This window comes from Pseudomonas sp. NBRC 111119 (assembly GCF_001320125.1).
GTDB classification, from domain to species: Bacteria; Pseudomonadota; Gammaproteobacteria; order Pseudomonadales; family Pseudomonadaceae; genus Aquipseudomonas; species Aquipseudomonas parafulva.
In genome coordinates this window covers 1-49,627 of record NZ_BCAV01000006.1, presented here as the reverse complement: position 1 = coordinate 49,627, position 49,627 = coordinate 1, and the positions used below count along the sequence as shown (strand labels likewise).

At 60.7% G+C, this 49,627-nt stretch carries 46 protein-coding genes; 32 read left to right on the top strand and 14 right to left on the bottom strand.

From position 1 onward, the window contains the following. Positions 1-61: 61 nt before the first annotated feature. The 3 genes from APH25_RS02785 to dprA form a co-directional block, all read right to left on the bottom strand. Positions 62-367 carry a hypothetical protein gene (locus tag APH25_RS02785; protein ID WP_060480979.1) on the bottom strand — a complete coding sequence of 102 codons (306 nt, stop codon included), beginning with the start codon at positions 365-367 and terminating at the stop codon, positions 62-64. A 356-nt stretch (positions 368-723) separates the two neighbouring features. Beyond that, complete coding sequence (locus tag APH25_RS02780; protein WP_028633174.1) at positions 724-1,281, bottom strand: L-threonylcarbamoyladenylate synthase; 558 nt, start codon at positions 1,279-1,281, stop codon at positions 724-726. 42 nt (positions 1,282-1,323) lie between these two features. After that, entirely contained in the window at positions 1,324-2,421 is a 1,098-nt protein-coding gene (gene dprA / locus APH25_RS02775) for a DNA-processing protein DprA (RefSeq protein ID WP_060480978.1), read from the bottom strand. Positions 2,422-2,627: 206 nt separating this feature from the next. Between dprA and def the strand changes: the two genes are divergently transcribed. The 5 genes from def to APH25_RS02750 are packed head-to-tail and all read left to right on the top strand — an operon-like array spanning position 2,628 to position 7,156. Then, positions 2,628-3,134, top strand: coding sequence for a peptide deformylase (def, locus tag APH25_RS02770; RefSeq protein ID WP_028633176.1), 507 nt, complete (start codon positions 2,628-2,630; stop codon positions 3,132-3,134). Positions 3,135-3,193: 59 nt separating this feature from the next. Further along, positions 3,194-4,126 carry a methionyl-tRNA formyltransferase gene (gene fmt, locus APH25_RS02765; protein WP_060480977.1) on the top strand — a complete coding sequence of 311 codons (933 nt, stop codon included), beginning with the start codon at positions 3,194-3,196 and terminating at the stop codon, positions 4,124-4,126. Beyond that, positions 4,123-5,433, top strand: coding sequence for a 16S rRNA (cytosine(967)-C(5))-methyltransferase RsmB (rsmB, locus tag APH25_RS02760; RefSeq protein ID WP_060480976.1), 1,311 nt, complete (start codon positions 4,123-4,125; stop codon positions 5,431-5,433). Before fmt ends, rsmB begins: the two co-directional genes overlap by 4 nt. 23 nt (positions 5,434-5,456) lie before the next feature. Further along, entirely contained in the window at positions 5,457-6,830 is a 1,374-nt protein-coding gene (gene trkA, locus APH25_RS02755) for a Trk system potassium transporter TrkA (protein ID WP_060480975.1), read from the top strand. An 11-nt stretch (positions 6,831-6,841) separates the two neighbouring features. Next, positions 6,842-7,156: a tetratricopeptide repeat protein gene (locus APH25_RS02750; protein ID WP_060480974.1), complete on the top strand. Its 315-nt coding sequence runs from the start codon at positions 6,842-6,844 to the stop codon at positions 7,154-7,156. Positions 7,157-7,261: 105 nt separating this feature from the next. Here APH25_RS02750 and APH25_RS02745 read toward each other — a convergent pair whose 3' ends face one another. Both APH25_RS02745 and APH25_RS02740 read right to left on the bottom strand, forming a co-directional pair. Beyond that, entirely contained in the window at positions 7,262-8,149 is an 888-nt protein-coding gene (locus APH25_RS02745) for a lysophospholipid acyltransferase (protein WP_028633181.1), read from the bottom strand. Between the two features lie 41 nt (positions 8,150-8,190). Continuing rightward, the gene (locus APH25_RS02740) at positions 8,191-8,742 is read right to left on the bottom strand and encodes a DNA-3-methyladenine glycosylase I (RefSeq protein ID WP_060480973.1); all 552 of its coding nucleotides are present in this window, start codon (positions 8,740-8,742) and stop codon (positions 8,191-8,193) included. 83 nt (positions 8,743-8,825) lie between these two features. Between APH25_RS02740 and glyQ the strand changes: the two genes are divergently transcribed. The 4 genes from glyQ to APH25_RS02720 are packed head-to-tail and all read left to right on the top strand — an operon-like array spanning position 8,826 to position 13,190. After that, a complete protein-coding gene (gene glyQ / locus APH25_RS02735) occupies positions 8,826-9,773 on the top strand; it encodes a glycine--tRNA ligase subunit alpha (RefSeq protein ID WP_029615043.1) in 948 nt (315 codons plus the stop codon). Further along, positions 9,770-11,824, top strand: a complete 2,055-nt coding sequence (gene glyS, locus APH25_RS02730) for a glycine--tRNA ligase subunit beta (protein ID WP_060480972.1) — start codon at positions 9,770-9,772, stop codon at positions 11,822-11,824. The genes glyQ and glyS overlap by 4 nt, the downstream gene beginning before the upstream one ends. A gap of 3 nt (positions 11,825-11,827) precedes the next feature. Next, positions 11,828-12,355: a D-glycero-beta-D-manno-heptose 1,7-bisphosphate 7-phosphatase gene (gene gmhB / locus APH25_RS02725; protein ID WP_028633185.1), complete on the top strand. Its 528-nt coding sequence runs from the start codon at positions 11,828-11,830 to the stop codon at positions 12,353-12,355. A 46-nt stretch (positions 12,356-12,401) separates the two neighbouring features. After that, positions 12,402-13,190, top strand: coding sequence for a 1-acyl-sn-glycerol-3-phosphate acyltransferase (locus APH25_RS02720; protein WP_060480981.1), 789 nt, complete (start codon positions 12,402-12,404; stop codon positions 13,188-13,190). 205 nt (positions 13,191-13,395) lie between these two features. Here APH25_RS02720 and APH25_RS02715 read toward each other — a convergent pair whose 3' ends face one another. Both APH25_RS02715 and APH25_RS02710 read right to left on the bottom strand, forming a co-directional pair. Then, positions 13,396-15,015 carry an MFS transporter gene (locus tag APH25_RS02715; protein ID WP_028633187.1) on the bottom strand — a complete coding sequence of 540 codons (1,620 nt, stop codon included), beginning with the start codon at positions 15,013-15,015 and terminating at the stop codon, positions 13,396-13,398. Between the two features lie 98 nt (positions 15,016-15,113). Beyond that, positions 15,114-16,760 (bottom strand): GMC family oxidoreductase, encoded by a 1,647-nt coding sequence (locus tag APH25_RS02710; protein WP_028633188.1) that lies wholly within the window; start codon positions 16,758-16,760, stop codon positions 15,114-15,116. A 159-nt stretch (positions 16,761-16,919) separates the two neighbouring features. On the opposite strand from APH25_RS02710, the gene APH25_RS02705 reads away from it, so the two are divergent. Beyond that, positions 16,920-17,807 (top strand): LysR family transcriptional regulator, encoded by an 888-nt coding sequence (locus APH25_RS02705; RefSeq protein ID WP_060480971.1) that lies wholly within the window; start codon positions 16,920-16,922, stop codon positions 17,805-17,807. Here APH25_RS02705 and APH25_RS02700 read toward each other — a convergent pair. Genes APH25_RS02700 through APH25_RS02690 form a run of 3 tightly spaced genes read right to left on the bottom strand, consistent with a single transcriptional unit; the run spans position 17,796 to position 20,805 of the window. Next, positions 17,796-18,614, bottom strand: a complete 819-nt coding sequence (locus APH25_RS02700) for a sulfite exporter TauE/SafE family protein (RefSeq protein WP_060480970.1) — start codon at positions 18,612-18,614, stop codon at positions 17,796-17,798. The two genes, APH25_RS02705 and APH25_RS02700, sit on opposite strands and share 12 nt — an antisense overlap. Next, positions 18,611-19,882: an FAD/NAD(P)-binding oxidoreductase gene (locus APH25_RS02695; protein ID WP_060480969.1), complete on the bottom strand. Its 1,272-nt coding sequence runs from the start codon at positions 19,880-19,882 to the stop codon at positions 18,611-18,613. The genes APH25_RS02700 and APH25_RS02695 overlap by 4 nt, the downstream gene beginning before the upstream one ends. 38 nt (positions 19,883-19,920) lie before the next feature. After that, positions 19,921-20,805: an MBL fold metallo-hydrolase gene (locus APH25_RS02690; protein WP_060480968.1), complete on the bottom strand. Its 885-nt coding sequence runs from the start codon at positions 20,803-20,805 to the stop codon at positions 19,921-19,923. Positions 20,806-21,026: 221 nt separating this feature from the next. On the opposite strand from APH25_RS02690, the gene APH25_RS02685 reads away from it, so the two are divergent. Beyond that, the gene (locus tag APH25_RS02685; protein WP_028633193.1) at positions 21,027-22,334 is read left to right on the top strand and encodes a sigma-54-dependent Fis family transcriptional regulator; all 1,308 of its coding nucleotides are present in this window, start codon (positions 21,027-21,029) and stop codon (positions 22,332-22,334) included. 78 nt (positions 22,335-22,412) lie between these two features. On the opposite strand, the gene gyrB is transcribed toward APH25_RS02685, so the two are convergent. The 4 genes from gyrB to dnaA are packed head-to-tail and all read right to left on the bottom strand — an operon-like array spanning position 22,413 to position 28,637. Beyond that, positions 22,413-24,833: a DNA topoisomerase (ATP-hydrolyzing) subunit B gene (gyrB, locus tag APH25_RS02680; protein ID WP_060480967.1), complete on the bottom strand. Its 2,421-nt coding sequence runs from the start codon at positions 24,831-24,833 to the stop codon at positions 22,413-22,415. A 4-nt stretch (positions 24,834-24,837) separates the two neighbouring features. Beyond that, positions 24,838-25,941 (bottom strand): DNA replication/repair protein RecF, encoded by a 1,104-nt coding sequence (gene recF, locus APH25_RS02675; RefSeq protein ID WP_060480966.1) that lies wholly within the window; start codon positions 25,939-25,941, stop codon positions 24,838-24,840. 15 nt (positions 25,942-25,956) lie between these two features. Next, positions 25,957-27,060 carry a DNA polymerase III subunit beta gene (dnaN, locus tag APH25_RS02670; RefSeq protein ID WP_028632793.1) on the bottom strand — a complete coding sequence of 368 codons (1,104 nt, stop codon included), beginning with the start codon at positions 27,058-27,060 and terminating at the stop codon, positions 25,957-25,959. Positions 27,061-27,104: 44 nt separating this feature from the next. Then, positions 27,105-28,637: a chromosomal replication initiator protein DnaA gene (dnaA, locus tag APH25_RS02665; protein WP_060480965.1), complete on the bottom strand. Its 1,533-nt coding sequence runs from the start codon at positions 28,635-28,637 to the stop codon at positions 27,105-27,107. A 591-nt stretch (positions 28,638-29,228) separates the two neighbouring features. Here dnaA and rpmH point away from each other — a divergent pair. The 21 genes from rpmH (at position 29,229) to glmS (ending at position 49,400) form a co-directional block, all read left to right on the top strand. Continuing rightward, positions 29,229-29,363, top strand: a complete 135-nt coding sequence (gene rpmH / locus APH25_RS24790) for a 50S ribosomal protein L34 (RefSeq protein WP_003253163.1) — start codon at positions 29,229-29,231, stop codon at positions 29,361-29,363. A gap of 13 nt (positions 29,364-29,376) precedes the next feature. Continuing rightward, positions 29,377-29,781: a ribonuclease P protein component gene (gene rnpA, locus APH25_RS02660; RefSeq protein WP_028632795.1), complete on the top strand. Its 405-nt coding sequence runs from the start codon at positions 29,377-29,379 to the stop codon at positions 29,779-29,781. Beyond that, positions 29,774-30,019 carry a membrane protein insertion efficiency factor YidD gene (gene yidD, locus APH25_RS24785; RefSeq protein WP_075046823.1) on the top strand — a complete coding sequence of 82 codons (246 nt, stop codon included), beginning with the start codon at positions 29,774-29,776 and terminating at the stop codon, positions 30,017-30,019. The genes rnpA and yidD overlap by 8 nt, the downstream gene beginning before the upstream one ends. Before the next feature lie 2 nt (positions 30,020-30,021). Then, positions 30,022-31,704 carry a membrane protein insertase YidC gene (gene yidC, locus APH25_RS02655; protein WP_028632796.1) on the top strand — a complete coding sequence of 561 codons (1,683 nt, stop codon included), beginning with the start codon at positions 30,022-30,024 and terminating at the stop codon, positions 31,702-31,704. An 87-nt stretch (positions 31,705-31,791) separates the two neighbouring features. Beyond that, positions 31,792-33,162: a tRNA uridine-5-carboxymethylaminomethyl(34) synthesis GTPase MnmE gene (mnmE, locus tag APH25_RS02650; RefSeq protein WP_028632797.1), complete on the top strand. Its 1,371-nt coding sequence runs from the start codon at positions 31,792-31,794 to the stop codon at positions 33,160-33,162. 470 nt (positions 33,163-33,632) lie between these two features. Then, positions 33,633-35,525, top strand: a complete 1,893-nt coding sequence (gene mnmG, locus APH25_RS02645; protein ID WP_060480980.1) for a tRNA uridine-5-carboxymethylaminomethyl(34) synthesis enzyme MnmG — start codon at positions 33,633-33,635, stop codon at positions 35,523-35,525. Then, on the top strand, positions 35,522-36,172 hold the full coding sequence (gene rsmG, locus APH25_RS02640; RefSeq protein WP_028632799.1) for a 16S rRNA (guanine(527)-N(7))-methyltransferase RsmG: 651 nt from the start codon (positions 35,522-35,524) through the stop codon (positions 36,170-36,172). Before mnmG ends, rsmG begins: the two co-directional genes overlap by 4 nt. An 18-nt stretch (positions 36,173-36,190) precedes the next feature. Then, positions 36,191-36,982, top strand: a complete 792-nt coding sequence (locus tag APH25_RS02635) for a ParA family protein (RefSeq protein ID WP_028632800.1) — start codon at positions 36,191-36,193, stop codon at positions 36,980-36,982. A gap of 9 nt (positions 36,983-36,991) precedes the next feature. Then, complete coding sequence (locus APH25_RS02630) at positions 36,992-37,864, top strand: ParB/RepB/Spo0J family partition protein (protein WP_028632801.1); 873 nt, start codon at positions 36,992-36,994, stop codon at positions 37,862-37,864. A gap of 148 nt (positions 37,865-38,012) precedes the next feature. Beyond that, positions 38,013-38,420 (top strand): F0F1 ATP synthase subunit I, encoded by a 408-nt coding sequence (locus APH25_RS02625; RefSeq protein WP_028632802.1) that lies wholly within the window; start codon positions 38,013-38,015, stop codon positions 38,418-38,420. Positions 38,421-38,436: 16 nt separating this feature from the next. Further along, the gene (gene atpB, locus APH25_RS02620; RefSeq protein WP_028632803.1) at positions 38,437-39,306 is read left to right on the top strand and encodes a F0F1 ATP synthase subunit A; all 870 of its coding nucleotides are present in this window, start codon (positions 38,437-38,439) and stop codon (positions 39,304-39,306) included. 144 nt (positions 39,307-39,450) lie between these two features. After that, a complete protein-coding gene (atpE, locus tag APH25_RS02615) occupies positions 39,451-39,708 on the top strand; it encodes a F0F1 ATP synthase subunit C (RefSeq protein ID WP_003097235.1) in 258 nt (85 codons plus the stop codon). Positions 39,709-39,764: 56 nt separating this feature from the next. After that, positions 39,765-40,235, top strand: coding sequence for a F0F1 ATP synthase subunit B (locus tag APH25_RS02610; RefSeq protein WP_003260032.1), 471 nt, complete (start codon positions 39,765-39,767; stop codon positions 40,233-40,235). Positions 40,236-40,247: 12 nt separating this feature from the next. Then, positions 40,248-40,784: a F0F1 ATP synthase subunit delta gene (locus APH25_RS02605; protein WP_003253191.1), complete on the top strand. Its 537-nt coding sequence runs from the start codon at positions 40,248-40,250 to the stop codon at positions 40,782-40,784. 21 nt (positions 40,785-40,805) lie between these two features. Continuing rightward, the gene (gene atpA, locus APH25_RS02600; protein ID WP_028632805.1) at positions 40,806-42,350 is read left to right on the top strand and encodes a F0F1 ATP synthase subunit alpha; all 1,545 of its coding nucleotides are present in this window, start codon (positions 40,806-40,808) and stop codon (positions 42,348-42,350) included. 48 nt (positions 42,351-42,398) lie between these two features. Beyond that, a complete protein-coding gene (gene atpG, locus APH25_RS02595) occupies positions 42,399-43,259 on the top strand; it encodes a F0F1 ATP synthase subunit gamma (RefSeq protein WP_028632806.1) in 861 nt (286 codons plus the stop codon). 27 nt (positions 43,260-43,286) lie between these two features. Further along, positions 43,287-44,663, top strand: coding sequence for a F0F1 ATP synthase subunit beta (atpD, locus tag APH25_RS02590; protein ID WP_028632807.1), 1,377 nt, complete (start codon positions 43,287-43,289; stop codon positions 44,661-44,663). A 43-nt stretch (positions 44,664-44,706) separates the two neighbouring features. Further along, the gene (locus APH25_RS02585) at positions 44,707-45,126 is read left to right on the top strand and encodes a F0F1 ATP synthase subunit epsilon (RefSeq protein WP_028632808.1); all 420 of its coding nucleotides are present in this window, start codon (positions 44,707-44,709) and stop codon (positions 45,124-45,126) included. 120 nt (positions 45,127-45,246) lie between these two features. After that, on the top strand, positions 45,247-46,614 hold the full coding sequence (gene glmU, locus APH25_RS02580; RefSeq protein WP_060480964.1) for a bifunctional UDP-N-acetylglucosamine diphosphorylase/glucosamine-1-phosphate N-acetyltransferase GlmU: 1,368 nt from the start codon (positions 45,247-45,249) through the stop codon (positions 46,612-46,614). Between the two features lie 170 nt (positions 46,615-46,784). Then, positions 46,785-47,558, top strand: coding sequence for a DeoR/GlpR family DNA-binding transcription regulator (locus APH25_RS02575; RefSeq protein WP_060480963.1), 774 nt, complete (start codon positions 46,785-46,787; stop codon positions 47,556-47,558). A gap of 6 nt (positions 47,559-47,564) precedes the next feature. Beyond that, positions 47,565-49,400 (top strand): glutamine--fructose-6-phosphate transaminase (isomerizing), encoded by a 1,836-nt coding sequence (gene glmS, locus APH25_RS02570; RefSeq protein WP_060480962.1) that lies wholly within the window; start codon positions 47,565-47,567, stop codon positions 49,398-49,400. Positions 49,401-49,627 lie beyond the last annotated feature (227 nt).

Below are 49,627 nucleotides of genomic sequence, written 5' to 3'. Positions count from 1 at the left end.
CGCACGGGCGGCGCTCGGTCGCACAGGCGAAACCATCACCAAGGCGTGCACCTGTATGCCCTCACTCCCTCTCTCGTAAACCCGTCGGCGACTCGATGCCATCGAGGATCGCCTCGATCACACCTTCTGCCATTTCAATCGCATGCAGGTTCGCCCAGAACAGGCCTCGGCCCTCTTCGCGCAGGTAATCCAAGGCTTTGTAGCCGGTTTCATAGGCGCCGCGCAGGTACAGGGCTACATGAACCAGGGCGTCTTCGGCAGAGATATTGGGGTTTACGGTGAAGAGGTGGTCATGGCCGGCGTCGCAGCGGCCAAATGCGTGGGTGGAGGTGCAGGGGAGGGGTGGATCGGGGACAATCTTCTTCATGGTTTGCTCCAGACGATGAAGCTGGCGCCAAGCCATTACCACATGGTTAAGGCGGCAGCTGTACGCGAGGTGGTAAACCGGGCTAGAGCGATCCCGGCAGGCATGACGCCTCCCGCGCACAGCTGCCATAGCTGTGACGCCCCAGGTACATCCGGGTTACCACACCCGATCGCCAAGTTATTCGGCGACGGCTGAAGCCTATGGGTGAAGGTTCCCACTGAAAAGGTGATGGCAGGGGACGCGGGTCGTAGGGTATTTCCTAAATGGCTAGCCGGACAGCCATTTGGGTAAGAATCAGAAAACCCTGATGATCGATCTCACAGGCGAAAACACCATCAAACCGGGCACCTCCGGCATCACCCTGGCCGAACAACTTCCCCGGTCGCCAGATTACGAATCACACTCGGGTTCTTCCGCCCCCCCAACGCACCACCCAGCACCAGGTCCAGCTGGCCGTGGAAATACTGCTCCACCCGCAACCGGGTTTTCGCGGCGGGGCGCCCGCCAGGGTTGCAGGAAGTGGAGATAAAAGGCCCAACCAACGCGCACAATTCACGCACTACCGGGTGGTCGCTGACCCGCAGGGCAACGGTGTCGTGCTGGCCCGTCACCCACTCGGGTAGCAGGTCCTGATGGGGCACCAGCCAGGTGTTGGGCCCAGGCCAGGTACTGGCCATTCGGTCAATCCAGTCTTCAGGAAAGTCTTCGAACAGAAAATCGAACTGGCGGATGTTGTCGGCGATCAGGATCAGCCCTTTATCCACAGGCCGTGACTTGAGCGCCAGCAGGCGATACACCGCGTCCTCGTTCCACGGGTCGCAGCCCAGGCCCCAGACCGCCTCCGTCGGGTAGGCGATCACTGCGCCCGCCCGGATCTCACGTGCGGCTTGTTGCACACGAAAACTGCTCACCATTGATGTTTCTCCACCTAGGAACCTTGCTTGCGAGCAGTGTACTTAGCCCACGCGGGCAAACCAACGCCCGGCTTGATTGCTGACCCGCCCCTGCAGCTCCAGTTCGGTAAGCTGCGCCAGCACATCGGCCAGGGCCTGCTCGCTGCAATGGGCCAAGCTTTCGGTGGTTTGCGGGGCGGCGTGCAGCAACGCCAGCAGCGGGTGTTCAAACGCGTCCGTCACTGCCGGTGGCAGGTTCTGCCAGCCTTTGAGGCTGTCCATGATCTGCTCCACGCTCTCCACCAACAGCGCGCCATCGCGAATGAGCTGATGGCAGCCCTTGGCGCCGGGGTGGTGAATCGACCCCGGTATGGCGTACACCTCCCGCCCCTGTTCCGCGGCAAGGCGGGCGGTGATCAGCGAGCCACTGGCCAGGCTGGCCTCCACCACCAGTACCCCCAACGACAAACCGCTGATGATGCGGTTGCGGCGGGGAAAGTTGCCGGGCTGCGGCCCGGCGTCCAGGGGGTACTCAGAAACCAGTGCACTGCCGCCCTCAATCATCGCCTGTGCCAACTGTACGTGCCGCTGTGGATAAAGTTTTTGCAAGCCCGTGCCCAGTACCCCGATAGTGGCGCCCCCGGCCTGCAACGCAGCCCGATGAGCGGCACCGTCGATGCCAACGGCCAACCCGCTGGTAATCACAAAACCTGCCTGCGCCAGGTACTTGGAAAAGGCCCCCGCCGTATCCACAGCAGGTGGCGTGGCACGGCGGCTGCCCACAATCGCCAGCTGTGGGCGGCCGAGCAAAAACGGGTTTCCAGCGACAAAAAGCAGCGGCGGGGCATCGTCGATTTCGGCCAACAGCGGCGGATAACCGTCGCCATCCCACATCAGCAAATGCTGCCCAGGCCGCTCCAGCCAGGCCATTGCGGCATGTGCGCCCTCGCGCACTTCGGCACTGCGCCTGGCGTCGATGCTGGCTTGGGGGATGCCCAGTGAGCGCCAGGCAGACCCCGGCGCACTCAAGGCGCAGGAGGCACTGCCGAATGCGTCGAGCAGGGTTTTGAAGCGGCGCAGCCCTGTATCGGGCAAGCGATGCAGGCGCAACCGCGCCTCGAGCTCGGCGGGTGGGCAGAGCGGAGAATGGCAAACTGGCATAGGGATCGTCCTTGATCTGAATCAGGTTATCTACCCACCGAAACCTGTGGATAACTCTGTGGGTAATACTTTGAAAAGCTGTCCATTGGCTGGGGGCTATCGAGCCAATAGTCACCCTAGTCGAGCTTGCCAGGTGCCGAAATCCGCGTTTCCCTTTATTATGTGTGCTCAGTTTTCAACCAAACGCACAGTGACTGCCTGACCTTATGGCCATTCTGAACATTCTCGAATTCCCGGACCCGCGCCTGCGCACCATCGCCAAACCGGTGACGGCGTTCGACGACGCCCTGCGCCAGCTGATCGATGACATGTTTGAAACCATGTACGAAGCCCCTGGCATCGGCCTGGCTGCCACCCAGGTCAACGTACACCAGCAGGTGGTGGTGATGGACCTCAGCGAAGACCGCAGCGAACCGCGCGTCTTCATCAACCCTTCGGTCGAGGAACTGACCCACGACATGGGCCAGTACCAGGAAGGCTGCCTGTCGGTCCCGGGCTTCTACGAGAACGTCGACCGCCCGCTGCGGGTGCGCATCAAGGCGCAGGACCGGGACGGCAAACCGTTCGAGCTGGAGTGCGAAGGCCTGCTGGCGGTCTGCGTACAGCATGAATTCGATCACCTCAACGGCAAGCTGTTCGTCGACTACCTGTCGCAGCTCAAGCGCGACCGGATCAAGAAAAAGCTCGAAAAACAGCACCGCCAGCAGGCCTGACCCCCACCTTGCAGAAGGCTTGCTCCGGCAAGCCTTTTTCTTTTTGAAGCGAGAACTCCATGCGCATCGTCTTTGCAGGCACTCCCGAGTTTGCCGCCGAACACCTCAAGGCCCTGCTCGACAGCCCGTACGAGATCGTGGCCGTCTACACCCAACCTGACCGCCCTGCAGGCCGTGGGCAGAAACTGATGCCCAGCGCGGTGAAGGCGCTGGCCGTGGCCCATGACATCCCGGTGTTCCAGCCGCCGACGCTGCGCAATGCCGAGGCCCAGGCCGAGCTGGCGGCACTGAAGCCCGACCTGATGGTAGTGGTTGCCTATGGCCTGATCCTGCCGCAGGCCGTGCTCGATATTCCGCGCCTGGGCTGCATCAACAGCCACGCCTCGCTGCTGCCGCGCTGGCGCGGTGCAGCGCCCATCCAGCGCGCCGTGGAAGCCGGCGATGCCGAAAGCGGCGTGACCGTGATGCGCATGGAGGCCGGCCTGGACACCGGGCCAATGCTGCTGAAGGTCGCCACCCCGATCAGCCCTGAAGACACCGGCGGCAGCTTGCATGACCGCCTGGCCGAGATGGGCCCGCCTGCCGTGATTCAGGCCATTGCGGGGCTGGCCGATGGTTCGCTGCAGGGTGAAGTGCAGCACGATGCACAGGCCACCTACGCGCACAAGCTGAACAAGGACGAAGCGCGTATTGACTGGCACCGCCCAGCCGTCGAGCTGGAGCGCCTGGTGCGCGCGTTCAACCCTTGGCCGGTGTGCCACAGCACCCTGGATGGTGAAAGCCTCAAGGTGCTGGCCGCCAATTTATCCACAGGCCAGGGCAACCCGGGCGAGATCCTGTCCGCCAGCAAGGATGGCCTCGTCGTTGCGTGCGGTGTCCAGGCCCTGAGCCTGACCCGCGTACAGCTGCCGGGTGGCAAGGCCTTGAACTTCAGCGACCTGTTCAACAGCCGCCGCGAGAAGTTCGTCGCCGGCAAGGTGCTGGGCCAATGAACCCTCGCCTCGCCGCCGCCCGTGCGCTGGCCGCTGTACTCAGCGGCAAGGCTTCGCTCAACAGCTCACTGCCGGCCCAGCTGGACAAGGTGGATGAGCGCGACCGCGGGCTGACTCAGGACCTGGCATTCGGCACTGCGCGCTGGCAGCCCAGGCTGGAATTGCTGGCCGCACAGTTGCTGCAAAAGCCCTTCAAGGCCGCCGATGCCGATGTGCAGGCCCTGTTGCTGGTGGGCCTGTATCAGCTGTTCCATACCCGTATTCCCGCCCACGCAGCCATTGGCGAAACCGTTGGCTGCGCCGACAAGCTGAAAAAGCCTTGGGCCAAGGCACTGCTCAATGCCGTGCTGCGCCGGGCACAGCGCGAAGGTGACGCACTGCTGGCTGACATGCAGCGCGACCCGGTGGTACGTACCGCGCACCCGCGCTGGCTGCAAAAGGCCCTGAAGGCCTTCTGGCCTGAGCAATGGGAAGCCATCTGCGCCGCCAACAATGCCCACCCGCCGATGATCCTGCGGGCCAACCGCCGCCACCACAGCCGCGACGCGTACCTGGCATTGCTGGGGGAGGCTGGCATCAGCGCCAGCCCTTGCGTGTACAGCCGTGACGGTATCGTGCTGGCCGAAGCGTGCGACGTGCGCAGCCTGCCAGGCTTCGCCGAGGGCTGGGTGAGCGTACAGGACGAAGCCGCACAGCTGGCCGCCGACCTGCTGGAACTGGCCCCTGGCCAGCGCGTGCTCGATGCCTGCTGCGCCCCGGGCGGCAAGACGTGCCACCTGCTGGAAGCCGAGGCCGGGCTGGGCCACGTGGTAGCCGTCGATCTGGAAGCCAAGCGCCTGACCCGCGTGCGCGAAAACCTCGAGCGCCTGCAACTGCAGGCCGAGCTGATCGCCTGCGATGCCCGCGACACGGCCAGCTGGTGGGACGGCAAGCCGTTCCAGCGCATCTTGCTGGATGCACCGTGCTCGGCCACCGGCGTGATCCGCCGCCACCCGGACATCAAGCTAACCCGCCAGGCCGATGACATTCCGGCACTGGCCGCCTTGCAAGGCGAGCTGCTCGACGCCTTGTGGCCCACCCTGGAAGTGGGGGGCATGCTGTTGTACGCCACCTGCTCCAGCTTGCCGACCGAGAACACCGAGGTAATCGACGCCTTCCTGGCGCGTACCCCGGGTGCCCGCGAGCTGGACCTGGCCACCGAAGCCGGCCTGCGCCAGCCCCACGGCCGCCAGTTGCTGGCCCAGGAAGGCGGCCACGATGGCTTCTACTATGCCAAGCTGATCAAGATCGCCGCCGCGCGCGGTTAAGCCCAACGGGTAGGGAGTAGCGGATGAAGATCATCATCCTCGGCGCTGGCCAGGTAGGCGGTACCCTGGCCGAGCACCTGGCCAGCGAGGCCAACGACATCACCGTGGTGGACACCGACGGTGACCGCCTGCGCGACCTGGGCGACCGCCTGGATATCCGCACCGTACAGGGCCGCGGCTCGCTGCCCACGGTGCTGCGCCAGGCTGGCGCCGACGATGCCGACATGCTGGTGGCGGTCACCAACAGCGACGAAACCAACATGGTGGCGTGCCAGGTGGCCTACTCGCTGTTCCACACCCCCACCAAGATCGCCCGGGTGCGTGAAACGGCTTACCTCACCCGCGAAGAGTTGTTCGACAACGACCACATCCCCGTGGATGTGCTGATCAGCCCCGAACAGGTGGTTACCAACTACATCAAGCGCCTGATCGAGCACCCAGGCTCCCTGCAGGTGATCGACTTCGCCGAAGGCAAAGCGCAGTTAGTCGCAGTGAAGGCCTACTACGGTGGGCCGCTGGTAGGCCAGCAACTGCGCCAGATTCGCGCCCACATGCCCAGCGTCGACACCCGGGTGGCGGCCATCTTCCGCCGCGACCGGCCGATCACACCGCGAGGCGATACGGTGATCGAGGCCGACGACGAGGTGTTCTTCATTGCCGCGAAAAAAGACATTCGCGCCGTGATGGGCGAGCTGCGACGTATCGATGAAACCAACAAACGCGTGGTCATTGCGGGCGGCGGGCAGATTGGCGAGCGCCTGGCCGAGGCCATCGAAAGCCGTTACCAGGTAAAGATCATCGAGATGAACCCGGCCCGCTGCCGGTACCTGTCCGACAACCTGGAAAGTACCGTGGTGCTACAGGGCAGCGCCTCTGACAAAGACCTGATGCTGGAAGAAAACATCGCCGATGCGGATATTTTCCTGGCCCTGACCAACGACGACGAAGCCAACATCATGTCGTCGCTGCTGGCCAAGCGCCTGGGCGCGCGCAAGGTGATGACCATCATCAACAACCCGGCCTACGTCGACCTGGTGCAGGGCGGTGAAATCGACATCGCCATCAGCCCGCAGCTGGCCACCATCGGCACCTTGCTGGCCCATGTGCGCCGGGGCGATATCGTCAGCGTGCACTCCCTGCGCCGTGGCGCTGCCGAGGCCATCGAGGCGGTGGCCCATGGTGATTCCAAGTCGAGCAAGGTGGTTGGCAAGGCCATCGAAGCCATCGACCTGCCGCCCGGCACCACCATTGGTGCCATCATCCGTGACGAAGGCGTGCTCATTGCCCATGACGCGACGGTGATCGAGTCCGGGGACCATGTGATCCTGTTCGTTGTGGATAAAAAGCATATTCGCGATGTGGAGAAGCTGTTCCACGTCGGCCTGAGTTTCTTCTAGGAGCAGGGCGCATGCGTGAGTCACTGGAAAAGATGCTGGACAAGGGTGTGGATAACCCGCTGCTGAGGTTTGGCCTGGGCAAGGCCTGGCTGGATGAAGGCAACGGCGCTGAAGCGGCCGTGCACCTGGCGCGGTGTGTGCAGCAGGACCCGAAGTACTCCGCAGCCTGGAAGCTGCTGGGCAAGGCGTACCAGCTGCAAGGCGACCTGCCGGCGGCGCGCAAGGCCTGGGAGGACGGGATAGTGGCGGCACAGGCCCATGGGGACAAGCAGGCCGAGAAAGAGATGACGGTGTTCCTGAAGAAACTCGATAAAGCAGCGAGTTAACGCGGACCCAGTGGGAGCGGGTTCACCCGCGAATGCGTCGGTGAAGCCAACATTGCATTCGCGGGTAAACCCGCTCCCACTGGGTATCGGCTACAGCAGGCTGGCTCAATACCAGCGCGGTTCGCCTTCCGGGCGCTTCTTGAAGCGCTTCATGCTCCACATGTACTGGCTAGGGTACTCGCGCACATAACGCTCCACCACCTTGCTCATCGCCGCCGCCGACACGTTCACATCGGTGCTGTACATGTCCTGCGGGGCTGCCTCCAGGAACACCTTGAAGCCCGAGCCATCGGGCAGGCGCAGCGCATGCAGGAACACCCCCACCGCCTTGCCGCCGGCCAGCATGTTCGGCACAAACTTGCTGGTCAGCGCCTGGGTGCCGAGAAACGGCACGAACACACCTGCCGATTCCGCAGGCTCCGGGTCGGCCGGGATCCCCACCTGCCCACCACGGCGCACTTCCTTGATCACGCTCAGGATGCCTTCCTTGGTCGACGGCGCTACGCGGTTGCCCATCTGCACCCGTTGCTCGCGCAGCAGGTCGTCCACCGCCTTGAGCTTGGGCGGGCGGTAGAAAATGATCGGTTTGCACTGGTTGCAATAGAAGTGGTTGAGCACCTCCCAGTTACCCAAGTGGCTGGTGATGCCAACCACCCCTTTGCCCGAAGCCAGGGCCTGCTGCAGTACTTCCAGGCCATGCACTTCTTTCACCAGGTCCAGGGAGCGCTGCGGTGGCCAGATCCAGGCACAGGCGCTTTCGACGAAGGACTTGCCGATGTCACGCAGTGCCTGGCCAACCAGTTGCTCACGGGCAACCGGGTCCATTTCCGGGAAGCATTTGGCCAGGTTGATGCGCACCACGTTGCGCGACCCGTTGGGCACTTTCCACATCAGCCAGCCGATACCAGCGCCCACGCGCTGCACGGCGCCCCAGGGCAGCTTGGCGAACAGGCGCAGCACCCCGACCATCAGGGCGCCTTTGAACTTTTCCACAGGCTAATTCCTTATTTCAGCAAGGCGCGCATTGTAACCCTTCAGCGGCACAAGGCGGGGTAGCGATCACAGTCGGTGGTGTGGTCCATGACCATGCCGGTGGCCTGCATGAAGGCGTAACAGATGGTGGGCCCGACAAACGTGAAGCCGGCTTTCTGCAGCGCCTTACTCATCGCCTTGGCTTCTTCGGTCACGGCAGGTATGTCGCTGCGCCCGGTGAAATGGTTGATTTTCGGTTCACCGCCCACGAACGACCACAGCCATTGGGCGGGGTTATCCACAGCCAGCCAGGCCTGAGCGTTGCGCCGGGCAGCCTTGAGCTTGAGGCGGTTACGAATGATGCCGGCGTCCTGCATCAGTACTTCGATACGGTCGTCGTCCATGGCCGCCAGTTTCACCGGGTCGAAGCCATACAGCACCTCGCGGTAACGCTCGCGCTTGCGCAGCACGGTGATCCACGAAAGGCCAGCCTGGAACCCTTCGAGCAAAAGCATCTCGAAGAGCAACGCCGGGTCACGCTGGGGTGTCCCCCATTCCTGGTCGTGGTAGGCCTGGTACAACGGGTCGTCGGTACACCAAAAGCAGCGTGGCATAAGGCTCCAATGAGTAGAGGGCGAGGCGAATCAGGTTATACTCCCGCTCTTTACATCCGCATCCCCAGATACAGGTGAATTTCGTGAGCCAGCCTACGCCAGCCGTGCGTACCTTCCAAGACCTGATCCTCGCCCTGCAGAACTACTGGGCCGAGCAAGGTTGTGTGGTGCTTCAGCCCTACGATATGGAAGTAGGCGCCGGCACTTTCCACACCGCCACGTTCCTGCGCGCCGTCGGCCCAGAAACCTGGAACGCCGCCTACGTGCAGCCTAGCCGTCGCCCGGCCGACGGGCGGTATGGCGAGAACCCCAACCGCCTGCAGCACTACTACCAGTTCCAGGTAGTGCTCAAGCCCAACCCGGCCAACTTCCAGGAGCTGTACCTCGGCTCGCTGAAAGCCATCGGCCTGGACCCGCTGGTGCACGACATCCGCTTCGTCGAGGACAACTGGGAATCGCCAACCCTCGGCGCCTGGGGCCTGGGCTGGGAAATCTGGCTCAATGGCATGGAAGTCACCCAGTTCACCTACTTCCAGCAGGTAGGCGGCATCGAGTGCTACCCGGTTACCGGTGAAATCACCTACGGCCTCGAGCGCCTGGCCATGTACATCCAGGGTGTGGATTCGGTGTACGACCTGGTCTGGGCCGACGGCCCGTTCGGCAAGGTCAGCTACGGCGACGTGTTCCACCAGAACGAAGTGGAGCAGTCCACCTACAACTTCGAACACGCCAATGTGGAAAAACTGTTCGAGCTGTTCGATTTCTACGAAAGCGAAGCCAACCGCCTGATCAAGCTGGAGCTGCCGCTGCCGACCTACGAAATGGTGCTGAAGGCTTCTCATACCTTCAACCTGCTGGACGCCCGCCGCGCCATCTCGGTGACCGAGCGCCAGCGCTACATCCTGCGTGTGCGTACCCTGGCCCGGGACGTGGCGCAAAGCTATCTGCAAGCCCGCGCACGCCTGGGCTTCCCGATGGCCACCCCTGAACTGCGTGACGAAGTGTTGGCTAAGCTGGAGGCTGCACAATGAGTGCTCAAGATTTCCTGGTAGAACTGGGCACCGAAGAGCTGCCACCCAAGGCCCTCGCCAGCCTGGGCGAGGCGTTTCTGGCAGGCATCGAAAAGGGCCTGCAGGCCGCCGGCCTGAACTACACCGGCAAGTCCATGTACGCCGCGCCGCGCCGCCTGGCCGTGCTGATTCGCCAGCTGGACGTGCAGCAGCCTGACCGCAGCATCAACATCGACGGCCCACCCCTGCAGGCAGCCTTCAATGCCGAAGGCGAACCAACCCAGGCCGCCCTGGGCTTTGCCAAGAAGTGCGGCGTGGAGCTGGCCGATATCGACCAGAGCGGCCCGAAGCTGCGCTTCTCCCAGCACATCCCGGGCAAGGCGACCGCAGGCCTGCTGCCGACCATCGTCGAAGATTCGCTCAACGACCTGCCCATTCCCAAGCGCATGCGCTGGGCGGCAAGCCGTGAAGAGTTCGTGCGCCCAACCCAGTGGCTGGTGATGCTGCTGGGCGATCAGGTGGTCGACTGCACCATCCTGTCGCAAGAAGCTGGCCGTGATTCCCGTGGCCACCGCTTCCACCACCCGGAAAACGTCGCCATCACTGCCCCGGCCAACTACGTCGAAGACCTGCGCAAGGCCCATGTGCTGGCAGACTTCGCCGAGCGTCGCGACCTGATCGCCAAGCGCACCGCCGAATTGGCCATGCAGCAGGAAGGCACTGCCATCGTGCCGCCGGCGCTGCTGGACGAAGTGACCGCGCTGGTCGAGTGGCCTGTGCCACTGGTGTGCTCGTTCGAGGAACGCTTCCTCGAAGTGCCACAGGAAGCACTGATTACCACCATGCAGGACAACCAGAAGTATTTCTGCCTGCTGGACAGCGAAGGCAAGCTGCTGCCGCGCTTCATCACCGTGGCCAACGTCGAGAGCCGTGACCCCAAGCAGATCGTGCAGGGTAACGAAAAAGTGGTCCGCCCACGCCTGACCGACGCTGAGTTCTTCTTCAAGCAAGACAAGAAGCAGCCGCTGGAAACCTTCAACGAACGCCTCAAGAACGTGGTATTCCAGGCCCAGCTGGGTACGGTCTACGACAAGGCCGAGCGCGTTTCCAAACTGGCAGCCTTCATAGCCCCGCTGATCGGTGGCGATGCCCAGCGCGCTGGCCGTGCCGGGCTGCTGTCCAAGTGCGACCTGGCCACCGAAATGGTCGGCGAGTTCCCCGAGATGCAGGGCGTTGCCGGCTACTACTACGCACTCAACGATGGTGAGCCACAAGACGTCGCCTTGGCACTGAACGAGCAGTACATGCCCCGCGGCGCGGGTGCCGAGCTGCCGCAGACCCTCACCGGTGCTGCCGTGGCCATCGCCGACAAGCTCGACACGCTGGTGGGTATCTTCGGTATCGGCATGCTGCCCACCGGCAGCAAAGACCCGTACGCCCTGCGCCGTGCAGCGCTGGGTGTGCTGCGTATTCTGATCGAGAAACAGCTGGACCTGGACCTGACCGGTGCAGTGCAGTTCGCGGTCAAGCAGTACGGCGCCAAGGTCAAAACTGCCGGGCTGGCCGAACAGGTACTGGAATTCATCTTTGACCGCCTGCGTGCGCGCTACGAAGATGAAGGCATCGATGTTGCCACTTACCTCTCGGTACGCGCCCTGCAGCCAGGTTCGGCCCTGGACTTCGACCAGCGCGTCCAAGCCGTGCAGGCGTTCCGCAAGTTGCCCGAAGCCGAAGCACTGGCTGCCGTCAACAAGCGTGTGTCGAACCTGCTGAGCAAGGCCGAAGGCGCCATCGCCGAACAGGTCGAGCCCAAGTACTTCGACAACGCCAACGAGTTCTCCCTGTACTCGGCCATCCAGCAGGCCGACCAGGCCGTGCAACCGATGGCTGCAGCGCGCCAGTACAGCGAGTCGCTGGCCCGCCTGGCAGCCCTGCGTGATCCGGTCGACGCCTTCTTCGAGGCGGTCATGGTGAATGCCGAGGATGCCAAGGTGCGTGCCAACCGATATGCCCTGCTCAGCCGCCTGCGCGGTCTGTTCCTGGGCGTGGCTGATATTTCGCTGCTGGGGTAAGCCGTGAAGCTGCTGATACTCGATCGTGACGGGGTGATCAACCATGACTCCGACGCCTACATCAAGACGCTGGACGAGTGGGTACCCATCCCAGGCTCGATCGAGGCGATCGCGCAGCTGAGCAAGGCGGGCTGGACGGTGGCCGTGGCCACCAACCAGTCCGGTATCGCCCGTGGCTATTACACCGTCGCCACCCTTGAGGCCATGCACGCGCGCCTGCGCGCGCTGGTGGCCGAGCAGGGTGGCGGGGTGGGCCACATTGTTTATTGCCCGCACGGGCCCGACGAGGGTTGCGACTGCCGCAAACCCAGGCCGGGCATGCTGCGGGCCATCGCCAGCCACTACAAGGCCGACCTTCAGGGCGTGTGGTTCGTTGGCGACAGCACCGGTGACCTTCAGGCCGCGCTGGCCGTGGGTGCCCAACCTGTGCTGGTGAAAACCGGCAAAGGTGAACGAACCCTGGCGAAGGGCGTTCCAGAATCCACCTTGATTTTCGACGACCTGGCGGCTATCGCCAGAGAACTAATCTAAACAGTGCGCCGCCAGGCGCATTTTCATGCAGCGGGCAGGCCCCGCAATGGTACAAACCACTATGTCGATCCTGCAGGCGATCAGAGTCTTTCTTTTTTACCTGCTGCTGGGCACCAGTTCGTTGCTGTGGTGCTCGCTGAGCTTCTTCATCGCGCCGTTTCTGTCGTTCCCCAAGCGCTACCGGTTCATCAACGTGTATTGGTGCCGCTGCGCGGTGTTCCTCGCCCGCGTGATGGTCGGCATCGATTACAAGATCACAGGCGCCGAGAACGTGCCGGCTGTGCCCTGCGTGATCCTGTCGAACCACCAGAGCACCTGGGAGACGTTTTTCCTGTCCCAGTACTTTTCGCCCCTGAGCCAGGTGCTCAAGCGCGAGCTGTTGTACGTGCCGTTCTTTGGCTGGGCCATGGCCATGCTGAGGCCCATCGCAATCAACCGCGACAACCCCAAGGAAGCGCTGCGGCAGGTCGCCAGCAAAGGCGATGAATTGCTCAAGCAGAAAACCTGGGTGCTGATTTTCCCGGAGGGTACGCGTGTGCCGTTTGGCACCGTCGGCAAATTCTCCCGGGGTGGTACGGCCTTGGCGGTCAATGCTGGGTTGCCGGTGCTGCCTATTGCCCACAACGCAGGTAAATACTGGCCCAAGACAGGCTGGGGCAAACGTGCTGGCACCATCGAGGTGGTGATTGGCGAGCCCATGTATGCCCACGGCACGGGCCCGCGAGCCATTGCGGAGCTGAATGACCGCGCCGCTGCCTGGAACGAAGCGACGCAACGGGCGCTGGGATCGCTGCCGCCTGTTGAGGAAGACGCTCAGGTAAACAGTGCCTCCTGATCTGTGGATAACGTGTGTGCAATTTATGGATCAATTGCAGGAAATCAAACCTAACTAACTGAATTAATTACATATTTCCTTGTATGGTTTTTTCGGGAAAATCGTGCATAAGTTTTTTTAGGGCATAAAAAAACTGGCCGTTAGGTCCTGGGCCAGTTTGAGGTGACAGGGGCTGCGCTGCAGCCCCCACTTAGTGTGGTCGGCTTCACACCTTGTCGATATCTACATCCTTGGTTTCTTTGAGGCAGAAAATACCCACCACCAGGCTGATGCCAGTAATCAGCACCGGGTACCACAGCCCATAGAAGATATCGCCGGTATACACCACCAACGCAAAGGAAACCGTCGGCAGAAACCCGCCGAACCAGCCGTTGCCAATGTGGTAAGGCAGCGACATCGAGGTGTAGCGGATGCGGGTGGGGAACAGTTCCACCATCACGGCGGCCAGCGGGCCATAGGTCATGGTAGCGATCAGGATCATGGCTACGATCAACACCACCACCATCACCTGGTTCACCTGAGCAGGGTCAGCCTTGGCAGGGTAACCCGCTTGTTCAACGGCGGCGCGCATGGCCGTTTCATCATAGCCATTGATGGTCTTGTCACCGATGTTCACCACCACGTCGCTACCGGCCACTGCCACAGAGCTGTAGGGCAGGCCCTGTTTCACCAGGAATGTCTTGACCTTGTCGCAGGGGCTGTCGAAGCGTGCCTTGCCCACCGGGTCGAACTGGAAGGTACAGCCTTTAGGGTCTGCGGTCACAACGATCGGCGCCTGTCGGCTGGCGTTGTCGATCTGGGGGTTGGCGTAAAAGCTCAAGGCCTTGAACAGCGGGAAGTACAGCACCGTGGCCAGCAGCAACCCGAGCATCAGGATGGGTTTACGGCCGATTCTGTCCGACAGCCAGCCGAAGAACACGAAGAAGGGCGCGCCAATCACCACGCTGATGATCAGCAGAGTATTGGCCTGGGCCGCGTCCATTTTCAGCATCTGGGTCATGAAGAACAGCACGTAGAACTGCGCTGTATAGAATGTGACCGCCTGCCCGGCGTTGATGCTGAACAGCGCCGTGAGTACCACTTTAAGGTTGGGCCAGGACGTGAACGATTCACGAATAGGCGACTTGCTGACCTTGCCCTGGGCCTTCATTTTCACGAACGCGGGCGACTCGTGCATGCTCATGCGGATCCAAGTAGAGATGCCCAGCAGCACGATCGACAGCAGGAACGGCAAGCGCCAGCCCCAAGTTTCGAACTGGTCGCCACTGATGTACCGGCTACCCAGCACCACCAGCAATGACAGCAACAGGCCGAGGGTGGCCGTGGACTGAATGAACCCGGTATGGAAGCCGCGCTTGCCGGGCGGCGCATGCTCGGCTACATAAGTGGCCGCGCCCCCGTACTCACCACCCAAGGCCAGCCCCTGCAGCATGCGCAACACCACCAAAATGATGGGCGCGGCGATACCGATACTGGCGTAGGTGGGCAACAGCCCCACGGCGAAGGTGGACAGCCCCATCAGCACGATGGTGATCAGGAAGGTGTACTTGCGGCCGATCATGTCACCTAGCCGGCCAAACACCAGTGCCCCGAAGGGCCGCACAAGGAAGCCTGCAGCAAATGCCATGAGGGCAAAGATGAAGGCGGTGGTGTCGTTGACGCCGGCGAAAAACTGCTTGCTGATAACGGCTGCCAGCGCGCCATAGAGAAAAAAGTCATACCACTCGAAAACCGTCCCGAGGGATGACGCGAAAATGATCTTGCGTTCTTCACGACGGCTGGGGCTGCTGGCCGGCGCGTCCTGCTCTTGAATGTAGTCCGACATCGTTGCTGTCCTCGGCCCGCAGGGCCACAGTGATTATTCTTGTTGTTCCACTGTCGGCAGCTTTCGACCGCAAGCTACCGGTGTTGCACGCACCCTGGTCAGGGCGTCGGTAGTGCGTTTTCGCTCACGTAGGTTGGGGTATTGGCTCCTTTGAGAATCATCTGCGCCGCTTTCTCGGCGATCATCAAGGTGGGTGAGCAGGTATTGCCGGAGGTGATCTGCGGCATGATCGAGGCATCCGCCACACGCAGCCCGGGGATGCCATGCACACGCAGCTGGTTATCCACAACGTCCAGCGTGCCACTGCCCATGCGGCAGGTGCCGCTGGGGTGGAAGATGGTGGTGCCGATCTTGCCAGCCGCCTCGATCAAGTCTGCCTCGCTGTGCAGGGCCGCACCTGGCAGGTATTCCTTCGGCGCGAAGGCGGCGAGGGCAGGGGCCTGGACGATACGGCGGGTAAGGCGAATGGCTTCGGCAGCCACGCGCAGGTCCTGCGGGTCGCTGAGGTAATTGGGGTCGATCAGCGGTGCACTGTTCATGTCCGTGTCACGGATATCGATACGCCCGCGGCTGGCCGGGCGCAGGTTGCACACCGAAGCGGTAAAGGCGGGGAACGTGTGCAGAGGCTCGCCGAAGCGTTCCAGCGATAAAGGCTGTACATGGTATTGCAGGTTGGCACTGGCCTGCTGCGCGTTCGACCTCACGAACGCCCCCAACTGGCTGGGGGCCATGGCCAGCGGGCCGCTGCGATCGTAAAGGTAACGCAGGCCCATGCCCATCTTGCCCCACAGGCTGTTGGCCATCTGGTTGAGGGTACGGGTGTTGCCGATCTGATAGATCAGGCGCAGTTGCAGGTGGTCCTGAAGATTGCCGCCAACGCCAGGCATGGCATGGCGCACACCGATGCCCAGGCGGGTCAGCAACTGGCTTGGGCCCACCCCGGAGCGCTGCAGGATACCGGGTGAACCCACCGCTCCCGCACACAGAATGATTTCACGGCGCGCCGCAAACTCGTGCCAGCCACCTTGCCAGAACGCCTTCACCGCCCGCGCGCGGGTATTGTTCAGCAGCACCTGGTCCACCTGCACACCGGTCAGCACCGTCAAGTTGGGCCGGTGCCGGATCGGGCGCAAGAATGCCTTGGCAGCATTCCAGCGCACACCACTGCGCTGGTTCACCTGAAAATATCCACAGCCTTCGTTGTCGCCTGTGTTGAAGTCATCCACCTTGCCGATGCCAACCTGCTCAGCGGCATCGCGGAAGGCGTCGAGGATCGGCCAGCTGTAGCGCTGGCGCTCTACCCGCCACTCGCCGCTGGCGCCGTGGAACTCACTGGCGCCGGCGAAGTGGCTTTCACTGGCCTTGAACAGCGGCAGTACATCTTTCCAGGCCCAGCCTGCATTGCCTTGCTCGGCCCAACCGTCATAGTCGGCGGCCTGGCCGCGCATGTAGATCATGCCATTGATGGAGGAACAGCCACCCAGCACTTTGCCCCGAGGGTAACCCAGTGCTCGGCCAGCCAGCCCTGGCTGGGCTTCGGTCTTGAAGCACCAGTCGGTGCGCGGGTTGCCGATGCAGTAAAGGTAGCCGACGGGAATATGAATCCAGGGGTAGTTGTCACGGCCCCCGGCCTCCAGCAGCAGAACACGGCTGGAAGGGTCGGCAGACAGCCGGTTGGCAAGCAGGCAACCCGCAGGGCCAGCGCCCACGACCACGTAGTCAAAGGCAGAATCGGTTGATGGCATTGGCGACCTCTGAACTGTTTTTATTCTTGTCCTGATCCAGCTTAGTGAGTAATTTCGTGGAATAAAGACGAGATTTCGCGCAGCCGCTGTGCGTTTTAGCACAACGGTAACCATGGCAACGCCCAGGCTGAGTGGGCGTTCGAACGTACAGGGATCAGCATGTTCGACTGGAACGATTTGCGGTTTTTCCTGGAGTTGCAGCGCAGCGGCCGCCTGCTGACGGCAGCCAAGCGGCTTAACACCACTCACAGCACCGTCGCCAGGCACATCGAGAGCATCGAGCAGAGCCTGGGCACCGCGTTGTTTGTCCAGCATGCCCAAGGCTATGAACTGACCCCGTCGGGGCATGCGCTGCTCAAGCATGCCGAGGCCATGGAAAACGTCGCACTGCTGGCGCAGGAAGAAATCACCCAGGCCATTGCCCCCCTTGGCAAGATTCGTCTGGGGGTAACCGAGGGCATCGGCATCATGTTCTTCACGCCACGCATGAACGCCCTGTTCGAACGCTACCCGGGCCTTGAGGTTGAGTTGGTGGCGGTACCGCGCTTTGTGAGCATCTTGAACCGCGAGGCCGAAATCAGTATTCACCTGGAGCGGCCCAGCGCCGATCTGCTGATTACCCGCAAACTCACCGACTACCGCCTGGCACTGTACGCAAGCCAGGCCTACCTGGACCGCTCGGCGCCGTTGAGCACCCGCGAAGACCTGGCCCGCCATAGCTGGATCGGGTATGTGGACGATCTGCTGTTCAGCCAGGAACTGCTGTTTCTCAACAGCTTTTGCCGGTCGCCTAACGTGGTGTTTCGCAGCACCAGCGTGATCGCCCAGCAGGTGGCGGCGCGGGCCGGGCTGGGCATCGCCGTACTCCCCAACTACATGGCCCGCCATGATCCAACCCTGGTGCGCGTACTGCCGGGCGAAACCATCCAGCGCAGCTACTGGATTTGTACACGCCGCGAACTGCACAAGTCGGTACGCCTGCGGGTGGTCTGGGACTACCTGCTGGCATTGTGCGCTGCAGAGCAGGACGAACTGCTAGCCCAGTAACGCCTTGCCCATCAGCATCAACGCTGCGGCCCAACCGGCTAGCGCAAACAGTTGCTGCAAGCGTGGCCCCGCCAGCCTTGCTGCCAGGGGCCGCGCCATTAACAACCCGACCACTGCCCCCAGGGCAAAAGGCGCGCCCACCTGCCAGTGCATTACACCAGCCAGGGTGGCGCTGATAACGCTGCCAGCCGATACCAGCGCGATCACCGCCAGCGATGTTGAAACGATGCTGGCCATGCGCAGATTGGTGTAGCGGTTCAGGGCAGGGATGATGACAAAACCACCGCCCACACCCAGCAGCCCTGAAAGCAGACCGGACAACGCCCCCGTGCCGGCGAGCGCCCTTGCGCAGGGCAGCGTCCAGCGCAAACGGCCCTGCAGCGGGTTGAGCACACAAGGCTCGATCAGCCGGTGTGCACCCACGGTTTCACCCTTAAGCTCGCGGGCAGCCTTGCGCCAGATCCGCAGGCAGGCGTAGACCAGCACGCCGCCGAACAGCAACTGCAGTGGGGTGTTGGGTAGGTGATGGGCCATCATCAGACCCAATGGTGCGAACAGAACGCCCACCGCTGCGATGAGCAATGCGGCACGGTAGCGCACTACCCCTTGGCGCAAGCCGATAATAGCCCCCACAGCGGCTGCCAACCCAACGGCCAGCAGGCCGATGGGGGCAGCTTCAACCATCGTCAGCCCCAGGCCGAACACCAGCAGAGGCACAGCAAGAATGCCGCCCCCGGCACCGGTCAGTGCCAGCACCGCGCCAATGATCGCGCCCAGGCCTGCGCCCAGCAGCTGATGCTCGATCACTGCGCGCCCTCGGTGGCCAGCGGTGCGGGCCGGGCTAGCCATTCGCGCCCTTTGAGCATGCCCTGCCAATACAACGGTGGCAGTACACGGGCCTTGAGCAACCAGGCCAGGCGGGTCGGCTGCCGGCCGTCGAGTAGCCATGTGGGGAAGCTGGGCGCCAGCTTGCCGCCGTAGGTGAATTCAGCCAGCACAATCTTCCCACGCTCGACGGTCAGCGGGCATGAACCATAACCGTCATACCTGGCCAGGCCCGTGCGCCTGCCCAACGCTACCAGCACATTATTGGCGACCACGGGCGCCTGCTTGCGGGCGGCGGCGGCAGTCTTGGCATTGGTGGTGTTGGCGACGTCACCCAAGGCATGCACATTGGCGTAAGTGCGATGGCGCAGGCTATGAGGGTCTACATCCACCCAACCGTTGCTGTCAGCCAAAGGGCTGTTACGAATGAAGTCCGGCGCCACTTGTGGCGGCACCACATGCAGCATGTCGAAAGGTTCGGTGTGGCGCTCACTGCTGCCATCAGGCAGTGTTCGCACGAATGTGGCGCGCTTGTTCGGGCCATCCACGGCTACCAGACGCTGGGAGAAATGCAGGTCGACGTTGTATTTCTCAATGTACTTCATGAGCGCAGGCACATAGTCAGACACACCGAACAGTACGCCGCCGGCGTTGTAGAAACTCGCCTTGACCGCGCCCAATCGGCCGTGACGCAGCCAGTGGTCGCACGACAGGTACAACGCCTTTTGCGGCGCGCCAGCACACTTGATCGGCATGGGCGGTTGGCAGAACAGCGCGCGGCCCTGCTTGAGGTTTTGCACCAACTCCCACGTGTAGGGTGCCAGGTCGTAGCGGTAGTTGGAGGTGACGCCATTGCGGCCAAGGGTGTCTTCAAGCCCATCGATGGCAGCCCAGTCCAGCTTGAGCCCGGGGCACACCACCAGTTGCTCGTAGCTGATCGTCCGCTCGCCCTCCAGCACCACGTGCCGGCTGACCGGGTCGAAGCCCGTGACCCGGGCTTGCAGCCAGCGCACGCCGCGAGGGATGGTGGACGCCATGGTGTGGGCAGTACTGGGTGCATCGAATACACCGGCACCTACCATGGTCCAGCCTGGCTGGTAGTAATGCACCTCGGCGGGTTCGATCAACGCCACATCCAGCGACGGGTCGCGGCTGATAAGGCTCGAGGCAGTGGCGATGCCGGCGGCACCGGCGCCGACAATCAGCACCTGATGGTGTGTGCAGGTGGCAGGGGACAACAAGGCAGGCATGGCAATGAATCCTGAGTTCTGGTTATGGGGCAAAGCGGTTACAGGGCGTTGATCGGGATTTTCAGGTAACGCACGCCGTTGTCGTCCGGCGCGGGTAACTGGCCGCTGCGCATGTTCACCTGCACCGACGGCAAGATCAGCACAGGCATGTCCAGGGTTTTGTCTCGCGCTTCGCGCATGGCAACGAAGCTGTCTTCGTCGACACCTTGGTGAATATGGATATTGTGGGCACGCTGTTCGGCTACGGTGGTGACGTATCGCAGGGCCCGGCCCTCAGGCAGGTAGTCGTGGCACATGAACAAACGGGTGGTGTCGGGGAAGGCCAGCAGGCGGCGAATCGAGCGATACAGCGTGCGTGCATCGGCGCCTGGGAAATCGCAACGGGCGGTGCCGTAGTCCGGCATGAACAGGGTGTCCCCCACAAACAGTACTGTCTCGCCGGCATCCTCGATCATGAAGCTCATGCAGGCGGGTGTATGGCCCGGTGTGTGCAGGGCGCGAGCATGCAGGTTGCCAATGCGAAACCCTTCTTCATCCTCAAGCAGGGCATCGAACTGGCTACCGTCCCGGGCAAAGTCGGGCTCCGCGTTGAACAGGGCACCAAACACTTTCTGCACCTGGGTGATGTGCGCGCCGATGGCCGTACAACCGCCCAGCTTGCCTTTCAGATAGGCCGCTGCCGAAAGGTGGTCTGCATGCACATGGGTTTCAAGCACCCACTGCACCTTGGCATCGAGTGCTTCGACCCGCGCGATCAGCTGGTCCGCAGAAGCAGTGCTGGTGCGGCCAGCCTTGGGGTCGTAGTCCAGCACGCTGTCGATCAGTGCGCACTGGCGCGTCTCGCGGTCCATCACCAGATAACTGATGGTCGAGGTTGCCTTGTCAAAGAAGGCTTCCACTTGAAGGTTGTTACCGATGATCATCACGTTCTCCAATTGTCCACCGGGCTCGTACGGACACAGGTGGTAGGGGAAGGGTTATCAAGATGCATGCCAGGCGCCTTCAAGCGAATACAGGCTGCTTCAGGGCAGGTGTCACTGGCCTCGTCACCCTTTGGCAGCCGAAATGGCAGGCTGGCTGTCAGCCGATGGCAGTGTTTGGCAGTCCTTGTTACCCTCGACCGGGTTATCAGACCGGTGCCGTCATGCCTGAACCACATCCGCTTATTCTGGCCTTGGTGTCTTACCTGGAACATGATGCGCTGCCCACCATCGTCCTGGACACCGACTACAACATTCTGGCCGCCAATGCTGCCTACCGCCGTCAGTTTGGCCGCGACGACCAGGCGCCACTTGGCGAGAAATGTCACAAGGTATCTCACCACTATGCAGTGCCCTGCGATCAGGCCGGTGAGCACTGCCCCCTGCGCAAAGCCTGGGGGAGCAAGCAGCCTGAGCGCGTCCTGCACATTCACCACACGCCACGGGGCCCGGAGCATGTGGATGTAGAGCTGCGGCCGATTCTCGACGAGCAGGGCAGGGTGGTAGCGTTTGTCGAGCGTCTCACCAGCATAGCCCTCGCCTCGGCGCAGCCCCAGGAGCAGGGGCTTGTCGGCCGGGCGCCGGCCTTCAAGGCTGCGCTTGCCAGCCTGCAACGTGCAGCGCCGGCGCAGATCCCGGTCTTGCTGCAGGGCGAGTCAGGCACCGGCAAGGAGCTTTTTGCCCGCGCCGTGCATATGGGCAGCCCGAGAGCTAACGGCCCGTTGGTGGTAGTCGACTGCACGGGCCTGACCGATTCACTGTTCGAGAGCGAGTTGTTCGGCTACGAGAAGGGTGCCTTCACCGGGGCAAACCAGCGCAAGATCGGCCTGGCCGAAGCGGCCCATGGCGGCACGCTGTTCCTGGACGAAATCGGTGAAGTGCCGTTGCCGATGCAGGTAAAGCTGTTGCGGCTGATCGAGACAGGCAGCTTTCGCCCGGTGGGCAGCCTGCGTACGGTGCACTCTGATTTCCGCCTGGTATCGGCCACGCACAAACCGCTCAAGCAGATGGTGGCTGACGGCACATTCAGGGAGGACCTGTACTACCGCATCAGCGGCTTCCCCATTCGCCTGCCGGCACTGAGGGAGCGGGTAGAGGATCTGCCCCTGCTGACCGAGAGCTTGTTAAAACGCATGGCAGGTACACCCACTGCCAGCGTGGATGAGGCGGCATTGCAGCAACTGGCGCTGCATCCGTTCCCCGGCAATATCCGTGAACTGCGCAATATTCTGGAGCGGGCGAGGTTGTTTGCTGATGACGGCGTGATCAAGCCTGAGCATTTACCGGAGGACGTTGGCGCGAACATGGGCGCCGGAAGTTGGGATGGGAGGGGGGCTGGCCAGTTGGGGAATCTGGCGCAGGCGCTGGCGCACTTCAACGGCTCGCGCAGCGAACTGGCACGGCACCTTGGCGTAAGCGAGCGCACCCTGTATCGGCGGTTGAAGGCGCTGGGGGTTAACCCCGCGACGTGACCTGTCATCTGTCTTTTATTCAAACAGCAAAAAGCCCGCCGAAGCGGGCTCTTTGCTGCGGGGCAATTTACAACCCGATCAGAAGTCCAGGTTGGAAACCGACAGCGCGTTGCTCTCGATGAAGTCACGGCGTGGCTCGACCGCATCACCCATCAGGGTGTTGAAGATCTGGTCAGCCGCAATGGCATCTTCGATGGTGACCTTCAGCATACGGCGCACCGTTGGGTCCATTGTGGTTTCCCACAGCTGGTCCGGGTTCATTTCACCCAGCCCTTTGTATCGCTGGATGGTATGGCGCTTGGTGGTCTCGTTCATCAGCCAGTCCAGGCCTTCCTTGAACTCGACGATGGCTTTGCGGCGTTCGCCACGCTGCACGTAGGCGCCTTCACCCAGCAAGCTGGACAACTTACTACCCACGTTGACCACCGTGCGGTAGTCATTGCTACCGAAGAAGTCGCGGTTGAAGGTGATATAGCTGGCCAGGCCGTGGGAGATGATTTCCACTTCCGGCAGCCACACGTTACGTTCCTTGTCTTCGCGCAGGCTGGCTTTGTAGGCAAGGCCAGACTTCTGCGTGTTATCCAGACGCGCCTGGAACTGGGCCAGCCAGGCCTGCATGACGGCGTGGTCACCCAGCTGTTCCAGGGTAACTTCCGGCAGGTAGATGAAGTGCTCGGTCAGCTCTTCCGGGTACAGGCGCGACAGGCGCTTGAGCGTCTTCATGACACTGCGGAACTCATTGACCAGTGCCTCAAGCTGCACACCCGATACCGCAGGCGCGGATTCGTCCAGGTGCAGGCTGGCGTCTTCAAGGGCAGACTGGGTCATGTATTCTTCCATGGCCTCGTCGTCCTTGATGTACTGCTCTTGCTTGCCACGCTTCACCTTGTACAGCGGTGGTTGAGCGATATAGATGTAGCCACGCTCTACCAACTCTGGCAATTGGCGGAAGAAGAAGGTCAGCAGCAGGGTACGGATGTGCGAACCGTCGACGTCAGCATCGGTCATGATGATGATGTTGTGGTAACGCAGCTTCTCGATGTTGTACTCATCGCGGCCGATACCACAGCCCAGCGCGGTGATCAGCGTACCCACGTCCTGGGACGAGATCATCTTGTCGAAACGCGCCTTCTCGACGTTCAGGATCTTGCCCTTCAGCGGCAGAATGGCCTGAGTACGACGGTTACGGCCTTGCTTGGCCGAGCCACCTGCAGAGTCACCCTCCACCAGGTACAGTTCGGAGAGGGCAGGGTCCTTCTCCTGGCAGTCAGCCAGTTTGCCCGGCAAGCCGGCAATGTCCAGCGCACCTTTGCGGCGGGTCATCTCGCGCGCTTTGCGGGCAGCTTCACGGGCACGGGCGGCATCGATCATCTTGCCGACGACAGCCTTGGCCTCGTTGGGATTTTCCAGCAGGAAGTCGGAGAAGTACTTGTTCATCTCCTGCTCCACGGCGGTTTTTACCTCCGAGGATACCAACTTGTCTTTGGTCTGCGAGCTGAACTTGGGGTCCGGAACCTTGACCGAAATGATTGCGGTCAGGCCTTCACGGGCGTCGTCGCCAGTAGTAGAAACCTTGTTCTTCTTGGCCAGGCCTTCCTGCTCGATGTAGCTGTTCAGGCTACGGGTGAGGGAAGAACGGAAGCCAACCAGGTGTGTGCCACCGTCGCGCTGCGGAATGTTGTTGGTGAAGCACAGCAGGTTTTCGTTGAAGCTGTCGTTCCACTGCAGGGCGACTTCAACACCTACACCGTCTTCGCGCTGCACGCTGAAGTGGAATACCTGGCTGTTCACCGGGGTTTTGTTGGTGTTCAGGTACTCAACGAATGCACGAAGGCCACCTTCGTACTTGAAGAACTCTTCCTTACCGCTGCGCTCATCTTTCAGCAGGATACCAACGCCCGAGTTGAGGAACGACAACTCACGGATACGTTTGGCCAGGATGTCCCAGCTGAAGTGGATATTCTTGAACGTGTCGGCAGACGGCTTGAAGTGGATATGCGTACCGGTGGTTTCGCTGTCACCGACGATTTCCATTGGCGCTTGGGGTACGCCGTGCACGTAGGTCTGTTCCCAGATTTTTCCGCTACGGCGAACGGTCAGCACCAGCTTCTCGGAAAGCGCGTTCACTACCGATACCCCTACACCGTGCAGACCGCCGGATACCTTGTAGGAGTTGTCATCGAACTTACCGCCAGCGTGCAGCACGGTCATGATGACCTCAGCAGCGGACACGCCTTCCTCTTTGTGTACATCTACCGGAATACCGCGACCGTTATCGCGGACACTGATGGACTCGTCCGGATGGATGATGACGGTGATGTCGTCGCAGTGACCTGCGAGGGCTTCGTCGATCGAGTTGTCGACCACCTCGAAGACCATGTGGTGCAGGCCGCTACCATCATCGGTGTCGCCAATGTACATGCCGGGGCGCTTGCGCACGGCATCCAAACCTTTCAGCACCTTGATGCTGGAGGAGTCGTACGTTTGATTTTCGCTCATGCCTTCACTCCCGATGGTCGTGGGTCTGGGTGATACGGCCTTGTTCCACGTGGAACAAAGCAACTGGCGTTTCCGTCTGCCAGCCTTCCCTCAGTAGTTCTTGATCTACACAGGTGATGAATACCTGGCAGCGTAATTCTTCAAGCAAGCGGCACAACGCGCGGCGATGCTGGTCGTCCAGTTCGGATGGCAAGTCATCCACGAGATAGATGCAGGTACCCCGCCGCGCCTGGCTGACCAGGTGACCTTGGGCAATGCGCAACGCGCATACCACTAGCTTTTGCTGACCACGCGACAGGATATCGGCTGCGTTATTGGCAGCCAGGCGAAGACGCAGATCAGCACGTTGTGGGCCGGCCTGGGTATGGCCCATCTGCTGATCGCGAAGGAGAGAGGAGGCGAGCACTTCTTGGAGTTCCCGGTCCTTGTCCCAGCCTCGATAGTAGCTAAGGGTCAACCCGTCCAACTCAACCAGCTCGCTCAGGGTGTGCTCGAAGACGGGCTTCAAGGCCTTGATATAGTTGCGACGGTATTCATCTATCTCCGCGCTGGCCAGGCATAATTCCCTGTCCCAGGCGGCTTGCGAAGCAGCATCAAGTGTACCATGTCGCAACCATGAGTTCCGCTGCCGTAGCGCCTTCTGCAGACGCTGCCACGCAGGCATGAACCTAGGTTCCACGTGGAACACTCCCCAGTCCAGAAACTGTCTACGGATTTTTGGAGCGCCCTCCAGTAAACGGAAACTGTCGGGGTTTATCAGCTGAAGGGGCAACAGCTCCGCGAGTTGAGCGGCACTCCTCGCGTTCTGCCCATCTATGCGTATGGTGAAGTCCCCTTGCCGCTCACGGGATACCCCAAGGTTGCAAGCCCCACCTTCAGCAAGCTCCACCTCACCGAACACGGTACAGGCGGCCTGCTCATACTGGATGACCGGGTTCAAGCGGGTGCTGCGGAACGACCGAGCGAGCCCAAGCAGATGCACGGCTTCCAGCACACTGGTCTTGCCGCTGCCATTGTCGCCATACAGGATATTGATGCGGGGGGAGGGGGAGAGTGTCACCGGGTGCAAATTGCGCACCGCGGTGACCATGATACGTCGAAGGGACATGTCGCCTGCTACGGGTTACAAACGCATCGGCATGACAACATACGAAGAGTCGTCGTTGCCTGCCTCCTGCAGCAGCGCGCTGCTGTTGGAGTCCGACAAGATCAGGCGAACCTGTTCAGTGGTCATAACCCCCAGCACATCCAGCAGGTAGCTGACGTTGAAGCCAATCTCCAAGGAGCTGCCTTCATAGTCCACGCTGATCTCTTCCTCAGCTTCTTCCTGCTCAGGGTTGTTGGCCTGAATTTTCAGCTGCCCGGCAGCCAACTGCAGACGGATGCCACGGTACTTTTCGTTGGACAAAATCGCGGTACGGCTAAAGGCCTCGCGCAGGGCTTGACGGTCGCCCACTACCAACTTGTCACCGCCCTTAGGCAGCACGCGTTCGTAGTCTGGGAATTTGCCGTCCACCAACTTGGAGGTGAATGTGAACTCACCGGTAGTGGCGCGGATGTGATGCTGACCCAAAACGATGCTGACCATGCCCTCAGGGTCGGTCAGCAGGCGGGCCAGTTCCAGAATACCTTTGCGTGGCACGATCACCTGGTGGCGATCGTCCTGCTCGATAGGTGCACTCATGGCGCAAAGGGCCAGGCGGTGACCATCGGTGGAAACAGCCCGCAGCGTGTTGCGCGAGACTTCAAGCAACATACCGTTCAGGTAGTAGCGCACATCCTGCTGGGCCATGGCGAAGCTGGTGCGCTCGATCAGACGGCGCAGCTTGCTCTGTTCCAGGTTGCAGGTCAGCGAACCTGGGCCTTCTTCCACAGTGGGGAAATCATTGGCTGGCAGCGTCGACAGGGTAAAGCGGCTACGGCCAGCTTTGACCAGCAGTTTCTGCTCGTCCACCTTGATGTCGATAAGCACATCGCTAGGCAGGCTCTTGCAGATGTCCATCAGCTTACGCGCCGGGACAGTGATTTCGCCAGGCTCGGCTGGCTCTTCGAGTTGCACGCGCCCTACCAGTTCGACCTCCAGGTCGGTACCGGTCAACGACAATTGCTGGCCCTGTACAACCAGCAATACGTTGGACAGCACCGGCAAGGTCTGGCGGCGCTCGACGACACCGGCGACCAGTTGCAGGGGTTTCAACAGGGCTTCGCGTTGAATGGTGAAATGCATGGTCTAGTCCCTTGCCTTCAATTAGCTAGCTGCGCCAACGGCCATCAGGTCGTCAGCGTACGCAGCAGGTTCTTGTAGTCCTCGCGGATGTCCGCGTCGGATTCCTTAAGTTCGTTGATCTTGCGGCAGGCATGCAGCACGGTCGTATGGTCCCGACCACCGAACATGTCGCCGATCTCTGGCAAGCTGTGGTTAGTCAGCTCCTTGGACAGGGCCATGGCCACCTGCCGTGGGCGCGCCACCGAGCGCGAACGCCGCTTGGACAACAGATCGGAGATCTTGATCTTGTAGTACTCAGCCACCGTGCGCTGGATGTTATCCACACTCACCAGCTTGTCCTGCAGGGCCAGCAGGTCTTTGAGCGACTCACGGATTAGCTCGATGGTGATCTCGCGCCCCATGAAGTGGGAGTGGGCGATTACCCGTTTCAGCGCACCTTCCAGCTCACGAACGTTGGAGCGTATGCGTTGGGCGATGAAGAACGCGGCATCATGCGGCAGCTCGACCTTGGCCTGGTCGGCCTTCTTCATCAGGATCGCCACACGGGTTTCCAGTTCTGGCGGCTCGACTGCCACAGTCAGGCCCCAACCGAAACGCGACTTCAGTCGCTCTTCAAGGCCTTCGATTTCCTTGGGATAGCGGTCGGACGTCAGGATGACCTGCTGGCCACCTTCGAGCAGGGCGTTGAAGGTGTGGAAGAATTCTTCCTGGGAGCGCTCCTTGCGGGCGAAGAACTGAATATCGTCGATCAGCAATGCATCCACAGAGCGGTAGAAACGCTTGAACTCGTTGATGGCGTTCAGCTGAAGCGCCTTGACCATGTCCGCGACAAAGCGCTCCGAATGCAGGTAGACCACCTTGGCATTCGGGTTCTTCTTCAGCAGGTGGTTACCCACAGCGTGCATCAGGTGAGTCTTGCCCAGGCCCACGCCCCCATAAAGGAACAGCGGGTTGTACCCGTGCTTGGGGTTGTCGGCCACCTGCCATGCCGCTGCCCTGGCCAGCTGGTTGGACTTGCCCTCTACAAAGGTATCGAACGTGAACGTGCGGTTCAGGTAGCTGGTGTGCTTGAGCGCGCCCTCTACCTGCACGGTGCGTTGCTCGGCCCGGCCATTGACGACAGGGGCCGAGGGAGGTTCGGCCATGGCGTCAAAGCTGTCCCTTGAAGACTGCTGAGCGGATTGTTCAACAGTGGAAGCTTCGGCCGGGGCCACCGCAGCAAGCTCGGGGGCCACAGCAGCAGGCACGGCTTTTTGCGCCTGGGTCTGGGCCTGCGAGGCGGCGATGGCTGCACTCACCGGGGCGTTGGGTGCAGCACGGGGTGCTGAGCTGCGACGGCTGCCAATCAGCAACGAAAGAGCGGGGGCAATGCCACTGCCATTTTCCCCCAACAGTTCCAGCAAACGCCCCAGGTACTTTTCATTGACCCAATCAAGGACGAAACGGTTGGGCGCGTAGACGCGCAACTCGTCGCCTTCGGCTTCGACCTGTAACGGACGGATCCAGGTGTTGAATTGTTGGGCAGGCAGTTCGTCGCGCAGAAGCTCTACGCACTGCTGCCAAAGTTCCACTGACACGGATATCCCCTGAGTTTGAAAGCCGGATAAGGCCGAAACAAACCGCCATTGTACCGATCGAGCGTCAACTTATCCACATGTGGACACCACGGTAGCCATGGCAAAACAGCCATTTACCGACTAAAACGACCTGACGCAGCTGTGAATAAACCCTGTGGATAACGCAACCTGAGGGCTATGCACAACCCTGGGTCGAAATCTGTTGATAACTCCACTGTGGATAACGACCTCTTTTATCCACATGTTCTCTCCAGGCCCGAAACAGGCGCAGCACCGGTTTGAAACAGACTTTTGAATCGCTGAAAAGCCTGTTTTACAAGGCCTGTGAGGGGTTATCCACAGAAAGTTATCCACCTAAGCGTTATAAGTTCTTCAGAAAAGCTTTTTATATGTCTCTTCTTTTTTTCATGTTGAACGTGATCTGACTGCTCAATCAAGCCGACGCTGGCCCACCGCGCGCTGCCACTCATCCCGCCGTACATAAGGAAAGGCTGGTTGGAAATTGACCTACGGGCTTGCTTTCTCTAGAATCGCCGGTCTCTTAAAAGGGGGCCATCCCGGCCCGTCGTCGACAAACCCAGGTAACACGCCATGAAACGTACTTTCCAACCAAGCACCATCAAGCGCGCGCGCACTCACGGTTTCCGTGCTCGTATGGCTACCAAGAACGGCCGCGCCGTACTGTCGCGTCGTCGTGCCAAAGGCCGTAAGCGTCTGGCCATTTGATTTTTCGGCACAGGTGGTGAGTCAGGACTTCAGTCGGGAAAAGCGACTGCTTACACCCCGGCATTTCAAAGCGGTCTTCGACTCCCCAACCGGCAAGGTTCCAGGGAAAAACCTGCTGATCCTTGCTCGCGAGAACGGGCTGGATCACCCGCGCCTTGGCCTGGTGATCGGCAAGAAGAGTGTCAAGCTCGCCGTTCAACGCAACCGCCTCAAGCGCTTGATGCGCGATTCCTTTCGTCTTAACCAGCAAACGCTTGCCGGCCTGGACATCGTGATCGTCGCGCGCAAGGGATTGGGTGAAGTGGAAAACCCGGAATTGCACCAACACTTTGGCAAGCTCTGGAAACGCCTGGCGCGCAGCCGACCGGCACCAGCAGCCACCGCCAATTCCGTAGGGGTAGACAGCCAAGATGCGTAAACTGGCACTCGTTCCGATCCAGTTTTACCGTTATGCCATTAGTCCTCTGATGGCCAGCCACTGTCGTTTCTTCCCCAGCTGTTCCTGTTATGCCTATGAAGCCATCGAAAACCACGGCCTCTGGCGTGGTGGGTGGCTAGCCGTTCGTCGCCTGGGGCGTTGTCATCCGTGGAACGACGGCGGTTTCGATCCCGTTCCTCCCGCTCCTTCCTCCCGAACTTCTTCGATAGCCGAGTAATCATGGATATTAAACGCACGATCCTGATCGTCGCCCTGGCAATCGTGTCCTACGTCATGGTCCTCAAGTGGAACCAGGACTACGGCCAGGCTGCCCTGCCGACTCAGAATACTGCTGCCAGCACTGCCAACCCGGGCTTGCCTGACGGTGTACCGGCGGGTAACGCCGGCGCCAGCGCCGATGTGCCTAGTGCCAACGCCGAGACCAGCCAGGCCGAGCTCGCACCGGTCGCTGTCAGCAAGGACCTGATCCGGGTCAAGACCGACGTCCTGAACCTGGCTATCGATCCGGTCGGTGGTGACATCGTCCAGCTGAACCTGCCGCAGTACCCGCGCCGTCAGGATCACCCGGATATTCCGTTCCAGCTGTTCGACAACGGTGGCGAACGCGTCTACCTGGCACAAAGCGGCCTGACAGGCGCCAACGGCCCTGATGCACGTTCGGCCGGTCGCCCACTCTATGCGGCCGAGCAGAAGAGCTATCAGCTGGCCGACGGCCAGGAGCAACTGGTCGTCGACCTGAAGTTCAGCGACAACGGCGTCAACTACATCAAGCGCTTCAGCTTCAAGCGCGGTGAATACGACCTCACTGTCAGCTACCTGATCGACAACCAGAGCAGCCAGGCCTGGAGCGGCAACATGTTTGCCCAGCTCAAGCGTGATGCCAGCTCCGATCCATCGTCGAGCACCGCTACCGGTACCGCCACCTACCTGGGCGCAGCCCTGTGGACACCTTCCGAGCCCTACAAAAAGGTCTCGATGAAGGACATCGACAAAGGTAGTTTGAAAGAAAATGTGTCTGGAGGCTGGGTCGCCTGGCTGCAGCACTACTTCGTAACCGCGTGGATCCCTGCCAAGTCGGACAACAACGTCGTCCAGACCCGCAAGGATAGCCAAGGCAACTACATCATCGGCTACACCGGCCCGGCACTTAGCGTGCCTGCGGGCGGCAAGGCCGAAACCAGTGCCATGCTGTATGCCGGTCCGAAGATCCAGTCCAAGCTCAAGGAGTTGTCCCCAGGCCTGGAACTGACGGTGGACTACGGCTTCCTGTGGTTCATTGCCCAGCCGATTTTCTGGTTGCTGCAACATATCCACAGCCTGCTGGGTAACTGGGGCTGGTCGATCATCGTGCTGACCATGCTGATCAAAGGCTTGTTCTTCCCGTTGTCGGCTGCCAGCTACCGTTCCATGGCGCGCATGCGTGCCGTTTCGCCCAAGCTGGCCGCGCTGAAAGAACGCTTCGGTGACGATCGCCAGAAGATGTCCCAGGCGATGATGGAGCTGTACAAGAAAGAGAAGATCAACCCGCTGGGCGGCTGCTTGCCAATCCTGGTGCAGATGCCGGTATTCCTGGCCCTGTACTGGGTGCTGCTGGAAAGTGTCGAAATGCGCCAGGCCCCCTGGATGCTGTGGATTACCGACCTGTCGATCAAGGATCCGTTCTTCATCCTGCCGATCATCATGGGCGCCACCATGTTCATCCAGCAGCGTCTGAACCCGACCCCGCCGGACCCGATGCAAGCCAAGGTGATGAAAATGATGCCGATCATCTTCACCTTCTTCTTCCTGTGGTTCCCGGCTGGCCTGGTGCTGTACTGGGTTGTGAACAACTGCCTGTCCATCACTCAGCAGTGGTACATCACCCGCAGCATCGAAGCAGCCAGCAAAAAAGCTGCTGCCTGACGGGCTACTGCGCTAGCCTGTGAATAAAAACGCCCCCCAGTGGGGCGTTTTTGCTATCTGTCGTTTTTGTCGTAGAGGCTTTCGAGCATGAATACTGTGCGTGAAACCATCGTCGCCATTGCCACCGCCCAAGGGCGCGGTGGGGTGGGGATCGTCAGGCTGTCAGGGCCTCTGGCAGGCAGGGCCGGCGAATGGATCACCGGCCGTCACCTGACCCCGCGCCACGCCCATTACGGCGCGTTTCGAGGTGAGGATGGGCTGGTGCTGGACGAGGGCATTGCCTTGTTCTTTCCGGGCCCTAACTCGTTCACCGGGGAGGACGTGCTGGAGCTGCAGGGCCACGGTGGCCCGGTGGTGCTGGATATGTTGCTGCAGCGTTGCGTACAACTGGGTTGCCGTCTGGCCCGGCCAGGGGAATTCAGCGAACGCGCATTTCTCAATGACAAACTGGACCTGGCGCAGGCAGAGGCGATCGCCGACCTGATCGAGGCCAGTTCCAGCCAGGCCGCGCGCAATGCCCTGCGGTCGCTTCAAGGGGAATTCTCGAAACGTGTCCACAGCCTGACCGAAGCCCTGATTGCATTGCGCATCTACGTGGAGGCTGCAATCGACTTCCCTGAGGAAGAGATTGATTTCCTTGCCGATGGCCACGTGCTGTCGATGCTGGATGCTGTACGAGCAACGTTATCCACAGTCCAGCGCGAAGCCGGGCAGGGCGCCTTGCTACGTGATGGCATGACTGTGGTAATTGCGGGTCGGCCCAACGCCGGCAAATCGAGCTTGCTAAACCAGCTGGCGGGGCGTGAAGCGGCAATCGTCACTGATATCGCCGGCACCACCCGGGACATCCTGCGTGAACATATCCACATCGACGGGATGCCCCTGCACGTTGTGGATACCGCAGGGTTGCGAGCAACCGAAGACCAGGTAGAAAAAATTGGCGTTGAACGTGCGCTCAAGGCCATTGGTGAAGCGGACCGTGTGCTGTTGGTGGTGGACTCCACCGCACCCGAAGCCAGTGACCCGTTCGCGCTGTGGCCGGAGTTTCTCGACCAGCGGCCTGACCCGTCCAAGGTCACACTCATCCGCAACAAGGCAGACCTGAGTGGTGAGCCTATTGCGCTTGAGCAGAGCGCGGATGGCCACGTCACCCTCACCCTCAGTGCCAAAGGCAACGATGGCGGCCTGCAGTTGCTGCGTGATCACCTCAAGGCCTGCATGGGGTACGAGCAAACTGCCGAAAGCGGGTTTAGCGCCCGCCGTCGACACCTTGATGCATTGCGCCAGGCCAGTGAGCACCTGGAGCATGGGCGGGCACAACTGACGCTTGCGGGTGCCGGTGAGTTGTTGGCCGAAGACCTGCGCCAGGCGCAGCAAGCGTTGGGCGAGATCACAGGCGCCTTCAGTTCTGACGACCTGTTGGGCCGAATTTTCTCGAGCTTTTGCATCGGCAAGTAGTTCACCGCAGCCTCGGGCACAGCCGCTCCACATGGAGCGGCTTTTTTTTGCGCTTTTTTTGGCCGCCTCGGGCTCAATTGGGTAACAGGAGCCCTGTGGAAAACCCTCAATGAGCTCAGTTGATAAGCAGGCGTTTTTGTTGAGGGTAAACTGCCCTGTGGGTAAACAGACCTTTTATGCACAGGCTAAAACCGCTTATCCATAGCCCTCCTGGGTACTAGGCCACAGGGTTTAATTTCTCTGTACATGGCTATTTGAAAGGCGTGCAGAACCTTATCCACAGATAAGGCTGTGCATAAGAATAAACATAAAAACAAAGCTTTTATAAATTTCTCTTCTTTGATTTCTGTTGTCTGCCATTCATCCACAGACTGGTCAAAATTTGCTCAGGCGGTTCCTTTAAGGGGGGTGAAGTCCCTATACTTGTCGGCTTACCTTCTCTATTCGCAAAAACAGGCACGAGGTGCGTGGTGGATTTCCCTTCCCGTTTTGAAGTGATCGTCATCGGCGGCGGCCATGCCGGTACCGAGGCTGCGCTTGCGTCTGCACGCATGGGTGTAAAAACCCTGCTGCTGACCCACAACGTGGAAACCCTCGGTCACATGAGCTGCAACCCCGCTATTGGTGGTATTGGCAAGAGCCATCTGGTGAAAGAGATCGATGCCCTGGGCGGCGCCATGGCCTTGGCCACCGACAAGAGCGGTATCCAGTTCCGTGTGCTGAACAACCGCAAAGGCCCAGCCGTTAGGGCAACCCGGGCACAGGCAGACCGCGCCATCTACAAGGCAGTGGTCCGCGAGATCCTGGAAAACCAGCCGAACCTGTGGATATTCCAGCAGTCCTGCGATGACCTGATCGTCGAGCAGGATGAGGTCAAGGGTGTCGTCACCCAGATGGGCCTGCGTTTCTTCGCCGATGCCGTGGTACTGACCACTGGCACATTCCTCGGCGGGTTGATCCATATCGGCATGCAAAACCATTCCGGCGGTCGCGCCGGCGACCCACCCTCGATCGCCCTGGCACACCGCATGCGTGAACTCCCGCTGCGGGTGGGTCGGCTGAAAACCGGTACCCCGCCGCGTATCGATGGCCGCTCCGTGGACTTTTCGTTGATGACCGAGCAGCCCGGCGATACCCCGATTCCGGTGATGTCGTTCATGGGCAATGCGGGCATGCACCCGCGCCAGGTCAGTTGCTGGATCACCCACACCAATGCGCGGACCCACGACATCATCGCTTCCAACCTCGACCGCTCGCCCATGTATTCAGGGGTTATCGAGGGGGTTGGGCCGCGCTACTGCCCGTCGATCGAAGATAAGATCCACCGCTTCGCCGACAAGGAAAGCCATCAGGTATTCATCGAGCCGGAAGGCCTGAACACCCATGAGCTGTACCCCAACGGCATCTCCACTTCGCTGCCGTTTGACGTGCAGCTGGAGCTGGTACGGTCGATTCGGGGTATGGAAAATGCCCACATCGTTCGCCCCGGTTACGCCATCGAGTACGACTACTTCGACCCACGCGACCTGAAGTACAGCCTTGAAACCAAGGTTATCGGCGGTTTGTTCTTCGCCGGCCAGATCAACGGCACCACGGGTTACGAGGAAGCCGGCGCCCAGGGCCTGCTGGCCGGGACCAACGCCGCACTGCGTGCCCAGGGCCGCGACAGCTGGTGCCCGCGGCGCGACGAGGCGTACATCGGTGTGCTGGTGGACGACCTGATCACCCTGGGTACCCAGGAGCCGTACCGGATGTTCACCTCCCGTGCCGAGTACCGCCTGATTCTGCGCGAAGACAACGCCGACCTGCGGCTTACCGAAAAAGGCCGCGAACTGGGCCTGATCGATGACCAGCGCTGGGTAGCGTTCTGCACCAAGCGCGACGGTATCGAGCGTGAAGAGCAGCGCCTGAAAACCACCTGGGTGCGGCCGAATACGGAACAAGGCCAAGCCATTGTGGATAAGTTCGGCACGCCGCTCAGCCATGAATACAGCCTGCTCAACCTGCTGGCGCGCCCTGAAATCGACTACGCCGGGCTGATTGAGGCCACCAACGGTGAGCCGATTGACCCACAGGTTGCCGAACAGGTGGAAATCCGCACCAAGTACGCCGGGTACATCGACCGCCAGCAGGACGAGATCGCTCGCCTGCGGGCCAGCGAGGACACGCGCCTGCCTGTGGATATCGACTATTCGAGCATTTCTGGCTTGTCCAAGGAGATTCAGGGCAAGCTGGGCCAGACGCGCCCCGAAACCCTGGGCCAGGCTTCGCGCATCCCCGGTGTTACACCGGCCGCGATCTCCCTGTTGCTCATTCACCTGAAAAAACGCGGCGCCGGCCGCGAGTTGGAGCAAAGCGCTTGAGTGCCCTGGTCACACCGCAACATGCCGAAGAGTTGTCCACAGGTGCCCGCGAGCTGGGGGTGCCACTGAGCCCGGAGCAACACGACAAGCTGCTTGGCTACCTTGCTCTGTTGATTAAATGGAACAAAGCCTACAACCTCACCGCTGTGCGCGACCCCGACGAGATGGTTTCGCGCCACTTGCTCGACAGCCTCAGCGTGATGCCGTTTATCCACAGCGAACGCCATGAATGGCTGGACGTGGGCAGCGGCGGTGGTATGCCTGGGGTGCCATTGGCTATTCTGCATCCGCACAAGCGTGTGACGGTGCTGGATGCCAATGGCAAGAAAACGCGCTTTCTGACCCAGGTGAAAATGGAGCTCAAGCTGGACAACCTCACGGTTATCCACAGCCGCGTGGAGGCGTTCGAGCCTGCACGTCCGTTCGATGGCATCGTCTCCCGTGCGTTCAGCAGCATGGAGAACTTCACCAACTGGACCCGCCACCTGGGCGACACCGGGACGCAATGGCTTGCAATGAAGGGGCTGCATCCTGCCGATGAACTGGTAGCATTGCCCGCAGACTTCACAGTGGAAAGCGAGCAGGCCCTGACCGTTCCGGGTTGCCAGGGCCAGCGCCATCTGCTGATACTGCGCCGCAAGGCTTGACTGGGAACACACGCAACAATGGCTAAGGTATTCGCAATCGCGAACCAGAAAGGTGGTGTAGGCAAGACCACCACCTGTATCAATCTCGCGGCCTCGCTGGCTGCGACCAAGCGCCGTGTGCTGCTGATCGACCTCGATCCGCAGGGCAACGCCACCATGGGCAGCGGGGTGGACAAGCACGAGCTCGAGCACTCGGTGTACGACCTGCTGATCGGCGAATGTGACCTGGCCCAGGCCATGCACTATTCCGAGCATGGTGGTTTCCAGTTGCTGCCGGCCAACCGTGACCTGACCGCTGCCGAAGTGGTGCTGCTGGAGATGCAGGTCAAGGAGAGCCGCCTGCGCAATGCACTGGCGCCCATCCGCGACAATTACGATTTCATCCTGATCGACTGCCCGCCGTCGCTGTCGATGCTCACGCTCAACGCCCTGGTTGCGTCCGATGGCGTGATCATCCCCATGCAGTGCGAGTACTACGCGCTGGAAGGCCTGAGCGACCTTGTGGATAACATCAAGCGCATCGCTGCACGGCTGAACCCCGAGCTCAAGATCGAGGGCCTGTTGCGGACCATGTACGACCCGCGCCTCAGCCTGAACAACGATGTTTCTGCGCAGTTGAAGGAGCACTTCGGCCAGCAGCTGTACGACACCGTGATACCGCGCAACATCCGCCTGGCCGAAGCGCCCAGTTTCGGTATGCCGGCGCTGGCCTACGACAAGCAGTCGCGTGGCGCGCTGGCCTACCTGGCCCTGGCTGGCGAACTGGTTCGCCGTCAGCGTCGTCAAACCCGCACTGCACAAACAACTTAAGGAATCCGCATGGCCGTCAAGAAACGAGGTCTCGGACGTGGGTTGGATGCGCTGCTCAGCGGTCCTTCCGTCAGCGCGCTCGAAGAGCAGGCTGTAAAGATCGACCAGAAGGAATTGCAACACCTGCCCGTGGAGTTGATTCAGCGGGGCAAGTACCAGCCGCGCCGCGACATGGATCCACAGGCGCTCGAAGAACTCGCCCATTCCATCCGCAGCCACGGGGTGATGCAGCCCATTGTGGTGCGGCCGATCGGCGACAACCGCTACGAGATCATTGCCGGTGAGCGCCGCTGGCGCGCCACCCAGCAGGCCGGCCTGGACACCATCCCTGCCATGGTCCGCGAGGTACCCGACGAAACCGCCATCGCCATGGCGCTGATCGAGAACATCCAGCGCGAGGACCTTAACCCGCTGGAGGAGGCACTCGCCTTGCAGCGCCTGCAGCAGGAGTTCGAGCTGACCCAGCAACAGGTGGCCGACGCCGTGGGCAAGTCGCGGGTGACGGTGGCCAACCTGCTGCGCCTGATTACCTTGCCCGATGCGATCAAGACCATGCTCGCCCACGGTGATCTGGAAATGGGCCACGCCCGTGCCCTGCTCGGCCTGGAAGAGCATCGCCAGGAGGAGGGGGCGCGTCATGTTGTCGCACGTGGGCTGACCGTGCGCCAAACCGAGGCGCTGGTGCGTCAGTGGCTGAGTGACAAACCTGATCCGGTAGAACCGGGCAAACCTGATCCGGACATCGCACGCCTTGAACAGCGGCTGGCAGAGCGGCTGGGCTCTGCGGTGCAGATTCGCCATGGCAACAAGGGCAAGGGGCAGCTGGTCATTCGTTATAACTCGCTGGACGAGTTGCAGGGCGTGCTTGCTCACATCCGCTGAAACAATTCCCGTTGTAGCGTGCGGCCGTAAATCACTACGAAGAGTTGAATAGGGGTTAATCCACCCCTATACTCTGCGCGCATTTTGTCGGCACAAATTATGCCAAGTCATAGCTGACGGGTTGGTCGACTTTCGGGGAGCAGTTGTGATGGAAATACGCACGCCAAACCGCTTGCCTTTCCATCGCTGGGCGGTTTTTCCGGTACTGCTTGCTCAATTTGTTGTACTGCTGCTGGCAGCGTTGGTGTTGTGGCAGTGGGGAGGGGCGGTCAGCGGTTATTCGGGCCTTTGTGGAGGCCTGATCGCGTGGCTACCCAATGTGTATTTCGCCTGGAAGGCTTTTCGCTTCAGCGGGGCACGGGCAGCACAAGCCATCGTCAAGTCGTTTTACGCGGGCGAGGCAGGCAAGATGATTTTAACGGCAGTGCTGTTTGCACTGACCTTTGCAGGAGTGAAGCCATTGGCGCCGTTAGCAGTATTCGGCGTCTTCGTGCTGACCCTTTTGGTCAGCTGGTTCGCGCCCCTGCTGATGAATAAAAGACTTTCGAGACCTTAGGGCGTTTGAGGCAACCATGGCAGCAGAAACCGCTTCGGGCTATATCCAGCACCACTTGCAGAACCTGACCTACGGTCAACTACCAGACGGCAGCTGGGGCTTCGCCCATTCGGCTGCAGAAGCCAAGGCAATGGGCTTCTGGGCGTTCCACCTGGACACCCTGGGTTGGTCCGTCGCGCTGGGTCTGATCTTCCTGTTCATCTTCCGCATGGCGGCCAAGAAGGCGACTTCCGGCCAACCCGGCGGCCTGCAGAACTTCGTGGAAGTGATGGTGGACTTCGTCAACGGCAGCGTGAAGGACTCCTTCCATGGCCGTAGCCCGGTGATCGCCCCGCTGGCGCTGACCATCTTCGTCTGGGTGTTCCTGATGAACGCCGTCGACCTGGTACCGGTCGACTGGATTCCTCAGCTGGCCATCCTGATTTCCGGTGACCCGCACATTCCGTTCCGTGCCGTGTCCACCACCGACCCGAACGCGACCCTGGCCATGGCCTTCTGCGTGTTCGCCCTGATCATCTTCTACAGCATCAAGGTCAAGGGCCTGGGCGGCTTCATTGGTGAGCTGACCCTGCACCCGTTCGGCAGCAAGAACATCTTCGTGCAGATCCTGCTGATCCCGGTGAACTTCCTGCTGGAATTCGTCACCCTGATCGCCAAGCCAATCTCTCTGGCCCTGCGACTGTTCGGTAACATGTACGCCGGCGAACTGGTGTTCATCCTGATCGCGGTCATGTTCGGCTCGGGTCTGCTGTGGCTCAGCGGCCTTGGCATCGTGCTGCAATGGGCGTGGGCTGTGTTCCACATCCTGATCATCACCCTGCAAGCCTTCATCTTCATGATGCTCACCATCGTCTACCTGTCGATGGCGCACGAAGATAACCATTAAGACCGCCTGGCGTGTCTGATAGCCTTCCCCGCTCGTTTGGGGGGAGGGCTTAAAAAGTCCGCAAGGGCATGCTGTACCAAACGATTTGTTTTACCGCTTCAAACTAAAAACCTAACCAATACGACGTAAAAGTCGGGAGGAAAGATGGAAACTGTAGTTGGTCTGACCGCTATCGCTGTTGCTCTGCTGATCGGCCTGGGTGCTCTGGGTACCGCCATTGGTTTCGGCCTGCTGGGCGGCAAGTTCCTGGAAGGCGCTGCTCGTCAGCCTGAAATGGTTCCGATGCTGCAGGTCAAAATGTTCATCGTTGCCGGTCTGCTCGACGCCGTCACCATGATCGGTGTGGGTATCGCTCTGTTCTTCACCTTCGCGAATCCGTTCGTTGGTCAGATCGCCGGCTAATCACTCGTCTTCACGAGTTGATGGCTGTATGAATTAAGACCGAGCGAGGTGTTGGCGTGAACATTAATGCAACCCTGATTGGCCAATCCGTTGCTTTTCTGATTTTTGTACTCTTCTGCATGAAGTACGTATGGCCTCCGGTCATCACTGCTCTGCAAGAGCGCCAAAAGAAGATTGCCGACGGCTTGGACGCTGCCAACCGCGCAGCTCGTGACCTGGAGCTGGCCCAAGAAAAAGCGGGTCAGCAACTGCGCGAAGCAAAAGCACAGGCAGCCGAAATCATTGAGCAAAGCAAGAAACGCGCTGCTCAGCTTGTCGAGGAAGCCCGTGATCAGGCCCGCGTCGAAGCTGACCGTGTGAAGGCTCAGGCTCTGGCCGAGATCGAACAGGAACTGAACAGCGCTAAAGATGCCCTGCGTGCCCAAGTGGGTGCCCTGGCCGTTGGCGGTGCTGAAAAGATCCTTGGCGCCACAATCGATCAAAACGCGCATGCGGAGCTGGTTAACAAACTGGCCGCTGAAATTTAAGCGAGGGCGATCATGGCAGAACTGACCACGTTGGCCCGACCTTACGCTAAGGCTGCCTTTGAGCATGCCCAGGCCCATCAGCAACTGGCCAATTGGTCAGCCATGCTCGGCCTGGCTGCTGCGGTGTCGCAAGACGACACCATGCAGCGCCTGCTCAAGGCCCCGCGACTGACGAGCGCAGAAAAGGCCGCCACGTTCATTGACGTGTGCGGTGACAAGTTCAATGCACAGGCACAGAATTTCATTCATGTTGCCGCGGAAAACGACCGTCTCCTGCTTCTGCCGGAGATTGCCGCTCTGTTCGACCTGTACAAGGCCGAGCAAGAGAAATCCGTGGACGTGGAAGTCACCAGTGCCTTCGCGTTGAACCAAGAACAGCAAGACAAACTCGCCAAGGTTCTCAGTGCACGGTTAGGCCAGGAAGTGCGCCTGCACGCGTCGGAGGATGCCAGCCTGATTGGCGGCGTCGTCATCCGCGCCGGTGACCTGGTAATCGATGGCTCTGTTCGCGGCAAAATCGCGAAACTGGCCGAAGCATTGAAATCTTGAGTTTGAAGGGGCAGCAGAGCAATGCAGCAACTCAATCCTTCCGAAATTAGTGAAATCATCAAGGGCCGCATCGACAACCTCGATGTGAGCTCCCAAGCCCGTAACGAAGGTACCGTCGTTTCGGTTTCCGACGGTATCGTGCGGATCCACGGTCTGGCCGACGTCATGTACGGCGAAATGATCGAGTTCCCTGGCGGCGTCTACGGTATGGCACTGAACCTGGAGCAAGACTCCGTAGGTGCAGTGATCCTGGGTGCCTATGACACCCTCGCCGAAGGCATGAGCGCCAAGTGCACCGGCCGCATCCTGGAAGTTCCGGTTGGTAAGGAACTGCTGGGCCGCGTCGTCGACGCACTGGGTAACCCGATCGACGGCAAAGGCCCGCTGGGCAACACCGAGACCGACGCGGTCGAGAAAGTTGCTCCGGGCGTGATCTGGCGTAAGTCGGTAGACCAGCCTGTACAGACTGGCTACAAGTCCGTCGACGCCATGATCCCTGTCGGCCGTGGTCAGCGTGAGCTGATCATCGGTGACCGTCAGATCGGCAAGACCGCCATGGCCATCGACGCCATCATCAACCAGAAAGACTCCGGTATTTTCTGTGTTTATGTAGCTGTCGGCCAGAAGCGTTCGACCGTTGCCAACATCGTTCGCAAGCTGGAAGAAAACGACGCACTGAAAAACACCATCGTGGTGGTTGCCAGCGCCTCGGAATCCGCCGCACTGCAATTCCTGGCGCCTTACGCCGGTTGCACCATGGGCGAATTCTTCCGTGACCGCGGCGAAGACGCACTGATCGTTTACGATGACCTGTCCAAGCAAGCCGTTGCTTACCGTCAGATCTCCCTGCTGCTGCGCCGTCCACCAGGACGTGAAGCGTACCCAGGCGACGTGTTCTATCTCCACTCCCGTCTGCTGGAGCGTGCATCGCGCGTTTCGGAAGAGTACGTCGAGAAGTTCACCAATGGCGCAGTGACTGGCAAAACCGGTTCCCTGACCGCTCTGCCGATCATCGAAACCCAGGCTGGCGACGTTTCCGCGTTCGTTCCGACCAACGTGATTTCCATCACCGACGGTCAGATCTTCCTGGAGTCGGCCATGTTCAACTCGGGCATCCGCCCTGCAGTAAACGCCGGTGTTTCGGTATCCCGCGTAGGTGGTGCCGCTCAGACCAAGATCATCAAGAAACTGTCCGGTGGTATCCGTACCGCTCTGGCTCAGTACCGTGAGCTGGCTGCATTCGCCCAGTTCGCTTCCGATCTGGACGAAGCGACCCGCAAGCAGCTGGAGCATGGTCAGCGCGTAACCGAGCTGATGAAGCAGAAGCAGTACGCACCGATGTCCATCGCGGACATGGCGCTGTCGCTGTACGCCGCTGAGCGTGGTTTCCTGACTGACGTAGAAGTCTCCAAGGTCGGCAGCTTCGAGCAAGCGCTGATCGCCTTCTTCAACCGTGATCACGCTGAACTGATGGCGAAGATCAACGTGAAGGGTGACTTCAACGACGAAATCGACGCAGGCCTGAAAGCCGGTATCGAGAAGTTCAAGGCCACCCAGACCTGGTAAGCCGCAGCGGGGGCTCAGGCCCCCGCTTGCTAACCTGATAGGTGATACATGGCAGGCGCAAAAGAGATTCGCAGTAAGATTGCGAGCATCAAAAGCACGCAAAAAATTACCAGCGCCATGGAGAAAGTGGCGGTCAGCAAAATGCGCAAGGCACAAATGCGCATGGCTGCTAGCCGTCCTTACGCGGAGCGTATCCGCCAGGTGATCGGTCATCTGGCCAACGCCAACCCGGAATACCGCCACCCGTTCATGATCGAGCGCCCTGTAAAGCGCGTTGGTTATATCGTGGTGAGCAGTGACCGTGGTTTGTGCGGTGGCTTGAATACCAACCTGTTCAAGGCCTTGGTCAAGGACATGAACGTAAACCGCGAACAGGGCGTGGAAATCGACCTGTGCGTGATCGGCAGCAAGGGTGCGACTTTCTTCCGCATCTTTGGCGGCAACGTTGTAGCCGCGATCAGCCACCTGGGCGAAGAGCCATCGATCAATGACCTGATCGGCTCCGTCAAAGTGATGCTGGACGCCTACCTGGACGGCCGTATCGATCGCCTTTCGGTGGTTTCGAACAAGTTCATCAACACCATGACCCAGAAGCCAACGGTCGAGCAATTGGTACCGTTGGTGGCAACCCCGGATCAGGATCTCAAGCACCACTGGGATTACCTGTACGAACCCGACGCAAAAGAGCTGCTGGACGGCTTGATGGTGCGTTATGTGGAGTCGCAGGTGTACCAGGCGGTGGTCGAGAACAACGCTGCTGAACAAGCGGCCCGGATGATCGCCATGAAAAACGCCACAGACAACGCCGGTGATTTGATCAAAGAGCTTCAGTTGATCTACAACAAGGCGCGTCAGGCTGCGATCACCCAGGAGATCTCGGAAATCGTCGGCGGCGCTGCCGCGGTTTAACGGTTCACATATTCAGAGGATCCAGCTATGAGTAGCGGACGTATCGTTCAAATCATCGGCGCCGTCATCGACGTGGAATTCCCACGTGACGTCGTGCCGAGTGTTTACAACGCGCTGAAAGTACAAGGCGCGGAAACCACCCTGGAAGTTCAGCAGCAGCTGGGCGACGGCGTGGTTCGTACCATTGCGATGGGCTCGACCGAAGGTCTGAAGCGCGGTCTGGGCGTCGTCGATACCGGCGCGGCCATTTCGGTTCCAGTCGGCAAGGCCACCCTGGGCCGCATCATGGACGTCCTGGGTAACCCAATCGACGAAGCCGGCCCGATCGGTGAAGAAGAGCGTCGCGGTATCCACCAGCCAGCGCCTTCGTTCGCTGACCAGGCGGGCGGCAACGACCTGCTGGAAACCGGCATCAAGGTTATCGACCTGGTTTGCCCGTTCGCCAAGGGTGGTAAGGTTGGTCTGTTCGGTGGTGCCGGTGTCGGCAAGACCGTAAACATGATGGAACTGATCCGTAACATCGCCATGGAACACAGCGGTTATTCCGTGTTCGCTGGTGTGGGTGAGCGTACTCGTGAGGGTAACGACTTCTACCACGAGATGAAGGACTCCAACGTTCTCGACAAAGTAGCCTTGGTCTACGGTCAGATGAACGAGCCACCAGGAAACCGTCTGCGCGTAGCGCTGACCGGCCTGACCATGGCTGAGAAGTTCCGTGACGAAGGTAACGACGTTCTGCTGTTCGTCGACAACATCTACCGTTACACCCTGGCCGGTACCGAAGTATCCGCACTGCTGGGCCGTATGCCTTCTGCAGTAGGTTACCAGCCGACCCTGGCTGAAGAGATGGGCGTTCTGCAAGAGCGCATCACCTCCACCAAGGAAGGTTCGATTACCTCCGTTCAGGCCGTCTACGTACCTGCGGACGACTTGACCGACCCATCGCCGGCGACCACCTTCGCCCACTTGGACGCCACCGTCGTTCTGTCCCGTGACATCGCCTCCCTGGGTATCTACCCAGCGGTCGACCCACTGGACTCGACTTCGCGCCAGCTGGACCCGAACGTGATCGGCAACGAGCACTACGACACCGCGCGTGGCGTTCAGTATGTTCTGCAGCGCTACAAAGAGCTGAAGGACATCATCGCGATCCTGGGTATGGACGAGCTGTCCGAGACCGACAAGCAACTGGTAGCCCGCGCTCGTAAGATCCAGCGCTTCCTGTCGCAGCCGTTCTTCGTAGCCGAAGTCTTCACCGGTTCGCCAGGCAAGTACGTTTCCCTGAAAGACACCATCGCTGGCTTCAGCGGCATCCTCAAAGGTGACTACGACCACCTGCCAGAACAAGCGTTCTACATGGTCGGCAGCATCGACGAAGCGATCGAGAAAGCCAAGAAACTGTAATTCCTGCGCCCCGCAAGGGGCGCTATCAGGTTGAGGCAAGCAGATGGCTATGACAGTCCATTGCGATATCGTCAGCGCGGAAGGAGAGATCTTCTCCGGTCTGGTCGAGATGGTGGTTGCGCACGGTAACCTGGGTGATCTTGGTATCGCTCCAGGCCACGCGCCGCTGATCACCAATCTGAAGCCAGGTCCGATCACGCTGACCAGGCAGGGTGGCGCCCAAGAGGTGTTCTACATCTCTGGTGGTTTCCTCGAGGTTCAGCCGAACATGGTCAAGGTGCTTGCCGATACCGTGCAACGTGCTGCAGACCTGGATGAAGCGCAGGCTCAGGAAGCCCTCAAGGCTGCCGAGAACGCCCTGAATCTGAAAGGCGCGGACTTCGATTACGGTGCCGCCGCCGCACGTCTGGCCGAGGCCGCAGCGCAGCTGCGTACCGTCCAGCAAATGCGCAGAGGCAAGTAATCGGCCCACGCTGATCACTGCTGTTGCGATTGAGTAAAAGGGTAGCCTCGGCTACCCTTTTTCTTTTTCCGAATTCCCCTCCGGTCATTTCACTGACCGCCCAGGATTGGTAGCCAGTCAATGTCACTCGATATCGTTATTCTCGCCGCCGGCCAAGGCACCCGCATGCGCTCGGCGCTGCCCAAGGTGCTGCACCCGGTAGCCGGCAACTCCATGCTCGGCCATGTTATCCACAGCGCCCGGCAGTTGCAGCCACAAGGCATTCATGTGGTGGTTGGCCATGGTGCCGAGTTGGTGCAGCAACGGCTGGCGAGTGACGACCTGAACTTTGTCATGCAGGACAAGCAGCTGGGCACTGGCCATGCACTGGCGCAGGCGCTGCCGGCCCTTACTGCCGATACGGTGCTGGTGCTTTACGGTGATGTGCCACTGATCGAAGTGCAGACCCTGCAACGGCTGCTGGCCAAGGCCAGCGAGCAGCGCCTGGGGCTGCTCACCGTCACGCTGCAGGACCCCACCGGCTATGGCCGGATCGTGCGCAACACAGACGGCAAGGTTACGGCCATCGTGGAGCACAAGGATGCCAGCGACGCGCAGAAGGCCATCAACGAGGGCAACACCGGCATTCTGGCCCTGCCTGCCGCACGTTTGGCCGACTGGATGGGCCGGTTGTCCAACAACAACGCCCAAGGCGAGTACTACCTCACCGACGTGATCGCCATGGCCGTGGCCGATGGCCTGGAGGTGGCCACCGAGCAGCCGCACGACCCCATGGAAGTGCAGGGCGCCAACGACCGCCGCCAGCTGGCAGAGCTTGAGCGTCACTACCAGTTGCGAGAAGGCCGTCGGCTCATGAGCCAAGGGGTCACCCTGCGTGATCCGGCGCGCTTCGATGTGCGCGGTGAAGTGACCGTGGGCCGGGATGTGCTGATCGATATCAACGTCGTTCTTGAAGGCAAGGTGGTCATCGAGGATGACGTACAGATTGGCCCGAACTGCGTGATCAAGGACAGCACCTTGCGCAAGGGCGTGATCATCAAGGCCAACAGCCACCTGGACGGCGCGGTGATGGGCGAGGGCAGTGACGCTGGCCCGTTCGCCCGTTTGCGCCCAGGCAGCGTGCTGGAGGCCAAGGCCCATGTGGGTAACTTCGTCGAGCTGAAGAACGCCCACCTGGGTGAAGGCGCCAAGGCGGGTCACCTGACCTACCTGGGCGATGCCGAGGTCGGCGCGCGTACCAACATCGGCGCCGGCACCATCACCTGCAACTACGACGGTGCCAACAAGTTCAAGACCGTGATGGGCGAGGACGTGTTCATCGGCTCCAACAATTCGCTGGTCGCACCGGTGGAAATCAAAGCCGGCGCAACCACTGCGGCAGGTTCCACCATCAATCAGGCCGTCGAGGCAGGTGAACTGGCCGTGGCACGTGCCCGACAACGCAATATCAGCGGCTGGAAGCGGCCGGAGAAAATCAAAAAGGGCTGAGTTATCCACAGACTTCTACGCCAAAGCCGATTTATGTGAATAAATCGGCTTTTTTATTTCTGATGTGCTGCATTACGTTTTGTCAGGAATTTTTATCCACACCTTGACGAGCGCGCTGGCTTAGGTTTTGATTGCAACCATTATCTTTCGAACCGAAACTTAAAAGCCCAATGTCGAAACGAAACACACCTCAGCGTCGGCACAACATCCTGGCTCTGCTCAGCGAGCACGGCGAGGTGACGGTCGATGCCCTCGCCAAGCGTTTCGATACCTCCGAAGTGACCATCCGCAAAGACTTGGCCGCGTTGGAGAGCAACGGGCTGTTGTTGCGTCGTTACGGTGGTGCCGTACCGGTACCGCAGGAGCTGCTGGTGGAACCGGCCCAGCCGGTATCTGCCTACAAGCGGGCAATTGCCCGTGCTGCGGTAGGCCTTATTCGCGAGCATGCACGCATCATCATCGACAGTGGCAGCACCACCGCGGCCATGATCCCTGAACTGGGGCGCCAGCCTGGGCTGGTGGTGATGACCAACTCGCTCAACGTGGCCCGCGCCATCAGCGAAATCGAGCACGAGCCGGTGTTGTTGATGACCGGTGGCACCTGGGACCCCCACTCGGAATCGTTCCAGGGGCAGGTAGCCGAGCAGGTGTTGCGGTCCTACGACTTCGACCAGTTGTTCATCGGTGCCGACGGCATCGACCTGAGCCGTGGCACCACCACGTTCAATGAGCTACTGGGTTTGAGCCGGGTGATGGCCGAAGTCGCCCGCGAAGTGATCGTGATGGTCGAGTCCGACAAGGTCGGGCGCAAGATCCCCAACCTCGAACTGCCCTGGAGCAGGGTGCACACCCTGATCACAGACGAACGCCTGCCCAGCGAGGCACGCCAACAAATTCAAGCCCGCGGCGTCAACCTGATCTGCGCCGCGATCAGCCAGGAGTAAATAGACATGTGTGGAATCGTGGGTGCAGTCGCCGAGCGCAACATCACCGCCATCCTGATCGAGGGCCTGAAGCGTCTGGAATACCGTGGGTACGACAGTGCAGGCCTGGCCGTGCTGACCCAGGACGGCGAGCTGCAGCGTCGCCGCCGTATTGGCAAGGTCAGTGAGCTGGAAGCTGCTGTGGTGGCCGAGCCGGTTGCCGGGCGCCTGGGCATTGCCCACACCCGTTGGGCTACCCACGGCGCACCTACCGAAGGCAATGCACACCCCCATTTCTCTGGCCATGAAGTGGCTGTGGTGCACAACGGCATCATCGAGAACCACGAAGCGCTGCGCGAAGAGCTCAAGGGGCTGGGCTATGTGTTCGCATCGCAGACCGACACCGAAGTCATCGTCCACCTTATCCACCACACCCTCAAAAGCCTCCCAGACCTGGCCGACGCCCTGAAGGCAGCGGTCAAGCGCCTGCATGGCGCCTATGGCCTGGCGCTGATCAGTACTCACCAACCCGACCGCCTGGTGGCAGCGCGCAGCGGCAGCCCGCTGGTCATTGGCCTGGGCCTGGGTGAGAACTTCCTGGCGTCCGACCAACTGGCGCTGCGCCAGGTCACCGACCGCTTCATGTACCTTGAAGAAGGGGACATCGCCGAAATCCGCCGTGACCAGGTGCGCATCTGGGACCAGGGTGGCCGTGAGGTTCAGCGCGAAACCGTGCAGTACCACGAAGGGGCAGAAGCCGCTGATAAAGGCCAGTATCGCCACTTCATGCTCAAGGAAATCCACGAGCAACCGCGCGTGGTACAGCGCACCCTCGAAGGTCGCCTGGGCACTGACCACGTGCTGGTCCAGGCCTTCGGGCCACAGGCGGCCGAGCTGTTCGCCAAGGTGCGCAACGTGCAGATCGTGGCCTGCGGCACCAGCTACCACGCAGGCATGGTTGCCCGTTACTGGCTGGAAAGCCTGGCGGGGATCCCTTGCCAGGTAGAGGTAGCCAGCGAGTTCCGCTACCGCAAGGTGGTGGTGCAGCCCGACACCCTTTTCGTGTCCATCTCCCAGTCCGGTGAAACCGCCGACACCCTCGCGGCCCTGCGCAACGCCAAAGAGCTAGGCTTCCTCGGCAGCCTAGCCATCTGTAACGTCGGCATCAGCTCGCTGGTGCGTGAGTCGGACCTGACCCTGCTGACCCTGGCCGGCCCGGAAATCGGCGTGGCCTCCACCAAGGCCTTCACCACCCAGCTGGTGTCGCTGATGTTGCTGACCCTGGCCTTGGGCCAGGTGCGCGGCACTCTGGCGGCCGGCGTGGAAGCCGAGCTGGTCGAAGAACTGCGCCGCCTGCCGGCCCGGCTGGGTGAAGCCCTGGCCATGGACGCTACCGTCGAAAAAATCGCCGAGCTGTTCGCCGACAAACACCACACCCTGTTCCTGGGCCGTGGTGCCCAGTACCCCGTTGCCATGGAAGGGGCACTGAAGCTGAAGGAAATCTCGTATATCCATGCCGAAGCCTACCCGGCTGGCGAGCTGAAACACGGCCCGCTGGCGCTGGTGGACAACGACATGCCGGTGGTTACCGTTGCGCCGAACAACGAACTGCTGGAAAAGCTCAAGTCCAACCTGCAGGAAGTGCGTGCCCGCGGTGGTGAGCTGGTGGTGTTCGCCGACGAGCAGGCCGGGCTGAGCAATGGTGAAGGTACCCATGTGGTCCAAGTGCCGCACATCGCCGATGCCCTGGCGCCGATCCTGTACACCATACCGCTGCAGTTGCTGTCGTATTACGTGGCTGTGCTCAAGGGTACTGATGTGGATCAGCCGCGGAACTTGGCGAAGTCGGTGACGGTGGAGTGATGGGGGTGTTGCTGGGATACAAAGCCTCCAAGCTCAGGGCTGCCAGTTAAAAGGCTTTGGCCCGCCTGGCAGCCTATCCCCTGCAAAACCCGCAGATAACGTGATGCTTCAGCAGGGACCCGTGGGAGCAACTGTCTTCCCCAAGATCTCAAAGCTGGCGCAATCACTGTGGGAGCAACTGTCTTTCACAAAACCTGAACGCTGGCGCAGTCCACCTTGTGGGAGCG

Excerpts from the sequence above, each read along its gene's own strand:
- APH25_RS02785 (WP_060480979.1), bottom strand. The coding sequence starts at position 367 with ATGAAGAAGATTGTCCCCGATCCACCCCTCCCCTGCACCTCCACCCAC.
- APH25_RS02780 (WP_028633174.1), bottom strand. The coding sequence starts at position 1,281 with ATGGTGAGCAGTTTTCGTGTGCAACAAGCCGCACGTGAGATCCGGGCG.
- dprA (WP_060480978.1), bottom strand. The coding sequence starts at position 2,421 with ATGCCAGTTTGCCATTCTCCGCTCTGCCCACCCGCCGAGCTCGAGGCG.
- def (WP_028633176.1), top strand. The coding sequence starts at position 2,628 with ATGGCCATTCTGAACATTCTCGAATTCCCGGACCCGCGCCTGCGCACC.
- fmt (WP_060480977.1), top strand. The coding sequence starts at position 3,194 with ATGCGCATCGTCTTTGCAGGCACTCCCGAGTTTGCCGCCGAACACCTC.
- rsmB (WP_060480976.1), top strand. The coding sequence starts at position 4,123 with ATGAACCCTCGCCTCGCCGCCGCCCGTGCGCTGGCCGCTGTACTCAGC.
- trkA (WP_060480975.1), top strand. The coding sequence starts at position 5,457 with ATGAAGATCATCATCCTCGGCGCTGGCCAGGTAGGCGGTACCCTGGCC.
- APH25_RS02750 (WP_060480974.1), top strand. The coding sequence starts at position 6,842 with ATGCGTGAGTCACTGGAAAAGATGCTGGACAAGGGTGTGGATAACCCG.
- APH25_RS02740 (WP_060480973.1), bottom strand. The coding sequence starts at position 8,742 with ATGCCACGCTGCTTTTGGTGTACCGACGACCCGTTGTACCAGGCCTAC.
- glyS (WP_060480972.1), top strand. The coding sequence starts at position 9,770 with ATGAGTGCTCAAGATTTCCTGGTAGAACTGGGCACCGAAGAGCTGCCA.
- APH25_RS02720 (WP_060480981.1), top strand. The coding sequence starts at position 12,402 with ATGGTACAAACCACTATGTCGATCCTGCAGGCGATCAGAGTCTTTCTT.
- APH25_RS02715 (WP_028633187.1), bottom strand. The coding sequence starts at position 15,015 with ATGTCGGACTACATTCAAGAGCAGGACGCGCCGGCCAGCAGCCCCAGC.
- APH25_RS02710 (WP_028633188.1), bottom strand. The coding sequence starts at position 16,760 with ATGCCATCAACCGATTCTGCCTTTGACTACGTGGTCGTGGGCGCTGGC.
- APH25_RS02705 (WP_060480971.1), top strand. The coding sequence starts at position 16,920 with ATGTTCGACTGGAACGATTTGCGGTTTTTCCTGGAGTTGCAGCGCAGC.
- APH25_RS02695 (WP_060480969.1), bottom strand. The coding sequence starts at position 19,882 with ATGCCTGCCTTGTTGTCCCCTGCCACCTGCACACACCATCAGGTGCTG.
- APH25_RS02690 (WP_060480968.1), bottom strand. The coding sequence starts at position 20,805 with ATGATCATCGGTAACAACCTTCAAGTGGAAGCCTTCTTTGACAAGGCA.
- APH25_RS02685 (WP_028633193.1), top strand. The coding sequence starts at position 21,027 with ATGCCTGAACCACATCCGCTTATTCTGGCCTTGGTGTCTTACCTGGAA.
- gyrB (WP_060480967.1), bottom strand. The coding sequence starts at position 24,833 with ATGAGCGAAAATCAAACGTACGACTCCTCCAGCATCAAGGTGCTGAAA.
- recF (WP_060480966.1), bottom strand. The coding sequence starts at position 25,941 with ATGTCCCTTCGACGTATCATGGTCACCGCGGTGCGCAATTTGCACCCG.
- dnaN (WP_028632793.1), bottom strand. The coding sequence starts at position 27,060 with ATGCATTTCACCATTCAACGCGAAGCCCTGTTGAAACCCCTGCAACTG.
- rpmH (WP_003253163.1), top strand. The coding sequence starts at position 29,229 with ATGAAACGTACTTTCCAACCAAGCACCATCAAGCGCGCGCGCACTCAC.
- yidD (WP_075046823.1), top strand. The coding sequence starts at position 29,774 with ATGCGTAAACTGGCACTCGTTCCGATCCAGTTTTACCGTTATGCCATT.
- yidC (WP_028632796.1), top strand. The coding sequence starts at position 30,022 with ATGGATATTAAACGCACGATCCTGATCGTCGCCCTGGCAATCGTGTCC.
- mnmE (WP_028632797.1), top strand. The coding sequence starts at position 31,792 with ATGAATACTGTGCGTGAAACCATCGTCGCCATTGCCACCGCCCAAGGG.
- APH25_RS02635 (WP_028632800.1), top strand. The coding sequence starts at position 36,191 with ATGGCTAAGGTATTCGCAATCGCGAACCAGAAAGGTGGTGTAGGCAAG.
- APH25_RS02630 (WP_028632801.1), top strand. The coding sequence starts at position 36,992 with ATGGCCGTCAAGAAACGAGGTCTCGGACGTGGGTTGGATGCGCTGCTC.
- APH25_RS02625 (WP_028632802.1), top strand. The coding sequence starts at position 38,013 with ATGGAAATACGCACGCCAAACCGCTTGCCTTTCCATCGCTGGGCGGTT.
- atpB (WP_028632803.1), top strand. The coding sequence starts at position 38,437 with ATGGCAGCAGAAACCGCTTCGGGCTATATCCAGCACCACTTGCAGAAC.
- atpE (WP_003097235.1), top strand. The coding sequence starts at position 39,451 with ATGGAAACTGTAGTTGGTCTGACCGCTATCGCTGTTGCTCTGCTGATC.
- APH25_RS02605 (WP_003253191.1), top strand. The coding sequence starts at position 40,248 with ATGGCAGAACTGACCACGTTGGCCCGACCTTACGCTAAGGCTGCCTTT.
- atpA (WP_028632805.1), top strand. The coding sequence starts at position 40,806 with ATGCAGCAACTCAATCCTTCCGAAATTAGTGAAATCATCAAGGGCCGC.
- atpG (WP_028632806.1), top strand. The coding sequence starts at position 42,399 with ATGGCAGGCGCAAAAGAGATTCGCAGTAAGATTGCGAGCATCAAAAGC.
- atpD (WP_028632807.1), top strand. The coding sequence starts at position 43,287 with ATGAGTAGCGGACGTATCGTTCAAATCATCGGCGCCGTCATCGACGTG.
- APH25_RS02585 (WP_028632808.1), top strand. The coding sequence starts at position 44,707 with ATGGCTATGACAGTCCATTGCGATATCGTCAGCGCGGAAGGAGAGATC.
- glmU (WP_060480964.1), top strand. The coding sequence starts at position 45,247 with ATGTCACTCGATATCGTTATTCTCGCCGCCGGCCAAGGCACCCGCATG.
- APH25_RS02575 (WP_060480963.1), top strand. The coding sequence starts at position 46,785 with ATGTCGAAACGAAACACACCTCAGCGTCGGCACAACATCCTGGCTCTG.
- glmS (WP_060480962.1), top strand. The coding sequence starts at position 47,565 with ATGTGTGGAATCGTGGGTGCAGTCGCCGAGCGCAACATCACCGCCATC.